45 protein-coding genes, 2 tRNA genes, 3 other RNA genes and 3 pseudogenes (1 of these 53 cut by a window edge) are annotated in these 57671 nt (G+C 37.2%); 11 read left to right on the forward strand and 42 right to left on the reverse strand.

The window, feature by feature from the left end:
- Positions 1 to 54 precede the first annotated feature (54 nt).
- Positions 55 to 315 (forward strand): annotated as a pseudogene (locus FS608_RS17450) (HoxN/HupN/NixA family nickel/cobalt transporter); the annotation flags it as partial.
- A gap of 324 nt (positions 316 to 639) precedes the next feature.
- Positions 640 to 2001, forward strand: coding sequence for an IS1182 family transposase (locus FS608_RS17460; protein WP_144553306.1), 1362 nt, complete (start codon positions 640 to 642; stop codon positions 1999 to 2001).
- A gap of 244 nt (positions 2002 to 2245) precedes the next feature.
- Here FS608_RS17460 and FS608_RS17465 read toward each other — a convergent pair whose 3' ends face one another.
- Positions 2246 to 2710, reverse strand: coding sequence for a hypothetical protein (locus FS608_RS17465; RefSeq protein WP_260871727.1), 465 nt, complete (start codon positions 2708 to 2710; stop codon positions 2246 to 2248).
- Positions 2711 to 3116: 406 nt separating this feature from the next.
- Between FS608_RS17465 and FS608_RS17470 the strand changes: the two genes are divergently transcribed.
- Positions 3117 to 3545, forward strand: a complete 429-nt coding sequence (locus tag FS608_RS17470; RefSeq protein ID WP_144553309.1) for a hypothetical protein — start codon at positions 3117 to 3119, stop codon at positions 3543 to 3545.
- Positions 3546 to 3933: 388 nt separating this feature from the next.
- The gene (locus FS608_RS17475; protein WP_144553311.1) at positions 3934 to 4431 is read left to right on the forward strand and encodes an acyl-CoA thioesterase; all 498 of its coding nucleotides are present in this window, start codon (positions 3934 to 3936) and stop codon (positions 4429 to 4431) included.
- A 126-nt stretch (positions 4432 to 4557) separates the two neighbouring features.
- Here the strand turns inward: FS608_RS17475 and ffs are convergent.
- The 6 genes from ffs to FS608_RS17500 form a co-directional block, all read right to left on the reverse strand.
- An RNA gene (gene ffs, locus FS608_RS17480) (signal recognition particle sRNA small type) lies at positions 4558 to 4641 on the reverse strand.
- A tRNA-Lys gene (locus FS608_RS17485) sits at positions 4641 to 4712 on the reverse strand. The genes ffs and FS608_RS17485 overlap by 1 nt, the downstream gene beginning before the upstream one ends.
- Before the next feature lie 19 nt (positions 4713 to 4731).
- Positions 4732 to 5093: a transfer-messenger RNA gene (gene ssrA, locus FS608_RS17490) on the reverse strand.
- Positions 5094 to 5102: 9 nt separating this feature from the next.
- A tRNA-Ser gene (locus FS608_RS17495) sits at positions 5103 to 5193 on the reverse strand.
- Positions 5194 to 5305: 112 nt separating this feature from the next.
- A complete protein-coding gene (locus FS608_RS31345; RefSeq protein ID WP_260871728.1) occupies positions 5306 to 5434 on the reverse strand; it encodes a hypothetical protein in 129 nt (42 codons plus the stop codon).
- A 237-nt stretch (positions 5435 to 5671) separates the two neighbouring features.
- Positions 5672 to 6550: an aldose 1-epimerase family protein gene (locus FS608_RS17500; RefSeq protein WP_144553313.1), complete on the reverse strand. Its 879-nt coding sequence runs from the start codon at positions 6548 to 6550 to the stop codon at positions 5672 to 5674.
- Between the two features lie 275 nt (positions 6551 to 6825).
- On the opposite strand from FS608_RS17500, the gene rnpB reads away from it, so the two are divergent.
- Positions 6826 to 7209: RNase P RNA component class B (gene rnpB / locus FS608_RS17505), an RNA gene on the forward strand.
- Positions 7210 to 7407: 198 nt separating this feature from the next.
- Here rnpB and FS608_RS30390 read toward each other — a convergent pair.
- The 4 genes and pseudogenes from FS608_RS30390 to FS608_RS31350 all read right to left on the reverse strand — a co-directional run.
- Entirely contained in the window at positions 7408 to 7545 is a 138-nt protein-coding gene (locus tag FS608_RS30390) for a hypothetical protein (RefSeq protein WP_186328785.1), read from the reverse strand.
- Between the two features lie 448 nt (positions 7546 to 7993).
- Positions 7994 to 8869, reverse strand: a complete 876-nt coding sequence (locus FS608_RS17510) for an FAD-dependent monooxygenase (RefSeq protein ID WP_144553315.1) — start codon at positions 8867 to 8869, stop codon at positions 7994 to 7996.
- 248 nt (positions 8870 to 9117) lie between these two features.
- A pseudogene (locus FS608_RS17515) lies at positions 9118 to 9322 on the reverse strand (YxiJ family protein).
- A gap of 70 nt (positions 9323 to 9392) precedes the next feature.
- Positions 9393 to 9528, reverse strand: a pseudogene (locus tag FS608_RS31350) (low temperature requirement protein A); the annotation flags it as partial.
- Between the two features lie 269 nt (positions 9529 to 9797).
- On the opposite strand from FS608_RS31350, the gene FS608_RS17530 reads away from it, so the two are divergent.
- Positions 9798 to 10355 (forward strand): NADPH-dependent FMN reductase, encoded by a 558-nt coding sequence (locus tag FS608_RS17530; protein WP_144553319.1) that lies wholly within the window; start codon positions 9798 to 9800, stop codon positions 10353 to 10355.
- A 185-nt stretch (positions 10356 to 10540) separates the two neighbouring features.
- On the forward strand, positions 10541 to 11185 hold the full coding sequence (gene ycaC, locus FS608_RS17535; protein WP_144553321.1) for an isochorismate family cysteine hydrolase YcaC: 645 nt from the start codon (positions 10541 to 10543) through the stop codon (positions 11183 to 11185).
- 214 nt (positions 11186 to 11399) lie between these two features.
- Here the strand turns inward: ycaC and FS608_RS17540 are convergent, their stop codons facing one another.
- The 4 genes from FS608_RS17540 to FS608_RS17555 all read right to left on the reverse strand — a co-directional run bounded on the left by FS608_RS17540 (position 11400) and on the right by FS608_RS17555 (position 15122).
- Positions 11400 to 11876, reverse strand: coding sequence for an EVE domain-containing protein (locus tag FS608_RS17540; protein ID WP_144553323.1), 477 nt, complete (start codon positions 11874 to 11876; stop codon positions 11400 to 11402).
- Between the two features lie 3 nt (positions 11877 to 11879).
- Positions 11880 to 12419: a DinB family protein gene (locus FS608_RS17545; RefSeq protein ID WP_144553325.1), complete on the reverse strand. Its 540-nt coding sequence runs from the start codon at positions 12417 to 12419 to the stop codon at positions 11880 to 11882.
- Between the two features lie 66 nt (positions 12420 to 12485).
- Positions 12486 to 13433: a helix-turn-helix transcriptional regulator gene (locus FS608_RS17550; RefSeq protein WP_144553327.1), complete on the reverse strand. Its 948-nt coding sequence runs from the start codon at positions 13431 to 13433 to the stop codon at positions 12486 to 12488.
- A 327-nt stretch (positions 13434 to 13760) separates the two neighbouring features.
- Positions 13761 to 15122, reverse strand: coding sequence for an amino acid permease (locus FS608_RS17555; RefSeq protein WP_144553329.1), 1362 nt, complete (start codon positions 15120 to 15122; stop codon positions 13761 to 13763).
- A 326-nt stretch (positions 15123 to 15448) separates the two neighbouring features.
- Here FS608_RS17555 and FS608_RS30845 point away from each other — a divergent pair, with 326 nt between their 5' ends.
- Positions 15449 to 15598 carry a hypothetical protein gene (locus FS608_RS30845; RefSeq protein WP_260871729.1) on the forward strand — a complete coding sequence of 50 codons (150 nt, stop codon included), beginning with the start codon at positions 15449 to 15451 and terminating at the stop codon, positions 15596 to 15598.
- 111 nt (positions 15599 to 15709) lie between these two features.
- Here FS608_RS30845 and FS608_RS17565 read toward each other — a convergent pair whose 3' ends face one another.
- From FS608_RS17565 to FS608_RS17575, 3 genes are all read right to left on the reverse strand, one after another.
- Complete coding sequence (locus FS608_RS17565; protein WP_144553331.1) at positions 15710 to 17311, reverse strand: TerD family protein; 1602 nt, start codon at positions 17309 to 17311, stop codon at positions 15710 to 15712.
- A gap of 601 nt (positions 17312 to 17912) precedes the next feature.
- On the reverse strand, positions 17913 to 19223 hold the full coding sequence (locus FS608_RS17570) for an ATP-binding protein (RefSeq protein ID WP_144553333.1): 1311 nt from the start codon (positions 19221 to 19223) through the stop codon (positions 17913 to 17915).
- The gene (locus FS608_RS17575) at positions 19213 to 20355 is read right to left on the reverse strand and encodes a TerD family protein (RefSeq protein ID WP_144553335.1); all 1143 of its coding nucleotides are present in this window, start codon (positions 20353 to 20355) and stop codon (positions 19213 to 19215) included. The genes FS608_RS17570 and FS608_RS17575 overlap by 11 nt, the downstream gene beginning before the upstream one ends.
- Positions 20356 to 20612: 257 nt before the next feature.
- Here FS608_RS17575 and FS608_RS17580 point away from each other — a divergent pair, with 257 nt between their 5' ends.
- Together FS608_RS17580 and FS608_RS17585 are read left to right on the forward strand one after the other, a co-directional pair.
- Positions 20613 to 21578: a hypothetical protein gene (locus FS608_RS17580; protein WP_144553337.1), complete on the forward strand. Its 966-nt coding sequence runs from the start codon at positions 20613 to 20615 to the stop codon at positions 21576 to 21578.
- A 76-nt stretch (positions 21579 to 21654) separates the two neighbouring features.
- Positions 21655 to 21882, forward strand: a complete 228-nt coding sequence (locus tag FS608_RS17585; RefSeq protein WP_144553339.1) for an HTH-like domain-containing protein — start codon at positions 21655 to 21657, stop codon at positions 21880 to 21882.
- Positions 21883 to 22053: 171 nt separating this feature from the next.
- On the opposite strand, the gene FS608_RS31785 is transcribed toward FS608_RS17585, so the two are convergent.
- The 5 genes from FS608_RS31785 to FS608_RS17610 form a co-directional block, all read right to left on the reverse strand.
- Entirely contained in the window at positions 22054 to 22242 is a 189-nt protein-coding gene (locus FS608_RS31785) for a YolD-like family protein (RefSeq protein ID WP_144553507.1), read from the reverse strand.
- 393 nt (positions 22243 to 22635) lie between these two features.
- Positions 22636 to 23631, reverse strand: coding sequence for an HNH endonuclease (locus tag FS608_RS17595; protein WP_144553341.1), 996 nt, complete (start codon positions 23629 to 23631; stop codon positions 22636 to 22638).
- Positions 23632 to 23667: 36 nt separating this feature from the next.
- A complete protein-coding gene (locus FS608_RS17600; RefSeq protein WP_144553509.1) occupies positions 23668 to 23991 on the reverse strand; it encodes a nucleoside triphosphate pyrophosphohydrolase in 324 nt (107 codons plus the stop codon).
- Between the two features lie 709 nt (positions 23992 to 24700).
- Positions 24701 to 25897: a hypothetical protein gene (locus FS608_RS17605; RefSeq protein ID WP_144553343.1), complete on the reverse strand. Its 1197-nt coding sequence runs from the start codon at positions 25895 to 25897 to the stop codon at positions 24701 to 24703.
- 38 nt (positions 25898 to 25935) lie between these two features.
- Entirely contained in the window at positions 25936 to 26379 is a 444-nt protein-coding gene (locus FS608_RS17610; RefSeq protein ID WP_144553345.1) for a hypothetical protein, read from the reverse strand.
- Between the two features lie 271 nt (positions 26380 to 26650).
- Here FS608_RS17610 and FS608_RS17615 point away from each other — a divergent pair, with 271 nt between their 5' ends.
- On the forward strand, positions 26651 to 27484 hold the full coding sequence (locus tag FS608_RS17615) for a hypothetical protein (protein WP_144553347.1): 834 nt from the start codon (positions 26651 to 26653) through the stop codon (positions 27482 to 27484).
- Positions 27485 to 27560: 76 nt separating this feature from the next.
- Here FS608_RS17615 and FS608_RS17620 read toward each other — a convergent pair whose 3' ends face one another.
- From FS608_RS17620 to FS608_RS17710, 19 genes are all read right to left on the reverse strand, one after another.
- Positions 27561 to 28100: a VUT family protein gene (locus tag FS608_RS17620; protein WP_144553349.1), complete on the reverse strand. Its 540-nt coding sequence runs from the start codon at positions 28098 to 28100 to the stop codon at positions 27561 to 27563.
- Positions 28101 to 28126: 26 nt separating this feature from the next.
- Entirely contained in the window at positions 28127 to 28855 is a 729-nt protein-coding gene (queE, locus tag FS608_RS17625) for a 7-carboxy-7-deazaguanine synthase QueE (RefSeq protein ID WP_144553351.1), read from the reverse strand.
- A complete protein-coding gene (queD, locus tag FS608_RS17630; RefSeq protein WP_144553353.1) occupies positions 28852 to 29328 on the reverse strand; it encodes a 6-carboxytetrahydropterin synthase QueD in 477 nt (158 codons plus the stop codon). Before queD ends, queE begins: the two co-directional genes overlap by 4 nt.
- Before the next feature lie 2 nt (positions 29329 to 29330).
- Complete coding sequence (gene queC / locus FS608_RS17635; protein ID WP_144553355.1) at positions 29331 to 29987, reverse strand: 7-cyano-7-deazaguanine synthase QueC; 657 nt, start codon at positions 29985 to 29987, stop codon at positions 29331 to 29333.
- Between the two features lie 192 nt (positions 29988 to 30179).
- Complete coding sequence (locus tag FS608_RS17640; protein WP_144553357.1) at positions 30180 to 30638, reverse strand: 3'-5' exonuclease; 459 nt, start codon at positions 30636 to 30638, stop codon at positions 30180 to 30182.
- 876 nt (positions 30639 to 31514) lie between these two features.
- Positions 31515 to 31769, reverse strand: a complete 255-nt coding sequence (locus FS608_RS17645) for a hypothetical protein (RefSeq protein ID WP_186328787.1) — start codon at positions 31767 to 31769, stop codon at positions 31515 to 31517.
- A gap of 250 nt (positions 31770 to 32019) precedes the next feature.
- The gene (locus FS608_RS17650) at positions 32020 to 37593 is read right to left on the reverse strand and encodes an AAA family ATPase (protein WP_144553361.1); all 5574 of its coding nucleotides are present in this window, start codon (positions 37591 to 37593) and stop codon (positions 32020 to 32022) included.
- Between the two features lie 495 nt (positions 37594 to 38088).
- Entirely contained in the window at positions 38089 to 38586 is a 498-nt protein-coding gene (locus FS608_RS17655) for a hypothetical protein (protein ID WP_222127373.1), read from the reverse strand.
- A gap of 98 nt (positions 38587 to 38684) precedes the next feature.
- A complete protein-coding gene (locus tag FS608_RS17660) occupies positions 38685 to 38975 on the reverse strand; it encodes a hypothetical protein (RefSeq protein ID WP_144553365.1) in 291 nt (96 codons plus the stop codon).
- Positions 38976 to 39184: 209 nt separating this feature from the next.
- Complete coding sequence (locus tag FS608_RS17665; protein WP_144553367.1) at positions 39185 to 39496, reverse strand: DUF2779 domain-containing protein; 312 nt, start codon at positions 39494 to 39496, stop codon at positions 39185 to 39187.
- Positions 39483 to 40127: a hypothetical protein gene (locus FS608_RS17670; protein WP_144553369.1), complete on the reverse strand. Its 645-nt coding sequence runs from the start codon at positions 40125 to 40127 to the stop codon at positions 39483 to 39485. Before FS608_RS17670 ends, FS608_RS17665 begins: the two co-directional genes overlap by 14 nt.
- Before the next feature lie 182 nt (positions 40128 to 40309).
- Positions 40310 to 40834 carry a VUT family protein gene (locus FS608_RS17675; RefSeq protein ID WP_260871730.1) on the reverse strand — a complete coding sequence of 175 codons (525 nt, stop codon included), beginning with the start codon at positions 40832 to 40834 and terminating at the stop codon, positions 40310 to 40312.
- Positions 40835 to 41075: 241 nt separating this feature from the next.
- The gene (locus FS608_RS17680; RefSeq protein WP_186328788.1) at positions 41076 to 43322 is read right to left on the reverse strand and encodes a UvrD-helicase domain-containing protein; all 2247 of its coding nucleotides are present in this window, start codon (positions 43320 to 43322) and stop codon (positions 41076 to 41078) included.
- The gene (locus tag FS608_RS17685) at positions 43319 to 46168 is read right to left on the reverse strand and encodes a PD-(D/E)XK nuclease family protein (RefSeq protein ID WP_144553373.1); all 2850 of its coding nucleotides are present in this window, start codon (positions 46166 to 46168) and stop codon (positions 43319 to 43321) included. Before FS608_RS17685 ends, FS608_RS17680 begins: the two co-directional genes overlap by 4 nt.
- Before the next feature lie 451 nt (positions 46169 to 46619).
- A complete protein-coding gene (gene dpdD / locus FS608_RS17690; protein WP_144553375.1) occupies positions 46620 to 48872 on the reverse strand; it encodes a protein DpdD in 2253 nt (750 codons plus the stop codon).
- A complete protein-coding gene (gene dpdK, locus FS608_RS17695; protein ID WP_144553377.1) occupies positions 48869 to 49375 on the reverse strand; it encodes a phospholipase D-like domain-containing protein DpdK in 507 nt (168 codons plus the stop codon). The genes dpdD and dpdK overlap by 4 nt, the downstream gene beginning before the upstream one ends.
- Entirely contained in the window at positions 49368 to 53831 is a 4464-nt protein-coding gene (dpdJ, locus tag FS608_RS17700; protein WP_144553379.1) for a protein DpdJ, read from the reverse strand. The genes dpdK and dpdJ overlap by 8 nt, the downstream gene beginning before the upstream one ends.
- Positions 53832 to 53846: 15 nt before the next feature.
- Complete coding sequence (locus FS608_RS17705; protein ID WP_144553381.1) at positions 53847 to 54503, reverse strand: hypothetical protein; 657 nt, start codon at positions 54501 to 54503, stop codon at positions 53847 to 53849.
- Positions 54490 to 57671, reverse strand: the 3' portion of a protein-coding gene (locus tag FS608_RS17710; protein ID WP_144553383.1) for a P-loop domain-containing protein. The gene runs 16 nt beyond the window's last position; the window shows 3182 of its 3198 coding nt (coding positions 17-3198); the start codon falls outside the window, past its right edge; its stop codon occupies positions 54490 to 54492. Before FS608_RS17710 ends, FS608_RS17705 begins: the two co-directional genes overlap by 14 nt.

A 57671-nucleotide genomic window follows, 5' to 3' on the forward strand; every position in this document is an offset into this window, starting at 1 on the left:
ACAACTCCTGCTTAGGTTGAAATAGTGCTTACAAAAAATTATGCATCAATAAAACTGGATCATTCGTCAGGTTTTCTATCCATTCTTGCATTAGGATTTGTCCTTGGTATAAAACACGCAATAGAGCCAGAACATGTAATTGCTGTTTCAACCATTGCAAGTCAAAGTAAAAATTTATTCAGGGCTTCACTAGCAGGAGTTTTTTGGGGGATAGGACATACAGCAACATTATTTATTATTCGAATTATCCTTATGCTATTGAAGGGTGAAATACCTGAAAAATGGGCTATGTCATTAGAATTTTTAGTCGGAATTTAGCTCAATAACAAAAAAGGATTGCTATAACAATCCTGCAGACTGTCGACAAATCCGAAGGATTTCGGTTTTTAAGTCGACAGTCTTTTTTGTTTGGCCATTAAACTAGTCTGTTGATTTCCGTTCCAGGCGGCTTCGCTTTCCGCGGGCGGTTCGGGGAGCCTCCTCGGCACTTTCAGCGCCTGCGGGGTCTCCCCTGTCCCGTACTCCCGCAGGAGTCTTCGCCGCCTTCCACTCCAATCAACAAGGTTATAAAATCAGTAATGACCTTTATATCAGTCCTTTGTATAATTAAGCTACAGACATATAAATGAGGTGGATGAAATGCTAACTAAAAATACACAGATGAATCGTGACCAAATAGAAATGATAGCTTTAGATCAGCTTGTACCTGCGAATCATTTGGTTCGAAAGATTGAAGCTGCTATTGATTTTTCATTTATTTACTCACTCGTTCAAGATTTGTATTCATCTGAACGTGGGCGTCCCAGCATCGACCCCGTAGTATTGATTAAGATGACTTTCATCCAATATACCTTCGGTATTCGCTCCATGCGTCAAACCATTGGGGAAATCGAAACTAATATGGCTTATCGTTGGTTTCTTGGCTTTGGTTTTAATGACAAGGTACCACACTTTTCAACATTCGGTAAAAACTACGAGCGACGCTTTAAGGATACAGATTTGTTCGAACAGATTTTTTATCGTATTTTGAAGGAAGCCTCTGGCAAGAAATTAATTAGCAGCGAACACGTATTTATAGATTCCACACATGTTAAGGCGAGTGCGAATAAGCGCAAATTCGAGAAGAAAGTTGTCCGAAAAGAATCTAAAGCTTATGAAGCACGTTTACAAGACGAGATTAATAAAGACCGCGAAGATCACGGAAAAAAGCCATTTCCTCCTGATAAATTTGATAAAGAAGAATTAAAAGAAATTAAAGAAAGTACTACTGACCCAGAAAGTGGTTATTACGTAAAGGACGAACGAACTAAACAATTCGCATACTCATTTCATGCAGCTTCAGATCGAAATGGTTTTGTTCTTGGCACAATTGTAACACCAGGGAATATCCATGATAGCGTCATATTCGAGCCACTACTTAAGAAAGTCATCGAAAAACACGGGAAACCTGAAGCTGTTGCTGCTGATGCCGGATACAAAACACCTGCTATTGCTCAATTCGTATTTGGAAATGATATGACTCCTGCCTTACCGTATACACGTCCACGTACGAAGGATGGTTATATGAAAAAACATGAGTATGTTTATGATGAATATTACGATTGTTATATCTGTCCGCAAGGACAAATACTAAACTATGCAACGACGACGAAGCATGGAAAGCGTCAATACTTTTCTAATCCTCTTGATTGTATAAATTGCCCATTACTTTCCGAATGCACGCAAAGTAAAGAACATAAAAAATTGATTGAGCGTCATGTGTGGGAACATTACATAGAAGAAGTCGATCACCTTCGTCATACACAAGAGAATAAAAGCATTTACGCAAGACGTAAAGAAACGATTGAACGTGTCTTTGCAGATGCTAAAGAAAAGCATGGTATGCGTTGGACAACCTTAAGAGGCCTTAAAAAATTGTCCATGCAAGCGATGCTTACTTTTGCTGCCATGAATTTGAAAAAGATGGCCAACTGGACGTGGAAAAGTCCTGAATTGGCCTAGAAATAGGCATAGGATTGGTCTAAATATTGCTCTTACGAGCAAAAAAACAATAAAAGGCATTCGAATGAACTCATTCGAATGCCTTTTGTCTACAATCTGAAGGATTGCTATAACAATCCTGATTTCTCGACTCTTATACAAGATTAAGTTGGGTTCTTCACAATTTTCTGTGACTATTTTCTTACTACCACCATATCATTGCCCCAACCTAGGTGTAAAAACGGACCAGAGCGAACCTTATGAACTATTTTACTTCTATGGCGAAGGCATAAAAGGCATCGCCATGAGATAAGTTCTCTTCCTTTTCATCCATCCACCATACTCCATAAGAGTAATAATAAAGCCCTTTTTGTATAGGGGCTGAGAAATTATTATCCTTAACAACAATTTCAGTTTCTTTGTTATTACTTATCTGTAAAACATGGAATGTATTTGGTTTTGGTTCATAATCCATCACGAAAGTAATATTCTCTCCAGATTTTACTTCTATTGGCTTTTTACCTTTTAATAGCTCAATTGTTCCAACTTTATCGACGCATTCACCTTTTCCATTCTCTTGCCAACAATAAGTACCGAGTGTAGTTTCAAATCTTTTATGTGCAATTTCTATAAATGCTTTAGGAGGCTTTCCTCCTGACAATCCATTATTTGAACACCCCATTATGGTAAGTCCAAAAAAAGCTATTAAAATAAAAAAGCATTTTTTCATACACATTCCCCCCTATTAATGTATATGACGGACTCGTTTGTATTAAGTTACGAGACAATTTTGAAATATATTTTGACTTACCTTTGCCCCACATACAAGCTAGCTAACCTTCTCAAACTAAAATCTTTACTTTAATGGGAGTCGATTGATCTGGAAAATAAGTAGAATCGTAAATTTTTTCATTACTTCCTATCCTTTCTATAGTGTTATTTTGTTAAAATAAAATAGGGTACTTCCCATAAAAAATTACTATCCAAATCGATCACAGTTACAAATATTTAAATTAAACAGGATGTCTATATTTTCCTATACATTATACCTCAAAGGGTATATAGTCGGATTTACTTTCAACTATTATTTCATAAAAATAAAAATGTAGAAGATTTTGAAAGGTCGTGTCAACGAGATGCTTTATATAAGGGATATCGAGAAGATTATTGAAAATACATTGCAAGAGCACAAAATAACGATAGATTATGAATTTAACAATACCTTACCCGCACCGATGAGTTTTAACGTGTCTACTAATACCCTTAAGTTTAACTATTTACAAATTAATGGATACATAGCGAATATTAACTTTAAAATTAAGGAGACAGATGAAGACTGTGTCAAACTCATACTCTATCGTCAGCTCGGTTATTATATAGCATTCAAGAACAACAAACATGATTTACGGGTGTTAAAGTACTTTGAGGATGATGAAAAAGCAGAATTTCTAGCGAAAATAGAAAACAATGCCTGGGATTTGGGAAGAACGTTGGTACCTGATAGATTAGTACATTCCTATGATCAAGTTCGTGAAATAGATAAAATGCTATTAAAAATGAATTGATTTAAGAATGGCTAAACACTAACTTCCATTATATGTGAGAAACGCCCACTATTGCAGATAGTGGGTGTTCATGTTTTTAATGTTCTTAAGATATCCTTCTAACGGCACTTCTTAATGTATGTTAATGTATTTATCCAAATAAACCAATCCTAAGTTGGTATTGCTTCAAATACTCCATTCCCCCTTTGCATATTCTTCGAATCTTTTTTCTAGATTTTAAGCGAAAATCGCTATTAAAAATGCTTTAATATTCTTCCCTAAATCAGGATCATTAATAAAATAGAACAACGTTTAAAAATTGTTACTTCTCATCTTTTTCAAAAGATGTAAACTCATATCTGGTATAATAGGGAAAAATACAATCAGTGAAAGAAGGATTATCTATCTTATGAAAAAATCTTGCAGTGAATCGAAAACTATTCAAACAGACGGAGTCCTGCCAAATGACACAAACCCGCACCAGACTCTTTTCGGAGGCGCTCTGATGAGCCGAATTGACCGGGTTGCTGGCATTGCAGCGATCAAACACTGCGGAAAACCTACGGTGACCGCAAGTACCGATTCGGTTGATTTTTTGCATCCAATCACCCTTGAAGATGCAGTAACATTAGAAGCGTTTGTCACTTGGACCGGGAACACCTCAATGGAAGTGTTTGTGAGAGTGACAGCTGACAACTTATTTACAAAGGAAAGCCGGGTGGCGGCGACTTCGTTTTTAACCTTTGTCTCGTTAGATAAAGAAGGGCATCCTGCTCCTGTGCCATCTGTTTATCCCGAAACGGAGGAAGAACACTATTTGTTTAATACGGGAGAAGCGCGGTCCATTGCCCGAAAGCTCCGAAGAGAACAAAGCAAGCATCTCTCACAAACGTTTGGCAGGAAATAACAAGGGCAAATGTCAGTGTTCATCATTATATCTTAACTAATTTAGCAAATTATACTAAATTGTTAGAAGGAAAAAACGCTAAACTCCATATTAATATGGGGTTTAGCGTTTTGAGTTTTCAGTCCTATGTAATAGTCCACACAATTTCACTAGTTATGGCTGCTGCGTTCCCGCCCTGACCAGTTTCCTAGTGTCATTGTTGGACTAAACTCCGCAGGTAGGACTCGAACCTACAACCAATCGGTTAAATGCCGAATGGACTGCCACTTTACTACTGCGGTTAAAAATTAGTTTGTTTTTTAGTGGAAATGACGGGAGTTGAACCCGTGTGCAAAGATCTTGGCACTTATACATCTACGAGTGTAGTCAGTAGAATTGATTTCACTTACTTCTTTAGCCTACTGACAGACGTGGAAGCAGCTAGTCTGGTTGGTCTCTTCCTTCATCCTCAGACGGTGGAATTCGGCGTAGTCCACTTGGAATGAGTCCCTTACCCTACCACATGGACGATGGAGGGAGGAACCGCTATCGTCTGTTATTAAGCAGCGAAAGCGAAGTTGTTGTTTTGTTTGCCAGTTATAGGCTTTATCGTTTTAACGAGGACGAATCCCTCGACTCGCCATATAAGCTCAAACGATCCCTGTCGATACCAAGACATCCCCATAATATAATGGCAGAGAAGAAGGGATTTGAACCCTCGCGCCGGTTACCCGACCTACACCCTTAGCAGGGGCGCCTCTTCAGCCTCTTGAGTACTTCTCTGTAATAAAATTTCGCGTCAGTTCCGTTAAGAACTTACAAGAAAACTATATCATCGATTCAATTTGGAAGATAGCTGTAAAATTTGGTAGTTCAAAAGCCCTATTCTTACCGATTACAGAAATCCATTCAACATATTCCGGTAGGAAACAGATGCAGGTGGGACTGGTGGTGGAGGAATGAATGGAATTACTGTTGGTCTATACCAAGGATGGTAGTGATGAAAAATAATGTAGTAATACATTAATATCCTCCTTTCACTTATAGTCAAAGTAGTCTATGAGCTTCCACCTAAATAGGATTGGATTGAAGCCAAACTTTATTATTTAATTCCAATACTCATGAAAAATGTCTAAGTTATAACGCCATTGACAGTATTTACGTGATCGTGGAATAAAATGAATTCTATTGAAGTCTCTCTCCATACCAGGACATGCACTTGAGTTGAATTAGCGCCAATAAGACAAACTCCTTCTGAATGTTATTTAAACTTCATTTTATATTCAGCTAGGAATGTTTCTCCTTCTTCAAGCTTATTCACTCCCATCTTCTCCTTCATGTTCCCAGATGTATTATACGTATCGGCAATACCATACCAAGGCTCGATGCAAACAAATGGCGCTATCGTGCCAGTAGTGTCCATATATTTCGACCAAATTCCAACAAACGGGAATTTTTCGAACAATACTTCTATTCCATGACCTGATTTATTAGATTCCAATGTAATTTGATCGATATTGCTGTAGACAAGAGCATCATGTGCAAAAAGAGTGGGCTTGAGTTGTATCGTTGAAATATCATTAGCCGTTCCTCTTTCATGGATAAGGTATCCCTTTAACTCATATTCCATTACATTTTTATTGGCTGCAGGAGTAAAGGCTAAACGGTAGTCCTCAATGGTTTCATTTTCTATAAGCGGAATCCTAAATGCAGGATGAGCACCAATTGAAAAATACATTTCTACCTTGTTTTCATTCACTATTTCCCACTGAACCATTAGGGAGTCCTCTCTGAGGATATAACGAATAATCGCTTTAAATTCGTAAGGATAAACATGACTGAAGCCTCCAGCAGACTCAAATACAAAAGAAACGGTTGTTGCTGTCTGCTCTTCTACATCGAATACAACGTCACGCAAAAAGCCATGCTGTGACATCTTGTAGGTATGATCATCCAATTGATATTGATCTCCCTTTAACCGTCCAACAATTGGAAATAAGACCGGAGAGACTCGTCCCCAGTAGGCATTATCCCCTGTCCACATATAGTCTAGTCCATTTTTCTTATGCTTTACTCCTCGTATTTCTGCACCGTTTCTTTCTATATCTACCTTTAGCCAATCATTTTCAATTACAAGCATCCTATTTCCCTCAATTCTCATGTTTAAGATGAATCATGGTGTGAAGTTATCCTTCAAAATCCCAAGGACAAATCTCAAAAAATTGCCTCGTACAATTTTATATGACGTCTTTGTTTCTGTGGAAAGTATTAAATTAAATATTAAATTGAACTTTGGAGAAATAACCTGAGGATAACAAACATAATTGGAAACATTGGAATGAAACTACTAATGATTTATCATGGTATCCTTGATATAGTATGTGTTGTCGCATCTGAACGAATTCATAAACATGAAATGGTGAGTAGTCGCGGTTCCTTTACAGGAGCTGAGGAAAGTCCAGGCTCGCACAGTGCTGAGATGCCTGTAGTGTTCGTGCCATCTGCAAAGGTGGGCAGCCGATTCAACGTTTCGGCTCACGGCGGTGAAATCATGCTAAGTCCTTTTGGATATGCTGAGATTAACCTGAAAGTGCCACAGTGACGAGCTTTTCTGGAAACGGAAAAGATGGAACGGGTAAACCCCACGAGCGAGCAACCCAAATTATGGTAGGGGCATCATCCTGCGGGAAATGAACCTAACGGATGAATCGGCCATTGGCCGGTAGATAGATGACTACACTTCTAGTACGAGGCTTGCTGCCGATTAAAGTACGGAAGGACAAAACCTGGCTTACAGCCATTTCATAAGCAAATTATCGTTCAAAGCTACAAATGAATGCGGGTTGGACGAGATTTTAGGGCTTTAAATCAATCGTCTAAGTTTTAAATCCCCGCACAACATACATAAATATTTGTCCCATTCGGATAGCTTTTTTTCATCTGTTGGTAAAATCTAGTAAAAACCTACTTACACAGGTTGTAAGTAGGTTTTAATTTTTATTCGCTGTTTTGTGTGGTATTAAAGAAATCATCAGCCTGATCTTTTTTGTTATCTTTTACCGTATTATGGTTTTTACCCATTTTCCCATCTGATTCATAACTTAAATTCTCCGATACTTTTTTATTCTTTTCCATAACTTCACCCTTTCAAAACTAGTTTGTCCCTCTACATTTTTTATATAAAAATTTTTTTATGATACCTAATAAAGCGCAAAGTCACCAAAATTATGATGTAAGTCGATCAAAAATAATCTTCAATAATTCCTTATAGATTAGCTTGGGAAAACCTTCACAATCTCTTATACACTTTTATAATCTAATCCCTTAATTGTATTGTTCTAGAATCTAAATCATAATATAAAGACACCTTCTTATTAAAGAAAAGCGCCCGATTGCGGAAGATTAAAAATATTTTTAAAGGCTTAAGGGTCTTTTTTACGCTTAGCTGGATAATCGAAAAATTGTTCGGATTTTATATTGTTACTGAATAATAGACAGCCTTTTTTGTTCGTGTCACTTGTTGATAGTAACACTCTAACCCAAAAATTAATGTTGGGCTAAAACTCTTCAATAACTATCCATATCAATAATCTTTCAGCTCTATCCCGTTAGCAGCTTTCGCGATCATTTTCATCTTAAATTGTACGACCATAATGGCGGGAATACGCATCATTAAATTGCGTAGAAAGATTTTGAAGCTTGATTTTTCAATCATACGCCCTGCAGCTATTCGTCCTATTTTTTGAGATTCTGTATCATAGCGGTCGTACGTCAATTCCGCTGATTGGAACAAGAACATACCTCTTGCTTCTGTATTGTCACGAGCGCTATACATATCTACAGTTTTTCCTGGTATCGTATATAACAATTGGCGGTGGTCGAGGTTGTGGTAATTCTCGAGGGTGAAAATCGAGATATAACAGCCAAGCGTACGTTTAAACTGTGCTTCTTCGCCAAAAGTTAAGGTGCGCACATTTGAATGGAGCCCGTCCGCACCGACGACCAGGTCAAATGTCTGTGGCTTGCCATGTATAAATTGAACTTCAGCACCTGCTTCAGTCTCATCTATTGCGGAAATCGAATCTCCCCAAATGTATTCAACTGTATCCTTGGTTAAATCGTACAAAATGTTACTAAGATCGTCACGCATGATTTCGATGTCCAGACCCTGCTGGTTCCCCATACTTGCTTCGCTTATTTGACATTCAATCTTGCCTTTGCAGTTCACGAAGTAAACTCCAGTCATGTTCGTGTCAGCTGCACGAACTTGACCGAGTATACCCATCCCCTTAAGCACCGTAATGGCTGCACCACGGATATCAACCCCGTAACCACCCATGCGCAATGATGGTGCACGTTCTATTACAGTCACGGAGAATCCGTGCCGATGAAGCCAGTAAGCGAGTGTCGGACCGGCAATGCTCGCACCAGAAATAAGGACGCGCATCCTTTGTTTCATATTTGCTTATTCACTCCTATCCTAATTAAAGTCTTAACATATCCACAGTATATTTACGGCCTTTTTTACTTAATTATCACAACAAAATAATAGGAATTTAATTAATCAACAAAATGGCCCGTTTGCTGACCAATGATTAATCTGGACTCTTCCACTCCCTCCTGCTTCGTTAGCACAAGAAGAAAAAGCCACCATAAATGGCAGCTGGATCTTCAACTCTTGCACCCGTTAGCTTAACAAGGATTAGTTTACGATAAATACTCTAACAATAATTTTCGTGCTTCTTCGTTGTTCATATATTCTTTGAAAAACGTTGGATAATCGGAGATTTTCTCTTCCAAATAACGATATTGTTCAAAAATGTCAAAGAAGGATAAATGAAGCCAATCTACCTGGCCTTGTGGGATTTTCCTTTCCTCTGAATACATAGCTTAAGCATCCAGCGATATTCATCCAATAGGAATTCAGATCGGCGTTTAAGCAATCCTCCTAGGGAATCTTCTTTTTGAAATCCTTTTGCATTTACAAACTTTACTAAATACTCTGCATGGATATGACCATCTTCAACATGAAGTAAAACATGAGTCGCAGCCGCAACCGCCGCCACAAATTAACAAATCATAAAAGAGTTCTAACCAGGCCACTTTCTTTTCTTTCATTTCTGCACTCCCTCCAATTCTTTATAGTTACTAGGATGATTGAAATATATAGTAATTTAAAGAGAAAATAAAATTGACTTAGTCCATTTGCCATAGCTTGCAAAACACGAGCCGAATAATAAGAAAACTAAAGAGAAATCCTTACATCCTAGATTTTTTGTCATGAACACTTCATTAAATTAAATAATCAGACAATTAGGTATAACGACACTCTTTTATTTTGGTATATTATGGTAACATTAAAATAATTTTAAACGAGGAGGAAATGTATGACTAAGACCATCGGCCTTATTTGTGGTAGTTTACGAAAAAATTCTTATAATCGAATCATTGCTCAATCATTAACAGACCTGGATGATTCCCATCGATTTCGTTGGATCGAGATTAATGATCTACCTTTGTTCAACGAAGACTTAGAAATAAGTGTTCCAGAAACAGTGACATCATTTAAATCTGCTATCCAGGACGTTGACGGTATCATTATTATAAGTCCAGAGTACAATTCTGGAATTCCAGGCGTATTAAAGAATGCGTTGGACTGGGCATCAAGACCTCGGGAATCCGCCGTTCTTAGCAGAAAACCGGTTGGTTTAATTGGTGCAACTCCTGGGGGATTAGGTACTGCCTTTGCTCAATTGCAAATCAGACAAGTACTAGAGGCCATGCAGGTTCATGTTCTTCCATTTCAAAAAGTGTTGATTTCCCAAGTACATAAAAAGATTGATTCTGATCAGAAAGTCCTTACAGACGAACAAACAAAGCGTTATCTTCAACAATATTTACATCAATTTATTCAGTGGATCGGACACACTCCAGCTCTAGATTAATTGAAAAAGTCCAAGCTTTTTCAATCATTTTTATGAAAATACTACTAACACATAATGAGTTTTTAGAAAACGAATTCCAGTAATCCGTTCAATTACATTGGAACAAACGAAGGAGTTTAACATCCATTTTCCAATCTATGAATCTTCTTCGATTACTTATACTTAATTAAAGGGAGGACAATAAAATGTCTGATTTCTATTCTCGTCTTAATAAAGATGATGCTGCCGTTCTTTTAGTTGATCATCAAACCGGCCTTATCTCCGGTCTTGTGCGTGACTATGGTGTTGATGAATTCAAGAACAATGTTATGGCTCTTGCTAACACTGCTAAGTTTTTTGATTTACCAGTTATTTTAACAACAAGCTTTGAAAACGGGCCTAATGGGCCACTCATGCAAGAATTGGTTGAACTTTTTCCTCATGCACCAAAAATAGCTCGTCCTGGACAAATTAACGCTTGGGATAATGAAGATTTTGTCAAAGCAATCGAAGAAACTGGAAAAAAACAACTGATCATTGCGGGCGTAGTAACAGATGTTTGTGTTGCATTTCCTGCACTTTCCGCTGTGAACGCTGGTTATGAAGTATTTGTTGCTACTGATGCTTCTGGAACATTCAGTAAACAAGTAGCGGATGCGGCATTAACGCGTATGGCCCATGGTGGGGTGCAGCTTCTGAACTGGTTTAGCATAGCGTGCGAATTACAACGTGATTGGCGAAATGATGTTGAAGGTTTTGGCGCTTTAATTTCTCGCCATCTTCCTGGTTATCAAAATCTTATTGGAAGCTATAGGGGAGCTCAGAGAGATTTCAGCAAGCAGCCTAACTAGAATAGCAGCTTTTTTATAACTCACTTTTTCCAATATAAAGCTTCTGGCTTATTCAAGAAAAAGGCGTTTTTCCAAAGTAACTAAAGCCTAATTTCTCACTTATAACACCTGAGAAATTAGGCTTTTTATATTTGTATTTCCTTAACGTTGTAAATCCGCGTTTTGACATCGGTATTAGCAAATAAAAAAGCAAAACTCGCCACAGTATTGGCTATTAGCTATACTTCGTAATGTAATCCGCATCTCCCAGCATGACGCCGGCAATCGTCAGAAAATCTTCCCGCCCAATCTCAAAATGACCATAGCGGAAGGAATACCCCCAATTTCGATTCCCACGCATGAAGCTAAGCTTCTCCAATAAATCGGCAATCTTTACTTCCTGACATGGTATATATCGGATATTTCGGCGGAATGGCACAAAGGATTCGGACATCTGATATTCGTATACTCTTTCATCCGCAACCTGTCCAATGGCGGTGAATGCTTGGAGCGCCTCCCCCTTTGCCAAATTCGTTCGTGGAGAGTAGTATATCAGCCAATCGTTGGGACACATACGCTTTAAAGGTCCTGATTTGCCATGGCAGAGCTGGGCAAATCCACCTAAAACCCCCAACTTCACATGTGATGCGGATACGACGCCAATCCAGTAGCGGCTTTGCTCAGCTAATAATCTTGTCACGTCCCTCTTCATAATTTAAACGTTCCTTTCTAAATCTTTTTTCAAACGGTCCAACTGAAGAAGATGATGACGAAAGTGCATTTCAATAAGTAAAAACCACTCTTTCGCATGTAGCGCACCGAATCTCGGATGGGAGACTGTATTCTGTTTAGGTGCCTTTTCAAGTTTTGGCTCCGTTTCTTCCATTCGATGGATTAAGGTGTTCAAACCTTGGATCAGTTGTTCTTTGCTTACCGGTTGCTCAGGTGTATATTGTGGGGAATGCGGAACTTTAATACGTATGGGAGGGAATCCATTCTGTTCAAATATCGCTGCACCTTCCCTTGTTTTTTCCGTTGGAGAGACCAAAGCATTCTTGCTCTGCATAATGCAATGGTCAATATTGCGCAGTTGCATATAAAGTGCCGAGTTAATCAGATGCTGATACATTTGTCCAATCGACCACTCGTCCTCACTCGGTTGTCTCTTTAACTGATCCATACTGAAATTATCCAATTCACCAAGATAATGAAACGCTAAGACTTTAAACTGCTGTAATGCTTCCATTGTATTCATATCCTTTAAACAACTCCTTTTCCTAATTTAATCTGACTATAACAAAACACTACTGACAACAGTATGTCAGTAGCGTTTCAACATTTTTTCGGCTTCTTCACGAATCCGTATTCGGAAAGATTCAGGTTCCAACACAACGACATCTGCACCCCAGCCAAGTACCCAATGCAGTAGCTCGTCTAGCTGTCGAACACGAAAGTTCGCAAGCAAACGATTCTCATGCTCCTCTATTGCTTCCAAGTAAAAATTGTTGGATTCCTTCACTTTATCTGCTATGTCAGGGTTGATCTGAATGATTACACGAACATTGCGATCATCCGGTGGCTTATAATCATTTAAATTAAAATCGCTTGGCACCTTGAATCGGTCTTCAAGAATCGTAAGCCCGGTCATCCTTGACAACCGGAAATGACGAATTTCCTCCCGCAGATCACACTGTGCAATTAGGATCCATGATCCTTTAACAAGCACAAGTCCATAAGGAGCCACCACACGAAAGCTATGTCGATTCCCATCCGCTTCGGGTATTCTTTTCAAATAGTGGAAGCTTATTTTCCGCTCCCCCAATATCGCTCCACGGACTGATACGATGTATTCTTTCTCTTTTACCCACATAACCTCTTCACCAGAAGAAAGCAACCGTATCGTCTTACGCACCCGAGATGTTTCTCTGCGAACACTTTCAGGTAAGATAGCCTCAATTTTCCCGCGAGAGGTTTGAGCCCCAATGCCATAGTCAACATCAAATCTTTGTTCGATAAAGTCCGTACCTATGATCAATGTCACGGCTTCTTCCACCGTGAAACTAATCGGTGGCAGGAAATATCCCTCCATCAAGGAATATCCCAATCCGGGGGCTCCTATCACCGGTACACCCGCCTCACTCAGAGCCTGAATATCTCGATAGATGGTCCTCACACTTGTCTCAAATGTAGAGGCCAAATCCTCAGCTCGTAAAACCTCTTTGCGTTGCAACTCAAGCACTATGGCTAACAATCGATCTGTCTTGTTCATACAACTATATCTCCCCGCGAAACTAAATAATATTTTTGGAAAAGTCTATTTTTTCAGTCATCGAATTTTTCCACTTTTTATCATCCTTGATGTGTTGTCAGCGGATTCCCAATTAAAAGACTACTATCAGTAGTCCAGCCTTAGTGTGCCATTTCTTGCACACTAAGAAAAGCTGCCACAATTGGCAGCTCTGTATTTCGCTAATTTAAGTGTAATTCTCAACATACATATGCGTATCTTGTTTTTGATTTTCACAAAAAAACAGACCATTTTCAAATTAATGCATTGCATTAGGTTTATCCAACAGTTTCTTTTTCAAAGCAACTGTCAGTCGAACCTTTTGATCATTTTATATCCGAAATAAAGAATCGTAAACCATATAGGTGCTACAACTAAAGCAATTCGCATTCCCTCAATAAAAGCCATTAAGACAATGACAAGTGCTAAAAACATCAATGCTAAATAGTTTGAAATTGGATATAACGGAAGTTTAAATGCTAGTTTTTCAATTTCTTTTTTTGTTTTTGATTGCCTGAACTTCAAATGTGTAATAAGGATAACCGCCCAGCTGGTAATAATCGCTACTGTCGCAACAGAAGAAATGTACATAAACACTTTTTCGGGAACAATGTAGTTCAGAAATACGGCCAATAATAACAGAGATGACGTGAAGAGTATTCCACGGATCGGGCTGCCATTCTTATTAAGTTTTCCGAAATATTTCGGACCGTTATTTTGCAGGGATAAATTGTGCAGCATTCTTCCCGAACTGAATAACCCACTATTAAAAGCAGATAATGCGGCTGTTAGGACCACAAAGTTAATGATATGGGCGGCACCAGGAATTCCAACTTTATCAAAAATTAATACAAATGGGCTGCCCTTCGTGCCTACTTCATTCCAAGGATAGAGAGTCATCATAATTCCCAATGCACCCACATAAAAAATTAATATCCTCCAGACAACACTGTTAATGGCGGAAGGGATTGATTTTTGAGGATTTTTTGCCTCTCCTGCCGTAATTCCAACCAATTCCACTCCACCAAATGAAAACGTCACAAAAACCAAGGACATTAAGATTCCTTTGACTCCATTTGGAATGAATCCACCATGAATCCAAAGATGGTCCAAACCAACGGGCTGCCCTCCGTTCCCAATTCCCAGAAAGATGATTCCTAATCCAACGAGAATCATTCCGATAATGGCTACAACTTTAATTAGTGCAAACCAGAATTCAAACTCCCCAAATGCTTTTACATTCGCAAGGTTTACCATGGTAATCACGACAAGCACAGCGAGTGCTGTGAGCCATTGTGGAATATCTGGAAACCAGTAATTCACATAAACACCAACCACGGTTATTTCCGCCATTCCAGCGACAAGCCACATAAACCAATAAGTCCAGCCGCTAAGGTAACCTGCAAACGGCCCTATATATCGATTGGCGTAGGTACTAAATGAACCCGAAACTGGTAGATCGACTGCCATTTCACCAAGAGCTCTCATAATGATAAAAATAACCAAGCCTCCGATTAAATAGGAGACCATGATGGCTGGTCCAGCCATTTGAATGGCTGCACTTGAGCCATAGAACAGTCCGACTCCAATGGCACCTCCGAGTGCAATTAACTGGATATGCCTGTTATCTAAACCCCGTTGCAGATTCTCACTTTGATGATTATTACCCAACCTAAATTCCTCCAATTAAAACTATTTGTTCGAATAAAAGATAAGAAAAAGTACATTTTTAAACTGTACCTTAAAAGCGAAGATAATGCTAGAAGAAGTCTGAAAAGATGAAAAAATTATCTACTAACATAGAAGCATAGAACTAAACTTGGTTCACATCAATCTTATCTCTTCATTTAAAAGATTATAAACTGTTAAGAATTTTCTAGCAATGACCGGAATCACGCTTTTCCGCCTTATGTACTGCATCAGCAATTGTTTTTTCTATTGATTGCTTTAATAATCGTTATTCATTAACACCGAAACAAGTGGAATTTGCTCTCTCCTTGATTGCAAAGACAAGAGAATTCGACCTCGCAGCGGACCCTGCCACGTTAACTGTGAAAGATTTAAATAGATTAATTGCATTTAATAAGTTCAAAAATAAAGGAATACTTGTTAATCTTGTTAAAAAAGGTGTCTTAAGAAAGAAATAGATTAATAGAAGATAAATAAAGGAGAACACATTCACATGTAACTTGAAATGTGTTCTCCTTTATTTTTTCCTACCAGTAGTTTTTTTTCATATACATCTGATCTATTATTACTTACCGGTTAATTAATTGAATAAATTCTTCTTCTTTTAATATTTTAATAGTTTTTCCCTTATTAATTAATTCATATGCTTTTCTTTCTTTCGTACTTAAACCACTTTCTCCCACTAAGGTCTTGTCCTGGGTACCGACGATAAGAAAATCTGTTTTACTGCTGACACCACTCTTAATAATTCCTCCAGAATTCACTACCTGCTGCATCGCTTCTTTCCGCTCTAATGAATTCAATTCACCGGTAAATACAAGATTTTTTTGAAAAAAAGGATGGTTGGTACGAATCGTTTCAACCGTTACCGATATATCTGAAATCGAAACTCTATTTTTCTTAAATTTATTTTTTCTAAATTCAGTTTGAGGGTTTAATTCTTCAAATCGGCGGACAGAGATCCTTTCTTCAAACAAGTTTACATAAGTTTGAAGGGTCTCCGTCTTCTTCGTTTTCATACAAGCAATGACTAACTCTGCACATGCTCTTGCATCTGCTCCGGCATGATGGTGATTCGTCATTTCAAGTTCAAAATAGGCTAAGCGTTCCTTCAAAGAATTTCCTATACCATTCCCTCCACAAATACCTGTACTTACTGGAATACTACAAATGTAATTAAAATCAGGATAGGTTAATGAGTACTCCGTTAAACAAGAATGCAATACACTCATATCAAATTGAGCATTATGGGCAATAATAGTGGTACCTTCAAAATATTCCTTGATTTCGTCCCATATTTCGTCAAACCGTTTTGCATCCTTGACATCGTCAGCTGTCATTCCATGAATTTTAGTATTAACCGAATCGAATTTTAAGTTAGGTGGTTGTATTAAGTAATATTTTTCATCCACTATTGTATGGTCTTTTACAAAAACGAGCCCTAAAGAACAGGCACTGCTCATTTTGTTATTCGCGGTCTCAAAATCAATGGCTATAAAATCGACACCGTTGGGATCAAAGTTATCCTTCTTACCTTGTTCAACCTTAAACCTTTCATTGGATGAATGAAAACCCCATTCTGTCTGATTAGGTGATACTGTATCTTGATGTTGTTGTTCTTCCACTTCCACTCCAAAAACACGACATAATTGCTCAAGACCACCATAAAAACCAGCCCCGACCGCTTGAAATTTCCATTGACCCGAATTTCGATAGATGGCACCTAACTCAATGGCCGTCTCCTTCGTAAATGAATAATCAATTGGAAAAACAGCTAAATCCTCTTGGTTTCTACTGTTTACAATTCTTAATTGAATATCGGATACGTCTTCAAAAGTTTGTCCCGTTTGTTCGGATTCATAAATCGTAAGAGTGAAGGATATTTTGTGTACATCCACCGGAACTTTTAATAAATCGATCAAATAGTGCTGTTTTTCCATCGTTGAAATCGATTCCTCTAGACACACGGAACCATTAGAGGATTGCGGTTGTCCATAAAACACAAAGTCTTCCTCTCTTATAATTTTGTCTTCCTGCCCAACCATAAAAGCAGAAACATCTATATCGAAATAACTTGGCGCTTTCCAATCCAAGCCAATATGCAGCAAATTTAACTCAGGATTGTTTTTTGTTAATTCTATTTTCTGTCCTTTTATTAAAGATAAAACCATTTCTACCACTCCTATTCCCAAACTAAGAAAATACGAAGTTAATAATTATTTTACTTTTATTATGCAATAATCCTCTTTAAATTTATGACTTTTTTCCTAATTTAGCAAGAATCAATTATTTCCTCATCCCCATTTTCTTTTGGCTTGGTACTTATCAAAATCTCATAATTGAGGTATTTTGGCGATACTATTTATAACCTAAAAAAAAATTAAAAAAGACCAGACATGCAGCAAACATGTACGGTCTGGCATTAGACGGTTCCCTCTAAAAATGATTGACTAGGAAGGAATAAATGAGAGTAGCAGTGTGTTTAATATATCTTTTATCCCTTGTTACCCCTTCTCAACATTTCCCATATTAATCGTTAGTTGTTTATGACCTGTAATTAATTCTTCTTGTCCTTTTTATAATTTATCTGCGCGACAAATTAACTCCTTTTCACCCTTTTCCAAAGTATCTTTTCTGCTAATAATCACATCTTTTTTCGTATGGATTATAATTGGGATCGTCTTTTCCTGAAAGGGTGTAAAGCGGTCCCATTTCATATCCCAGATTTTTTCTTCATATTAGCTAGAGCAGTTAAAAAGAATTCACAATTATTTATCCCTCCAGCCTAGAAAATCGACTGTTGACACTAACAGCGCTTGTAGGTGTTAGTGTTTTCCCAAAAATTTGCGAACGATCATAGTCTGGGTTTTGATGAAGAATATTTAATGCCCCTAGGAATCCTCTCACCACATCACCGACAGTCAAGTTTTCTAATGATCCCGGTCTTGCATACTCCTGTTGGATAAATTGTTTCATCTCTTCATTGGTTACCGTGCTTTGATAGCCATAATGAGTTGCATGAATATCTCTTAACTTTTGGAGGAGAACGTACGTTTCTTCATTCTTGAGCGGCTTTAGTTTAATCACTGGTTGGGAAAGATCCCTGAATTCAGTCGTTTCAAAGCGATTGGTTTCCAGTCTTCTCTTTAAAGCACCATAGCTGAAAAGACCTTTTCGTTCATCCTCTAAAAATTCTAGCGTCCCGCAAAAATTGATATATAATCCCTCCATATTCCCTTGAAGGGTATCATTATATATTTTTAAAATGGTTTCATAATTTTTATCTCTTGTATGGGGATGCGTAATTTTGTAAAGGTTAATAGCTTCATCAAAGTTAATTACCAATCCAGAATAGCCGATTTGGCGGACAAACTGGGAAAGAATCATAAGATAGTTGTAGTAATTATCATCATTGATAATATCCCGGACACCCAAGTCCGCCCTTGCTTCCGTTTTGGTCCGGTATTCACCACGAATCCATCGTAACGCTTTTCGCTGTAGTTCAGAGTCGTCTTGGATAAAGCCTTGATAATAGCAGGTTAATATCCGAGCAAAGTCATATCCACCTATATATATATCCATTTTCGAAACGATCCGAGTAATCTCTAGTTCAACATCCTCGATAAATGTAGGATTATCTAACTCGATCGAAGGGTAGCCGATCATTTCTACCACTTGCTCCTGGACGTCATTGATCCATATATCGATAATCGTACTCAGTGCCCCACCCTCCGGTACTGTAGAAATGGAAAGGTTCTTCATTAATTCGGTGTAAAGAGCAACCGCCTTGTGGTCACTTCCGTAAAGTCTTCGCTCAGGGGTAAAATCAGCTTTTGTGACTACAAAGTTTTCTTTAAAGGCAATTTGCTGAATTAAGGCCTGAATAAAACTCTTACCGCTTCCGAAAGAACCAATAAAGAATTTAACCACAGACGACCCTTTCTTCACCTCATTAAGGTCCTTTAGGATCTGGGTTGCTTCCTGAGTTCTCCCCACTAAGATGTACTGCAAACCCCTGCTTGGAACCACTCCACCTGAAAGAGAATTGAGGATGGCGGTTGAATCTCGTTTCTTAATGTTCATTTCTTACTCGCTCCTTCATCTTTACAACTAGAGCTTCGAACTCTTCAAATACTTTAATCGATTCATTTTCGATGTGTAATAGATTATCATCGAGATGTTCATTGGCTTTCTCATTAATGGTATTCACAAATAAAGCCAACATAAGGCCATGTCGTTTCAAATAAGCCTTTGCCTCATTTACAGACATTTTTCCGTTATCAATCATTGATAGGAAAGCCTTTTCGAAACCAGTTAATGAATGGTAAAAGGCATCGTGATCCTGCTCTTCTACTTCGGTCTGTAAAAAGTTCGAAGTACGTGAGGGTTCAATGGGATTGGGCTGACTGGTTGGTGTTGCCTCTTCATACTGGTCATCAAATAGGTGAATCAGTTCTGAGGTCTGATTGTTTAACATTTCAATTCTATTTTCGTTAAACTGAACAACGGATGATCGTTTTAACTGAACGTACTCGGTTGATGGCGTTGGTATAGCTTTAACCGTATTTGTCTCTTCTCGTTCCTGATCCGTTTGAAAAAGCTGATTAGGATCTGATGTTGTTTGATTTGTAGAAACCAGATTTTGAGATTCATCACTTGGTGAATCGACCTCCACACCATAATCAGCACATAAGTCTGCAAGACCACCAAAAAATCCAGCACCAACCGCATGAAACTTCCATTCACCTGAATATCGGTAAAGTGACCCTAATACTACTGCACTCTCTTTCGAGAATGAGTAATCAATTGGAAAGATAGCTACCTCCTGCTGAATTCTACTATTCACAATTCTTAGCTTGATATCTGATACTTCTTGAAACGTTTGACCATTAAGGTCCGATTCATAAATGGTAAGGGTAAACGAAATTTTTTGTACTTCTTCTTGAACATTAGAAAGATTAATGATGAAGTGCTGTTTTTCGATTGTTGAAATCGATTCCTCTAACTTAACTGAACCGTTACTCGAATGTAGTTGTCCGTAAAAGACAAAATCCTCTTCTTGGATAATTTTCTCATCATTTCCTAGCAAAAAAGCAGACACATCGACATCAAAGTGTTTTGGTGCTTGCCAATCAAAACCTATATGTAATAAGTTCATGTTCGAATTATTTTTTGTCAAATCAACCTTTTGGCCTTTTACCAAGGATAAGACCATTGCAGACCACTCCTTTTAAAACTGCTTGATTCAAATTTTGATTATGTATACAACGGAAGTATTTTTATACGAATGATGTTATGGCGTTACTTTTATTATGCAATAATGGCTAAATTTAAGCACGTCTTTTTTCCTATTTTAGGATAATACGGTTTATTTTTTGTTTCCTTCTGTAGGGTATGGTCTTTAATTGGAAGTGTATCTAAAGTTTGTTATACTTTTATTAGAGCATGCAATGGGCACTGGGAGATGAAGGAATGAGCAAGAAAAGTGGAGTATCATCAATTGTTTCATGGTTGATGGAACAAAAGAAATGTCAAATGACCCAAGTAAATTGGAAAGTGTCGTCCCGTTATTGGGAATTACATAATGAAGATACAATAGAAGAAGTGATGACTTCGACAAAGGAATTTTTTCAAGAAAGATTTAACTATAACATTTTCAAACACTATAGTTCCCTAGTGCAACTTTTGAAGCAGGGTAATGTTCATGTAATGGGCGTTGAATTCGCATCTGGTAAGGTTATGAACATGTATGGAATCATCACTACTTTAGACGCAGATGTTAGTAAATATGGAACCCCTACTGATAAAATCGAGAACATCCTTAGTGAAATGATCCGAACGGCCATGCTAATCCATGGATACTATGACCTTTCCAGGGGCACGATCATTTTTGCAACCCCTACAGTAGATCCATCCCTAAATGGACCACTCACTGAGGCTGTAGGTGGACTAAATGAAATTTTCAAAGTGTATGGCTTTCAATTTTCCTTTGACAAATATCTAAATCAAGAATTTACAGTATTTAATCCTGTAGTTGAACAAGCAACAATTACACTAGGATCAACTAAGGGTACAAAAGCCACGGTAAGACCGAATCTAAATCAGAAAAAAGTGGTTGACAGTAATGCCACTCTAAAAATAGGCATCCTGGTTCGAAATGAGATTGGGAAACTAGCAAGAAATAACCAAATTTCAAATGAAATGATTCGAAATTTATTAGATAAAAGGTACTCGCAAGAAACCTTCGGGATCAACTTCCCTGTATTGAAAAAAGTCGTATTGGCCCAACCGTTAGTTGAACAAACGACGGTCAATGGCCTTAAACGATACTGGAATATAGTTTATATCATAAATGGCGGAGAATATCTAATTTGTCATAGCTGGAGTGAACTACAGCGACCGAAGTTTTTGAAATGGCTTGAATTGATGAATGAATAGATAAAAAATTATTTTTGCTGTGGAATTTTATAGTAAAATAAAGATGAATATAAAAACGTATGTGAGGAGAATTTCATTGACTGTAACTGAACTTGGTAATACTTTAAAAGAGATGTATAACTCTGCCCCTGAAGGCGAACAAGCTACATTCATTCATCTCTTTGGAATTAAATACGGTGAATTAATTTTACGCAATAATTATCGTATTGCTGAAATCGTAAAAATAGCCAGTATTCAAGATTCGTATCGAACTGAAGTCAGAAAAGATGTTAAACTTTCAAAGTATGTTACTTCTAATATCTAAAAAACAAACAGGACAACTTAAGTTTGTCCTGTTTGTTTTTGTTAACCATATAATCTTATACATGAAAAGGTAGAGACATAGATTAGTTACTGTTTCTAACTTCATAATTAACTCTGGTGTTCATTATGTAGCAAGATGTTCCCCCTCCATAAAGGGAAGATAACTGATGTTTCACTTAAACCTGATATCTTTTTCTAGGATAGCCACCCCGATAACATCTTCAAACACAATCTGCTCATATACACCAGACTTAACTTTAATACGTAGCAACTGAGTAAAAGGATCAACACGATGTATATGGCCTGTTATGTCCGTATTAAAGACGTCATCCCAAAATGTAATTCTTATTGGTAAAGTTATACTCCATTACGTATCAAATGCTTCTGTTATAATCCTCCACCTCAGAATCATCGTTGAGCGGCCTGGGCCGGCGTTCTTGGTCCTTAAACATCACGCTGCATCTCGAAAAGTTGCGGCATAAATGACTCTGCATTCCACTTCATTTTACTGCGATCTCTTATGGCCATGCGAACATTTCCATTATTCCTATTATACAAGACCAAATGTTCCTGTTTAAAAAACACAACCCGTTTATCCTATGTTCTCCCGCTGTAGTAAGAATGGTTTGGAGGTTTTTGTGGTGGGCTTTTTTCTTATTTATTATTGGGATAATATTTTCTAACTTTAACTCAACTACAATAAAATGGGATTGAAAAAAACTAACCCTATATTGGTTAGTTCAAACAGAATAGCTTATAAAACCTTTTTCTTTGGCATCCAAAAATCTGTAAATCCATTATCTACTGAATAATGATAAAGATCTTTAAGTTTTTTGCTGGTGTACACCACCATGTCTTCCCTTTTATTAAGATCCGGCATTGAAATTAAGCTTTCGTTTCGATCTATGACTATTTCTAGAAAAAACTTATCTGCCAATTTATCACTTTTTGATAAATTACAAGTACTGTAAGCTATAACTAAATTCCAAAGATGGTCTGCTTGGACAAAACTCCATGGAATAAAGTGATCGACATGGGAAGTGTCTTTATTAATGGTCTTACCACAATAAAAACATTTACCACTATAAAAGGATGAGAGTACCTGGTAAAACTGGTCAAGTGAGGACCGCTTAGAGACATTCTCAACCTTTAAAAGCAAATTGGTAGTATCACCTTTTTCATTAAATTTTTCCAAAAATAAGGCAAGTTGATAATTCGTTAAATAACTCAAAACACGTTGAAACCTCTGCATAAAGGAATAGAAACTACTATTTAATCTTAGCTGTTCTTTCCCATTATCGAAATCATAAATAGAGCAGCCTGAGTCACCGTAGATAGCTCTCATTACGTTAATCTTACATCTTTTGGTTACCTTGTTAATGATTTCAAATTGTAATTCATTAGAAAGTTTATCAAAAACAAGTGTACTTGGGATTTGATACTTTTGCTGAACGTTAAGGAGTATCCCTTGTACCTCGGACTTTTTATCCGTCATATTAATTTGATTAAGGTTATGATGGATAACCAGATTCCAATATATCTTAGCAAAACTAGAAAATAGGGTGGAATAATGTAATTCCAACTTATCATTTACATTATATAAATTTTCTAAAATGGACTTTATTAAAACAAACTTATATGTAGTAGAATTTCTTGATTTCGAAGAGAATATAAAATTAAAATGAGCCCATATTTCTTTATCTGTTAAATAAGTAGATCTCATTTCTCCAAGTTGTAATTTATGACTCATTGACCCCACCCAGTGTGCTAAATATCCGAAAATTAATCAATCTTCAACCTCCATTAAATATATTCTATCTTTAAATCCGCCACGCAATTTTATCTTTTTTTGACGAAGTTCTTCTACCTTTCTTATTGAACTCCCATGATAATTAGCAAGGGAATGAATAATTTCCAGGATATCTGCAAGTTCTTCAAGGGCCTCATCGTTATTCTTGCTATTGATATACTCCTGAAGTTCCTCAAAACATTTCTTCTGAAGAGCTTTCATATAATCTTCATTATTCAATATTTTTATGGAGCATTCCTTACCGGTATTTTGGATGATTTCTGGTATTCTGTCTCGGACTAATTTATTGTATATAGGCATTTGATTGTTACCCCATATCTTATAGTTAGAAACGTAATTTACTTTTTCTATCTGGGCTTTCATCTTTTTCCTTTCAAAAAGTTTAAAATCAAGATAATTGGCAAACTCTGACTCACCCGAATAGGACAGACAAAGATATTACTTTGCTCTTGTCATCCCAATGTATAAAAGAGATACTTCTCGCTCCTTATTTTCTTAATTTCTGGTATCCGATCTCGGACCAGTGTGCACGGCATTTAATGTACTTCCAATATTGAAATAATACTTATATTATATCGAATCATAGAATAGAATGGGAACCTTAAAATGAGAAGCTAACTATACTTCTTACAAAAATAGGATTATTAATTCACAAAATTATTTATACTTTCGAGATTTGATTGAAAATACGCTAAATGGATTTAAATGAGGAAATGGATTACTTTAGTTCTAGGATTTGAGGTGAAAATGTAAAATAAATTAGTTGATTAAAACGAAAATGCTGTCAGAATGCACCAATATTGTGATTAGTCTCCTTCCTATATGTTTATTGAAGGGATTTCATATTTACCTTAATAAATTTCCATCTAAATATGAAATCGAGCAGGTTGGTGAATTTACTTTAGGTTTGGCTGGATTGCTTCTGTTCACGAGTTAATCCTATATTTTCACCAAAAAAGCTTACAAAAAGGCCATTTAAGATGGAACTTAATAGCCTTTTGCAAGACTATTACCCCTGCATTCGCTTCATTCTCTGCAATTCAAACCATTTTCTTCGGACAATATCGATATGCCGTTTCAACCTTTCACTTGCTATAGGAAGTGATTCATATGGTGAAAGGTGAGCATATGCAACAGTTATTAAATGGTTAAGTAGTTGCAGATCTTCTCTAGACCAATTTTTCTCCTGGTTTAGCTTAATTTTTTTAAATTCTTCTTTATATTCTTTGGGTACATGACTGTACCAATATGACTGACATGCTGAGGGAGAAATTCCGATTTTTTTACTTACCTGGGCTGTTATTACTGTTAAAGGACGACCTTCTCTTGTTCCTTCTAATATTGCAGAATAAAGGATACTTTCTTTGTGCGAGTCCCATTTGTTTTGATTCTCTCTATCACTGTTACTCGCTTTTAACTTTGCCACCTCCTGTTTATATTCCTTAGACCACTTGTTGTACCATCTACTTTTGCATTGTCCAACGTCCATCCCGATTTCTTTAATACCAGAATTAAAGATTTCATCAAGATGCATACCGTTTGTTAAACCTTCAAAGACACGTGTAATAAGTATTTGATCCTTTTTCACTGTCCAGCCTTGCTGACTTTTCAGATTTAGTGCTACCTGTTTTGATTTTTTTGGAAGAGAATTTTTCTTCTTTTTTGGTGATGCTATTTTTTCCTTTTTCTGATTTTGTATCTTCTCACTTACAAGTAATGGTTTTGTAATATTTCGTTCTTTTTGAATCGCTTCTGCTTCTTTTACGCTCACTCTTTCTGATCCTTTATGAACAGGGAGCAATCCCCCCCATTTCGGCAGACTTTCTTGATTTGCAACATACCCGTTAAGTTGTTTTCCGTATTCTAAAATTTTATCTATTTGCTGGAGGCATGGGGATAACATCAATTGTATCTTTGATGATCCTTCAAGATGGTTCGCTGTCTTTGGATGTACCATCCTTAAATATAACAACTCAGTTGCTTCAAAGATGTATAACTTGTGAATGGGACGAAATGGAATATGAACAAATCTATTTGAACGATTAGCTAATAAATGAGAGATTATCTGATATGGCTCTCCGTCACCGGCATTAGCGAACATTTTCAGAGATGGAGAAAATAATGTTACATACAAATGGTTGAATATAGGGTTCAGTTCTCCTTTGCTTCTAAGCCAATTCCACCCGCACCAACGTAAATAATTCATTGTTGTTTCCCCTCGCTGGTTACAACAATAATCATAAGCTACTCTTTCTTTATTAACATTCTCCGGTTTGGGAACATGAGGATATTCCTTATTAAACCCTCATTTAACAAGATTATCAGAAGATCCCAGAATTCATCAATCTTCTGTTCTACTAAAGAATATGGGTTGTTAAAAAGAAACATTAAATTTTCTTCAGTCCAATGTATAGAGCAATTATTTATTGAGGTAAAAAACTCCATATCACTCTGTTCTTCATCATATTCTTTTGTACGTTTGTAATAATCTGTTCGTTTGAAATTTTCTTCAAACTCAATACGAGCACTAGAATCGTCTGTTTGAATGACACAAAACGTATCATTCTCTTTCAATGTTCGATAAATCACTGTTCCGCCATACAAATCAATTTCTTCTTGAATCTCCTCAAACTCCTGATATGTGAATGTACCATGAAACTGATACGTAACTGTTCGAAAATCTCTCATAGTACCCTCCTAAAAAATTAATCTACCTAGTTGGCAAAAAGTATGGTACGCAGATGCGTACCTTTGTAAACAAACTATATATATCCAAGGATTAATAGTACAATTATAACATTTTATTAGATAATATTATGTCATGGTTGTATTTCAAAATAAATGAATTAACTGAAATCTTCCCGTACCTACGAGAACCGCTTATAGGCATCCAAACCATAGAATTGCATCCTGAAATATGGTAAATTGAATGGTAGGTATAATCAGGGAGAGGACAGAAATGAATTCAGAAATCGAAGCACCAGTGATTCTTTCATGGTTGAAGAGTAGTAAGAAGTGCCAGACCATCCAATTGAACTGGGAGGCCTCATCCGAATCATGGGAATTATTTAATCGTGATATTATAGAAGAAGTAATCCATTCTTCGAAAGAATTTTTTTATGAAAGATATCAATTAAATCTTTTCAATGACAATAGTTCCCCTTTGGAATTTTTGCATCAAAGGGGTATTGAAGTGTTGGGACTTGAAACTCAACAAGCAATTGTAACTAACATTTATGGGGTTAACACTGCATTTTATGAAGTTGGACTGGGTAATCCAAAAAACACACTTTTAATTGAAAATGTCTTAAAAAATATGGTCCGGACTGCCATGCTTATTCATGGCTATTACAATTTATCAAAAGGAGCAATTATTTTTGCAGCACCTAAACTACATCAATCGATCGAGGATTCGCTCACTCATGTTGTGAAGTCAATAAATGAAATCTTCAAAGTGTATGGGTTCCAATTTACCTTTACCATCTACGTAAATGAGGATTTTACTAATCATTTCATTAATCCAAATGTGTATGTTACGGAAACACAGCATGTGAAAACTAAGACTTGGAAGAATACCCCTTCGAGTGGACTTGTAGAGTATCTGCAAAAGTCAGGGTATGAGGTGTTAGACAAACGGGAAAAAGGTGGAGCACTTTGGGTTATTGGCGGAGAAGAGCTAGAACATTTTATCGAAGAGCTATCTGTTAGCGAAAACATAAAATTTAGCTTTGCCAAAAAAGGCAGTAAGTCCACAAAGAACGTACCAGCCTGGTTTACAAAATCAACAAAATAATATAGGTTCTGCACAAATATAAAAAGCACTTACCATGGTGTGATTCTCTCACTCTTCCTGGTAAGTGCTTTTTTCATTAATTTGATAGAATATTCTTTTTAGTTGATTTATATACGCTGCTTAATATTAGTGCTGCAATCGCCTGTATGGTCGTTTTCACAATGACTTGGCCGAGGATTGCTGCTGGAACAACTGCCCATGGTAAGAAGTTTGCTCCTACCGGGCTAAGGCCGATAATGACGAAGATGACGGAATCCAATAAGCCGCCCACGATGCCACTGTAGAACACTCTCCAACTCATTGGCAGATTCAATCTGGTATAAATCTCTGTATCTGTTGTTTCTGCTACCGCAAACGAGAGGGCAGAAGCTAATACAATAATAAGGGTATCACCTAGTATGAATGAAACAAGTGCAGACAATAACAACGCTGTCCCTATGAAAATATAAGTCTTTTTTCTTCCATATTTATTTTGAACCAAGTCACGAAAGATAAACGTGGCTCCAATAAACAATGTACCCATTGGAACAATAAATGCTCCCATTTGTAATGGAGCGAAAGCCGCTGTAACTACGTTCGCGGTAACGATGGATATTAAATATAATAAGATTCTCATTCTATCCCTACTCTCTTTCTAACATCTTACACGCCTCGTTTATTTCCCCAAAGAAGGGCATGTAATTGCGGTAATACTTTCACATCATTTAACACTGGGTCAGCAACTACACAATCGACTAACCACTCATACTTCTTCAGAAGTTTTTGAATCAAATCATTGTTATTCACATTCGTGATATCATCATTCCCAACCTGAAGATAGAAAGGAATACCAGCGTACCGGTTATGGACCGTTTTCGCATATTCAAGATCGTTTTCGTCAAAGATGACGACTTTCAAACTCACTTGATGTTTAAACTCATTGTCATTTAAATTTTGAAAAATAGAATCCAAGATTTCAAAATTGGTGACCATATTTGAACTTGGCGGCTTCGGTGAAATCGTTAGTTCATCAACGTTTAAGAACCAGTCTTGCCATCTACTCCCTTGTGTTTCAATCCCAATCTTGATGTTTTTTTCTTTTAATAAATCAATAAACACATCTAAATTTTTAAGCAGTGCCGGATTTCCCCCTGAGATCGTCACAAACGAGAAATTATCGCCACCGACTCTTTTTAATTCAGCCCAAATTTCATCTGCGCTCAATTGCTGAATATCTTCTTTGGCACTGCCGTCCCATGTAAAGGCAGAATCACACCAACTGCAAGAATAATCACAGCCGGCCGTCCGAACGAACATTGTTTTTTGACCAATGACCATCCCTTCTCCTTGGATGGTTGGGCCAAAGATTTCTAAAACAGGAATCTTGCTCATTCCTCCATCCACTCCCTTCGAGCTTCCGCATAGCTGGTCGGAGTTTCAAAGAGACGGACAAATTCCACTCTTGCTCCATGATATTGTTCCATCCGCTCTTCTGTTTCTAATGCTTCCTTCATTTTCTCATAAATCCAAACCACCATATTTTCTGCGGTTGTATTCATATGTGGCAGGGTTTCATTCAAGTATTGATGATCAAGGAATATTTCAATTTCATTTTTCCAAATCTCTTTAATATCACCGAAGTCAATCATCAAGCCGCGTTCATCCACAAATCCGCTGATTCCGAAAATAACGTGGTACGTGTGGCCGTGCAAATTCTTACATTTGCCTTCGTAGCAATGCAAGTGGTGAGAAGCATCGAAGGTAAATTCTTTGCTCACTAGGACACGCTTTGAATGATATTTTAATTGTTTAGGATGGATGTCTTCATTTATTTTTTGAAGTTTATCAACGATTCGAAAACCCATCACTAAAACCTCCCATTTAAAAAGTCTTCAAGCCCTCTTTTTCGTAATACACAGGCTGGGCATTCGCCGCATCCATCCGCAATCACACCGTTGTAGCAAGTTAGTGTTTTTTCACGAACAAAATCTAACGCGCCTAATTCATCCGCTAGTGCCCATGTTTGTGCTTTGTTGATCCACATTAATGGGGTATGAATAACAAAATTATCGTCCATGGACAGATTCAAGGTAACATTCAGTGATTTGATAAAAATATCACGGCAGTCTGGATAGCCGCTAAAATCTGTCTCACACACACCAGTGACTAAATGCTTGGCGCCCACCTGACGAGCTAAAACCCCTGCGAACGTGAGGAATAACAGGTTACGGCCTGGCACAAATGTGGAGGGAAGCTCCCCAACACCGCCATCAGTCACTTCAATATCTGAACGCGTTAACGCATTAGGTGCTAATTGATTTAGTAAGGCCATATCTAAAATATGGTGTTTTACACCAAGTTCATTGGCTATATTTTTGGCACATTCAATTTCTAAACTATGCCTTTGATTATAATCGAAGGTAACGACTTCTACTTCTTTAAATTGTTTTAACGCCCAAAATAAACAAGTGGTGCTATCTTGTCCACCACTAAACACAACAATTGCCTTCTCATTTTTTAACATTTCTCTCTACTACTTCCTTTCAAATAGAAAAAACAGTACCCCAAGATAGAAGTACTGCTTCATCTTAGTTTTTTTAATGAGGGGTGCTAGAACCTCCACCGCAGGATGCGGATTTATATTTTATTGATATACTCATTTTACTACTTCCTACGAAATTTGTCGACAATTTCTGCAAAGCTCATTTTTTCCTGTTTATCGATTCCCTAATCTTAATCTTGGTGGCCTGCTGCGAAATGTTGGCATTACTTCATCTTTCCATGACCAGAAATCAGGGCTCGATTGCTTACTGCTTCCACCACTTGAAAGAACTACCGCATTTTTTGCCCTCGTGACGGCAACATATAAGACACGCGCCTCTTCTTTTAGCAAATCCTTTTTATATCGATTGACACGTGCCATGAACTCGGGGGATAGACCAAAAAACTCCCTGCACTTCAAATCGAGTACCTCACCTGGGAAGGCGTTGTACCAGTTACGAACCCACTCGTCAGAAGCAAACCAATCACAAAATGGATCACTGTCCTGATCATAGGACCGTAACTTATAGTCATGCTGGCGAATTGGTAAGTACGGTGTTTGTAAAAGCAAATCGAGCGCAACATCGTTGGGATATCTTAGAATCGTTTGCAGCATATTGTAAAAAACCGACAATATCAGGCTTTTGAAAAAACTTTCCTCCTGCTTCGATCACAGATGGGATATTTCGATTGGCAAACTCTTATGCATAATTCCAGCACTGCTGCCATTTGGTAGCAATCGGAGAGAATTTTTTCATATTTATATGTTCTTCATCTTCCTTATCAGCCATAATCACGGCATTGTTCCTCCGTGAGTATAATTGACTTTCCAAGTATAGTAGAGGGATAAGCCATTCATATATTTTTGCTGTATAATGCTAAACTAAATACCATAATATACACCTGACAGTTGATTTTTAAGCTTTTACCATAATGGCGTGAAAGTACAGAGGTTAATCGTGTTGGTGTGAATCCTATGGCGAGATTTACAAAGCTTCACCATTTGAAATGGTATCCTTCAATATGCACGTGGTGCTCACGGCCATTCGAATAGATAATTTCTTTCTTTTTTTGCAATGGGAATTGTTTGGTTAATAATTAAAACCGATAGCCATTCCCCAAAAAAGGGATTTGCAATATTTCAAGGAAAATTTTGAATTGGCGATGATCCTGCTGGCTACCGTTTGGTAATAGAATGAAGTCTTTTTCCACCTTAACTGGAAAGCCTATTAGAACAAGCGCTCTACTAATTTGTTCCTGTTTACATTTCCATTTATATATAAATTGATTTTTTCATTTTCATTTCTCCTTGGTATATTGGTAATTTCTATCTATGTTCAATATACCAAGTTAGGGTTACATCTTATGTAAACTTTAGGGACGGTTTTGTTATTTTAAATTTTGTAAGTTTCCACTTCTGGATGTATAATACTTCTGATTTCCCCGTTCCCCTACCGTCTATACAAGACAATCTTCTTTGATGTCCATTCTTTTTTTTATTTTGCCTTACTTAACTTCGTATATCGGTCTTAATCGACTCTGGATTTTTTTCTTTAATGTTATGCAGATTAATGAGAATTTCTTTTTTGTCCATACCATCTTTATTTTCAAACAATAGTTTGATGAGTTCACCTTGCGCTACATTAAAGGCAATGGAATGGACATTTCCATGTAACACTATACAATGCAACCCATCTTCAAGGACAAAGCAATTACCTGTATGGTTTATCTCAATAAAATATTCTTTTTCTGCACGTCTGTTCATTCGAAAACCCGAGTCATTTAATCTCAAGTAAGCTGATTGCGGCTCTTCCATTTAACTATATTTAACTTGAACCTTGTAAATTCATCATGTCCATTTGAATAACAAAAAGGTGCCACCTTCCATTTGTAATCAAAAATGGATTTTCCCTCTAAATAAAAAAACACTTTAAGAAAATCTCTTTTTTTATTCAACAGAAGATTTTCTAAAAGTGTTTCTAAGATGATTAAAGATCTGATGAAACCTGATTGATTCAGCTTTCACTCACTAATTGTTTTTTACTTTTAATATACTTTTTATATTGGAACAACACATGTTCGCTAATTCCTGTTGCTTGAGCAACCATGGGAATTAAATGAGTATCGGATTTTTCTATTAGTTTTCGAGTTGCATAGGCAGGTTCATTTTCTTTCGCTATGCAAAACGCAACAAACTCTTCGTCTATGCCGCATACTTCTGCTAACGCTTGTACATTTTGATCTAATAATTTAAACATTAAGGTTACATTAGGCCCCTTTATATTTTGTTGATCAATTCCGTTTGATATCTCTTCATACGTGTCTCGAGTTACTTTCTGCTTTTCTAGAACTGGAGACACCTCTGACAATTTTATGTTGGTTTCTATTGGTATCTTTACCGGTTTTATTTCTTCCTCTACCTTTTTTCCAGCCACGTTCAGTTCATCAACTATTTTTAATTCCGCAATTTCCTTAAGTTCATTTTGTTGTCCTACTTTCTCAACTTCTTGTTCTTGTACGATTACTTTTTGTTCTTTTATTTCAGGTTCAGATGTTGAATGATTTTCTGGTTCAATTTTGGTGTCAACTTTTGGTGTTTTTGTTTTAAGATTTATTTGTTGTTTTCTTAACCTTTCCACTGAAAGTTCGTATTCTATTCTTTGCTGTATTAATATTGGCTCAATTTCCTCGATCTTTTCCCATGTATTGTCCTTTAAATATTCATAGGATTTCTCTTTTTCTATTTTCTCAACTACCAATGTATTGTTAATTGGAACGAGTTGTTCTAATATTTTCAAGGTTTCCCCATTATTTTTGGCTAACTCAAGACGATTTATCGAATGTAAGGAAAAGATGATCGGCAATTTACTTACGCCTGTAGAGGTTTTAACAACTAATTCATCTCGTAAAAACATATAGGTAATGGGATGATTTATCTGGCTCTTATTTTCTTCCATATTTGGCATTAAGAAATAAGGGTACATCTGAACAAAATCGTATATTTTAGTAAGCTTTTGGTTAAACAATTCTTTTTCACGTTCGAATTGTCGCTTTGCTTCTTGATAGCTATTGTTCAATTTATCACGTTGCTTTTTAACATCATCAGGGCTTAGCGTGAATCTTTTTCTTTCTCTCTTTGCATCATTTAATAGAGGCTTTAAGTCCTTGCCTTCTTGGATAAATTGGACAATTTGATTAAAATATTGTTCTTTTTTGTGAATGATTTCAAACTCATTTCGTTTGGTTTTCGTTGATTTCCGACCATCTTCTATTTCTAGTTCTAATTCTAATAGTTCGTCAATGTTATTTTCTTTCATTGTTTTTTCAATGGAATCGACGATTAAATTAAATGCTGAATGGTAATCTTTCATCCTTTGATGTTGAATCGTAAATTCCTTCAAATCATTCTCATGTTTGGCAACTTCCATTTGTTTATTTCTAGTCTCAACAAATAGCGCATAAGCAAGACTGTACAAATGAGTATGAATCGTAAATTGTAAATAACGAAATAATTCGCTATATCTTTTATTTGTCGGTTCAATTGCTTCTTTATTTAAGAATTTAATCGATCCTTTAAATTCCGAATCATTGATTAATCGATCAACGAATTCTACGAATGGGTAGGATTTTTCCTTTTTGGCTATTAACACAACTTGATTTACTAAGGCAATTTCAATTAGCAGCTGAATATTTTCAGATGATAAGTAGGATTCAATCGGCTTTAATACCTTAAATAATTGTTTCATCTGTGGAGCTACAGCAAAATATTCAGAGGAAACAACGTAGTTTACACTTTCACTTAACCTATCGAGTAATTGATTATCCTTTTCTTTCTCAATCTGTATTAATTTTGAAATGGCAGTGATCCGTTTTAAATGAATGTCGTAATGTTCCACTGAAGTATCATTTATCGCTTGATAGCTTTGAATGACAATTCCCAAATCATCTATAGTTGAAATGACTTTTTCATGTTTTCCATAATATTGTATTAATTCATCATAGTTTTTACTTTGGTACAACGTATTGAGTACCTGTTGAATATGATCTTTATTTTGAGAAAGATACTGATAATGAAAAACTTCTTCTGGCTCAGAAGTTGTAATCAATTTTTCTAACCAAATATTTAACCAACCTCTAGCTTTTTTAACACGGAACTCTTCTCGAATGTTTTGCAATTCAAAATCAGCAGTAAAAGTATCCAAAATAAATTCATTAAGTATTTCATCCAATAATGCTGGCTGTTGACGGACCTTCTCAACGACTGGAAATAAAAGCGGTCTTAGTAATTCGTTTAAGGGCATGTTCGCTTTTAGTAGCATCATAGCGGACATCACAAAACGATTGGCCTCTTTATGAACAGCAGCACTTTCCTTAAATGATTTCACCTGTTCATAGGCTTTGGCGACATCCACGGAACAATTGGTACGGATGGTTGGGTATTTTTCCGCAATTTGAATTACTTCATCGAATAATTCAAATCGGGTAGCCGTTTTCACTGCTTCTTCAAGTTTTTCCAGTTTCATTAACAGATGGACAGCTAACGGTGGGTCATGCTTTTCACAGATCGTAAGCGTTTGTTGCGCATGTTTTTGTAACAGTTCCATGACATTAACAGTAACATTCTTCTGAATGAAATATCTTGTCATCATCATTAATTCTTCTGTCAGACTCTCGGTTGGCTTCACTATATATGCTTGATGGAAGGCGGTATAAGCAGATTCATCATCTTCCAAATCATTGTATAAATTCGCTAATTCTTCATATCGTTGCATTGATTCAAATGCTTCAATCAGATATTTTTGATAGTGTTTATGGTACTGTATGTCATGATTTTTTTGATAAAAACGGATGATCGCCATATAGTCTTGTTGTTGATACGCTTTTTCAATCCCACGTTGTAAGTAAGACTCATCTTTCGTCATTTTGTATAGTTCATAAAGTACCCTAATTGTCTTTGAAAAATGAACATTATCGCTGCATTCCAGTAGTTGCTTGAAATATTGTTCATCATATAACTTCATCGCTAGTTGATAGGCTTTTTCTTCAAGTGTTTGTGAAAAACCTTTTTGTAAAACCTCCAAACATTTAGCAAATGCTTCTTGATAATTTCCAATTCCTTCGTAGAACCGCAACGCTTCTTCGTACATTTGATGGTCGAGATAGAACGTAATGGCCTCTTTTACCTTGCCTTCCTTTTGTAAGGCTCGCCCCAACCGTTTGTAGGATCTTTTCGTTAATTGGATGTTTGGATTCATTTTATAAAAATTTACAATATCACCATACAGTTCATTTTCAGAACAGACTGTAATATATTGATCATTGTCTCCAGCATCTTTAAGAGGGAATGTTTTCTTCCGCACTTCATTTAATATCGTTCTACGCGATTTTGGTTTTTCACTGAATAACTCCTGTACCACAGGTAAGAGTTGCTCATTTTCCTTCTTCACTTTTTCTTCAATCTTATAATATTGATTAAAATGGACATAAGGCATGTATTTTTTAATTAATGCCGGATCATTTACTTCGATACATACTTTTACCAGTTCATAGGCAATTGATTTACGGTCAATACTTTCTTCATCAAATAATATTTCTAGTAAATTACGCAAAGATTCCAACATACCAATCTTATAAAAAATATCAACCGCATCTTCTAAATAATCATACTCTTTCTTTTCCCGGTACATGTACAGTAATTGCTGTGCTTCCTGGGCAAGCAATGTTTTTTGTTCATCGCCAAGTGAAACTAAAATATCCTGATTAAACTGTTTCATCGCCTCATCAATATCTTGAAATTGTTGTCCATAATCCTCTTCAATAAGTGATAAATTCGTCTTTTTGTTAAACTCTAGTAATTCAGCGTGATCTTGTATTTGGATCATGATATTATCACATGCTCGGGTAATCGCTACATACCACTTCCGCATTTCGATGGGAGAAATGTTCTGAGAGACTCGATATAGTTCTAGGAAATCAATAATAATTAAGTTGGTAAATTCCAGTCCTTTAATTTGTTCTTCATTATAATACTCGATGCCTATAAATTTCTTTCGGCCATCTTCATGTAAAAAGTGATGATAATACTTTTCATAGGTTTGTCCAAAAGCCAAAATCCCAATGTTCAAATTCTCTTCTGGAATAAAGCGAGATGTCAGCTGGTTTATGAGCTCATCTGTATCATCTGAAAGAAGGAATTTTACTTTATTCAAATTAATATTGGTTTTGGTCACCTGTTTTGTATTGTAATCTTCTTCCTGTACATTTTTAAATTTCTCCGCTAATTGATAAATATTAGCAGCATTACGATAACTATGAGGTAAATATATTTTCTTTTCAAAGTGTTGTAATCGATTTTCAAAATTCCTCTCTGTACTACCTTCATATGATATTCGTTGATTGGCATCAAAAGTGGCAATCAACTTAGTTTCTCTTGATTTACCAATTAAATTTACTAGGAACGTATATTCAAATTGGCCCAAATCTTGCATTTCATCTATTAAAATATAGGAGTAATCCATGTATGTTTTATCTGCTTCGAGTTTTACAGCAATATCATGCAATAAGTCGCTCCAATGCTTCTTTTTTAGTTTTTTGGCGTATTGTGAAAATTGCGTTGCTGCGACCTCAATAAATTCACTATCTTCATGGTTAAAGGCCAAAGAATCAGTAGATTTTAATTTTTCCAGTTTGGCCTTGATAATACTCGATACTGTTTTGTTTTTTGTTTCTTTTTGATCACCGACATTATTTGTCGGTAAAGTCATTAAAATTCGGCAAACATCCTTTTTAGACAAATAGGTATGGATTTTAGATTCTTTTTGTAATCTCGCCCATGAATTTTCTAAAAAACTTTGACAATCAATAAACCGCAAATATTGCTCAGCATTAATATTGACTTGAGGAGCGATAAAATTCCGAATTAAGTCTTCATAGGTTGTGATAAAGGAAGTATTGTTTACTTTTTCCATATCGGCTTTTAAAAAATAATTAAATCGTTCTTTTAATGTTTCTGAAAAGGTAACATATAAAAAGGATTGCTCTCTTTCTAATGCTGAATGGGCAATACGATTCAGCATTAACGTTTTCCCTGCACCAGCCGCTCCTGTTATCGCAACATTTATCATGTCTTCATAAAAAGAACTTAGTGCCTCATTTTGCTTTGAATCAAGGACAAATTGTAATTCAAGTTGATTGGATTGAACGAGTTCTTCTAATTTCTTTTCAAATTCGTTTTCTGATATGGTAAAGAAAATAAATTGATTTCCTTCAATAACATCCAATGTCTCCTGCTGATGAAATTCCTCGTCAATAGTATCTTTCGTTTCAACGGAATGATCATTCGTTAAAAAGTCCCAAAACACGATACTTTCCAAATCCATTGGACGATCAAATACAATGAGTTTATGGTACAATAATTTTTTTGCATAAACACCATCTTCAATTTGTTCTAGAAACGATGTCCCCTCCAATAACCAATCATGAAAAGTATGGTGAAATAAAATCAACTGATCCTTCAAGTAATGATCACGCTTTATTTTCTTTATCATGTTTTTGTGTATATAAATTTTATCTACTTGTAACTTATCCATATCGGTCCACCCTAGATAATAGTCTTATATTTAATTCCATTTACTTTATTTTACATTATATTTGAGATAGATTAATAACTTTTTATGAAAATAGTACTGAGAAATTTTTCTTACAGATTGTTCGAAAAAATGACTCTTACAGTGAAAAAGTGCTAGGTACTACCCAAATTTGGTGGTACCTAGCACTTACTTAGTCATGTTTATGGGTTGAGTTTGTTTCTTTCGATGGGAAATACTCAGATTGAAAAAAGTATATTTTTGAGGAATCACATTGGAGAGGTTTAATGATTTTTTGTTAATAAATTTCCCTGGAATGTTCTGAAATCATTTGATCATAGTATTCGAGGTCATGATTTGTTGCCATTATCAACTTAATTTCTTTAACATCCTTGGAGACGGAATCCAGTTTTTTTCAATAGTGTCATAAAAAAAACAATAAACAGAGGACTACCCGCATGTAGAATAGTCCTCCTTTGTATTAATAGATGCGCTAGACTACTTACAACCACATTTTGGGAAACCAAAATCATTATGAAGTGGTTTATCGCAAGAAGGACAAAGCATGATTCCACCTGGGGCAGTATTAAAAGTCATGACCACACCTTCTGGATTTCCTTTAGGGGTTGTTCTTATCATTTTTGAACTCCCACTTCGAGGTAATGGTTCCCCAGAGACTTGTTTCTTACTTGAAACCTCTGCATAAATTTCTTCAAGTTTCCTTTTGTGTTGTATTGCTTCACACTCGTGACATTGATATTCCTTTTTGGGGAAAACCCTAAATGGTACCGAGTATGAATGTTCCTTTCTGCAATCGGTGCAAATAACTGTGTGCATTTTTTCCTTCGGTAAATGAAAACCACAATGGTAACAGAACTTTGCATCTTTCACTTCAATGAATTTATCACATTTTGGACAGTTCAATTCAATTCCTCCAAGGCAGATATTAGCTGAAGGAGTTCCAAGGATGATTGAAGAGTGGTAGATTTTTTTCACTCGAAGATAATAGTATGTCACGAATAATAGTCGAAAATCACGCTAATGAAAAGGTGGATTAACTTTCAAGAAGATAATAATTTGATCATATAATTTCATTATTGTGCAACTCCTTTTTTGTATAGGTTTAAGTATTCCTCATGAATATAAACCGTTATAATCGTAATATCCCAGGGGTTTGTCGTGTCGAGAATAAAGACTAAGTCATCACTAATAACTTTGGACTTTTTCGTCCCTTCATAAATCGAGTAGCTCGTTTCACGGCCGACTAGGGCTCTTTTACAAAACTTCATAACCTCAGAAATATTTTCAAACCATTTAATTCTTTCATTTAGCCGGTCTATCAAATGAGTCGTCGGATGGAATTTGGCTTTATAGCTTATGATCATTTACTTTACATCTCCTAATAACCTCCTCCAAAATAATCCTCTGAATATTCTCCTTCAGTGGTACAATTGTAACCCAAATTCCTCCCAAAAAATCGTTGATTCTCTCGACAAATAAACCTTTGTTTCGACTTTTAGCTAACTCTTTCATTCAAAAAAACAAGCAGCACCTCCGAAAATGGTTGCGACTTGTTCTTGTTAAATCCATCCAACTAACTTTTACTTATTTCAACTAGTTTTTCCCACAGACGTACCATAGCCAATGTGTCTAGCTTGCAATAGGCAAGTAAGTCCCTGCGTATTTTTTCAATTTCCGAAGCTGGCCGTAGGTGTAAGTTTTCATAGATATTCATTGCCATGGTACCATTTTGAATGGATAAATTTTGATAGTTAAGTTCCTCATGGCCCGGAATCATTGCGGGTAGGACATATTTTATGGAGGAACTCCCTTTCATTTCATTCTTGTAAACCCATTTCTTTTCAAAGGGAATCATTAAATCTACAATATTATTATGTATGTTCATTAATTGATCTGCAAGATCTGGGAATATTCGGAATAAACCCAGTCATATATTTCATAATCAATATAAGATTAAAATTAATCTTTACTAGGTTTTTGTAGATATCTCCTGTAACGGCTTTTATATGTTCTTCAAAAGGGACAATGAATGCTGACACATTATTAATCCCTTTTTGATGTCTACTATAGACTCTATGATTACCATCAAGTATAACCTCACCACGGGGAGGAAGAAGGTCTGGTGCCATCTGCCCAATAATGATTGGCTCTGTGTTTTGGAAAGCTGAACTAAGAGCAGAAATATCAATCCCACTTGAATCTATATAATTAAGCAATGGTTTAATATTAATTTGTTTACTTTTTACCCTTTTCTTCCTTATCACTCTTTTGACCTTTTGTATATCCCAATTAATATCGTAAAAATCTCCATTTCTTAGGTTCATTTTAAATGTATAATCCCCAGGTTTAATTGGGCGCCCAATCGACGATGAATTAATAATATTTTCATAGTGTTCGATAGTTTCTATGATTGGGTAAGAATGAATTTGTTTTACTTCATATAATTCAAAAATAGATCTGTCCTTAATTAGATTTAAATACCCTTCTATTTGATATATTTCATCATTTACTTTCAACGCGCACACCATAAACACCCTTTTTCACATATCAATAGAGCTACTTGTATATATGTGAAAAGGGGAAATTTTATGATAAAAAGGTAGTTTTATTTTTCTTTCAACCCTACTTTTCCTTATTTTTTGTTAATTGGGAAATAAAAAAAGCCCCAAACTCGATAAGTTTGGGACTTAATATAGGATTAATTAGATACCGTATTCTTACCAAAGCTGTTGGTTTGGTGGATAATAACAGTCGCAATTCCTTGAATAATAGTTTTCACAATGACTTGACCTAGGATGGCTGCTGGTACTGCTTCCCATGGTAGGAAGTTGGCTCCACGTGGGCTAAGTCCGATTACGACGAAAATCGCAGAGTCTAGTAGTCCACCGACGATTCCACTATAAAGGACGCGTAAGATCATTGGTAGATTTAATCTAGTATAAATTTCAGTATCGGTTGTTTCAGCGATGGCAAAAGAAATCGCAGAAGCCAGAACGATAATTAATGTGTCACCTAGAATGAATGAAACAAGTGCAGATAATAGTAGCGCTGTTGCGATAAACAAATAGGTCTTTTTTCTTCCGTATTTGTTTTGAACCAAGTCACGGAAGATAAAGGTTGCACCCATTAACAACGTACCCATTGGCACAATAAAAATTCCAAGTTGTAATGGTGCGAATGCTGCCGTTACAACGTTTGCCGCGACGAGAGAAATTAAATACAATTAAATTCTCACAAAAATTCACTCCTCTATGATTCTAAACAAATAGTCCATGGTTGAACGACTTGATTACAAAGAAAAAACAGCACCTCTAAGAGAAGAAGTACCGCTTCGTCTTAGTTTTTTTACCGAGGGGTGCTAGAACCTCCACCGCAGGACGCGGATTTTTATTTATGTGATAAACCTAATCTACTATTTTTTCTTCGTTCTGTCGACAATTTTCGCACTGCTCATTAATTCCAGTTTAACTAGTCCCCAATCTTAATTGTTTTGGCATGGATCGAAATGCTGGTATCACTTCATCTTTCCATGACCAGAATTCAGGGGTTGATTGCCTACTGCTTCCACCACTTGTAAATACTACCGCATTTTTTGCTCTCGTGACGGCAACATATAAAACACGCGCCTCTTCTTCTAGCAAATCCATTTTGTATCGTTTCACACGCTCTGTAAACTCAGAGGATTGACCGACATCTCCCTGTAATTTCACATCGAGACCCTCGCCAGGAAATGCAAAGAATGGAGGGATATTGCGGTCACTTGTTAATGGTCGTTGTAATTCTGGTATGAATACGATCGGGTACTCCAAACCTTTTGCGGAGTGAATGGTAGATAAGATGACGGCATCTTTCTTTTCCGCCTCTTCGCCAATATCTGCTTCGTCCATTTCTTCCTCCGCCAGAATCGCTAATTGCAAGCGGTCCGTAAACTGCTGCAGTGTCAAAGCTTCAGAATCCATCAAATCTCTTGACCACATGACGAGTTTTTCAAGATTGGCCACTGCTTGATAGTCTTCCACTTTTGTATACCATTCACGAATTTTAGTAAATTCAAGCAAATTCATTAACAATTGCGGTACTAAATCGATTTTTGACCGCTTGCGGATTTCCATCATCCCATTGTACCAGGTGCGAACCCGTTCATCAGATGCCAACCAATCGCATAATGGATCGCTGTCCTGATCATAATTCCTTAACGTATAATCATGGGGTTGAACAGGTAGGTATGGGGTTTGTAACAGTAAATCGAGTGCGACATCATTCGGATACCTTAAGATTGCTTGCAGTATATAGTAAAAACCAACAATTTCTGGTTTTTGAAAAAACTTACCTCCTGCTTCGATGACAAAGGGAATGTCCCGATTTGCTAATTCTTTTGCATAATTCATTAACTGTTGATTAGACCGGAATAACATGCAAATATCACGATATTGAATGAATCTTGGCTCATGTTTATCATCAATGTCGATTATCTGTTTATCTACTAATCGAGTTACATAGGTGATGGTTTTGGCTATTCGTTCCGGCAATTTAGCTTTTTCAGCAAACACAAAATGGAAAGGCGTTAATGAATCTCTCGGGCTTCTTTGTGATGCATGTCCTTCTAATAATTCCGCCATTATTTCATACCTGGTACTCATCGCTTGAAATAAATGGTTTTGTGCCTCTAATAACGGTGCAGTTGGTCTTCTTGAGACGGATAAAACGAGTGGCTTTTCCATTCCGCTTTCTTTAGCCAGGTTGGTTAAGACCGAATCATCCGCACCACGCCATCCATATATCGCTTGTTTACGATCACCTACCACCAACACACCCATTAAAGCAGGGATTAGCTGATCAAGGATGCGCTTTTGAATTTTGTCGGTGTCTTGGAATTCGTCCACGAATACATATTTAAAACGCTTTTGTAAAAGGTGGAGGATGTGACCCCCATATTTCTCCATCACATTTGCCGTAATTATTAACAAATCGGTTGTATCGACTCCGCCGCTATTTTTCTTGAGTGCGCTGTATTGTTCATCTAATTTTTTCAAAAAGGTTACGATAGCCTTTCTAAGATAATGACCATTATCTACTTGCTGCTGTATTGTTTCTTCAAGAACATCCTTCATGTCACGCCCTTTATTTCTCAAAGCCTCATAGATGGTTTCAAGGAAAGCTCTCATTTCATATGGTGGCCAATTCAGGTCATGAAACAAAACCGACAAATCCCTATCATTCATGGCAAAATTCATCGTGTCTCTCATTGACTCCAGAAAATATCTTCTGGCCGTCAACACTTCCGTTTCATGGGGAATACGCTCCTCATAGCCAAATGTTCTGAGGAGCATGGAGCAAAAGGAATGAATCGTTCCGATAAAACAGGATGCTAATCGTTCCGTTTGCTCAAACCAAAAAGCTGTTTTAGCCTCGTTTTTTTCATCAATGGCTTGTTTTAATCGGTCCTCTAGCTTTTCACCTAGACGGTTCCGCATTTCATCGGCAGCCGCATTGGTAAATGTAATTAACACAAAGTCATCGATTTTCACTTCATGATTGACATCAAGGATATGGAGAACAGTCGCAATCATTGTATGGGTTTTCCCTGTTCCAGCTCCTGCTGAGACCACTGTCACCTTGTGAGCAAACACATGGTCGACTACTTTTACCTGCTGGAGGGTTAAGGGTTGCCCCCCGCGAACCAAATCCTCATTTACTTTATTCAGGTTCAATAGTAAGTCCCCTCCATTTCTACACCTAAGCATTCTGTTCGTACCGGACAAACCTTGCAATGGTCACCGATATTAGCAGGGAACTTGTTATTCCAAATATCCTCTATCCAATGCTTGATTCGTTCTTTTGCCTGCAGATAATGTTGATACCGTGATTCTTCAAAACTATTTCGATTTTGCTTGCCTTCTGCTAAAACTCCATCGGCGGTCTTACTCCACCATTGTCTTGCTTCATAAAGCGATGAAAATAACCATTCTTCTTCCTCTGCGTTTCGTTCCTCTTCCTCGTTCTGTTCCACTTTTTTCCCTGGGAGCAGCCATTCGGATGTTGAAATACTGTCCAATAAGGGCTTATGAATAATCCCAGAAACCATAAAATATGGAAAAACGATTTCGATTTTGACCAGATGTTGAGAATTCTCATCCATAAGTAAATCAAAAGTTTTCTTCTGCCCTTTTTCAAAATGGACGGGGTAATCCTTGGAATTTACTGCGTAATATTTCATTTGCTTTTCCACTTGTTGTCTGATTCCATGCCAGATCACATCATCAAAGGAAAGAAATAATTTTTTCACTTCTGATTCCACATGTGTCATTGCCCGACAAAACAACTGATAGACCGCCTCAACACCTTTCGTTTTACGGTTTGCATCATAATAACGAGCGAGTGCCTCAAATGTTTTATTCATCCAAACGCCCTGGGCAAAAACCTCTAATTGCCAATCATTCCGATACTGTTTTGCTTCAGGATGACGAATTTCTAAGCTATACCGTAGCGGACATAAGCCGTATTGAACTAAATCTGTCAAAAGAAATTTCTTTCTTCGGTGCGGTGTTCGATGAAAACTTGGGACAAATTCAGGTGCCAGGCTGGCATCAATTAAATCTTTCGTAGTCGGAGTGGTTATTTTTCGATTTAACAATCGTGCTATCTCGCTCATGTAAGCACTTGGTTTCAACACTTTATCCCCGTCATTCCGGCTAGACGTCATGATTAAGTGTTCTGTCGCTGCCCTGACAACCGTCAAAAACATGTACCGTTCTTTTTGCAGATGTTCTTCCCGTTCATCAGTGAAAAATGGCCAGTTCATTGGCAATTTTGCTGGTACATGTTGATTATCCACGCCAAGGTATAGAATCGCCTTTCGCTCCATACCGTCGATTCCTTCTGGAGTGGTTATCCATAGCAGATTTTCACCAGGAACAGGTTCATTTGTTCCGTCCTCGTCTTGATCGTCTGGTTGTTGATTCACGAGGGCATGGAGGGCTTCCCCAAATTCCGATGGGGTAATGTCTAAAGCATAAAGGCTCTTTAATTCTTCAAAAACTTCCTGGATTTTCACTAGGACATCTTGTTCATATTGGCGGATATTCTCTACTTCTAAACGTTTCAATTCATCTTGCAATACTCTTATGTGTTTTGCAATTCCGCCTTTTTTTGCTTGAAAAAGCCTTGAGCAAATTTCTTCTAGAATGTTGATAGTTTTTCGCCAGTGTTCAATATTTTCGCTTGTAACGGAATGAATGGGCATTCGGCTTGATAATGTTGTTTGGTCTTCATTGATGGCATTCTCTAAATCGTTGAACGCTTTCATCCAGTCTAGCTTTGATTCACAATGTAGGAAAAACTGATGTTTGATTGCCCGAAACGAGATGGTCGAATCCTGGATCGAGGCACCTAGCCAACCAGAGGACAGCACAGTTTCGAATTGTTCATTTTGAATGCAGATCTGATTGTCTTTCCAACTATCGTAAAGGGTTAAAATAAACCTTCCGACTGGTGTCAATAGTAATAATCTCGGTGATGTTTTAATTTTTACAAGAATGCTATTTCCATTATCGTCAAGGTAGGTTAATCCTGAGGAATGGAGAAAATCTTGAAGTTTTTCTTTGAATTCATGTAACCGTCTCACGACGATAACAACCTCATTCGGTTTATAGCGACCATCAAACCATGTTTTTAATGTTTCAATAAATGATAATATTTCGCGGTCTCTAGTTGGAAAATTGATCAGTTCCACCGATTGATCGGTGCAATCTTTTACTTGAAACGGTTTACCGAAAAGGTTTTGCTGTAAATAGTGTAAATCTTCCTTCTTTGAAACCGGCTCGTTTTTCCAATGGCTACGGGTTGAAATCAATAGGTCTTTAAAATAGGTGGTTTCAATCCGCTCATATCCCTGGCTTTGCTCATGATGATAAGGAACAATAAATACGACTTCACGACCGAATTTATCACAAACTTCCACAAAATACTTTTGCAGTGGTGTTAAAAACGTGAAGCCTTCCATGATAACGAGAGGTTTTACGTATTCGACTAAATTACGTATCCGCGAGCGTGCTTCTTTTTCAAATAAACATTTGTCATTTAGGAAAAATTCTCGATCATACTCCTGCTGAAGTTGCTGTAAAAGTTGGCCGACAAATGGGTTAACCAATTGGTTTTCCAAATGGGTTGGAATGGTTTTGGTTAAATCGTGCCCAACGGCCGCAAGGTCGGCCAATGCCTTCACCCAGGAGGAAACGTCCTGACGTAAAACATTTTTCAACACTTCATCCGTATCGGCCACTTTCTGAATGGATCTTCGAATCATTGTTTTCTCTTCGCCGCGGGAGGCAATCATTGCAGCACCGCCAACCCATTCCCTTAGTAATTGATGAAAGACAGCGATCGGTTTCGATTCATTTTGGGGAGATTGGTGTGCAGGTAATAGTTGCTCATTCGCGCGTTCTTGTTCTAATGCCTTCGTGGCAACAATATAGTGAAATTCTCGTTTTTCAATTAATTTCGTTCGGATTTGCGACGCATCCGGTCGCTTACCTTCGTATGTTATGAGCTTTAGCAAGCAGTCTCACCATCCATGTCGACATTCATACTATCATTATAGCAAAAAAATGGTACCTCAAACTTACAATTGCAAAAAATAGGAAAACTCAAAAAAGGGTCACATAGAATAAGTCCTATGTGACCAAAATGCTTTGGATTTTATGAAAGTGTAACATAGAGGACTCCTATGTTACACAAGTACTTTACCAGCACTTGTGAAACTATGCACAAATATTAAGATCAAAATAGACGGAGATATCCGCTTATTTTGGAAAGCATTGAAATCAGCCAAAATAAACGCAAATTTCCGCCTATTTACAACAAAAACGTGAAAAACAAACCAATTTGTATGACATAACCGGAAAACTCCGCTTATTTGCCAAATAACGAACCTCATATTGAATATAAGCGGAAATCTACGGTTATTTTGCAGACGCTAGTAACTGAAGTAATGTCGCATCTTCACAAATTTAAACCGCAACCACGCTACTAAAATGCTTCTCAATCTCCGCCACAATACTTGATGTTCCCGATGAGCTCGGATAGACTGGATCACTTTTTAGATATGGTGTAATCCCGTAAAAGAGTGCATGTTTCATCGCGGTTGTGACGAGCACGACGACATCTGAATTGCTGGCCTGACTTTTGGCTTGGGTCGTCAAATGGGTATCGAGATTGATGCGAATCTTCAACTTTGGATTTCGCTTCATCAGTTGCTCGGCCGCACGCTTGGCGGAACTTTCCCTTAAGGTAAAAATCACAATTGACGCCGCCGGTGCACTTGCAATCTCATCTTCCTCGGCAACCTCTTCTTTCACAAGGTCACGAACCGTGTTGATTAGGAATAATTCGCCGCCAATGTTTTCCCCGAGTTTAATCCAGTCATGAATTTCTGCAGGAGACACTTGCGCAATGCCATTTAGGAGCGTAGATGTCCATTGATTCCAAACATCTCTCAGCTGATCCAGGTCTTGACCATAATCGTAAAATAACTCCAGTGTAAATAATAGGTTTGGTATCATAATCTTCATTGGCGTAACGTCATACCAGTCCCGAGCCCATTCCCAATACTTATTGATTTCGAGCATTTTTAGCTGCAGCAAGCCTTCAAGCAAACGATTAAGGTAATTAGTATTGATTTTGTTTTTATTTAAGTGAAGCAATAGTAATTCGACTGCAAACCCGTATAAATCGGCTGTCATCGTACGTGGGAATTCTTTATCACGCGTTAGTTCGGAAATAAATACCGTGATACCTTCCTTAAGTACTGATGATTTTTTCGAATCAAAGGATGTCAGATATACTTCTTCCATTAAACTACCCAATTCAGCGATCATTGAAGGAGACCAAACGAAGACTGGGAGTTTTTCCTCATCATATAATACATCGAACAAATGATCGAGAGACCCACTTTCCACTTCCAACACCTTTTGAAACCAATGATTCCATGTATATTTCATGTCTTCTTGACTTGGTTTCTTCTGGATTCCTTCATTGGCCATCTTAATAAACTGAATATATTTCTTTGTATGGCTGTCTTCTACTAATTCATCTTGTGCTGTTTGAGGCAGTTCTAATAATAATTGGTACGCCTCTTTTTGGACATCGCTTGAAAAAGTTTCAAACCCAATTACCGCCAACATCCCTACTTTTTCTTTCGAAAGACTGCATGCTTGAAGCGCTAAATAGGCATCATCAATTTGACCATTTAACAGATATTCTTTTGCACGATTTTCAGGAGAAAGAGTAGGTTTTACCGGTGGTTCAACTGAAACCACAAACTTGGATTCTAAAAATGCGATTAATGCCAACGTGTCTTCTAGTTTGACTTGATTTTTAATAAAGTTGAGTTTTTCTCGGTTCTGTTCAACGGTTGCTTCATATGCAAAGATTCGTAAGATATGGTCCTCTGCAATTCCCAGGTGGGTATCTAGTAACAATCTGAGTTGGAAACGATTGACCTTAAAATTCTCGTAACTTGCTTCGAAATGGCCTTCAATTTCAAAATCTGCAAGTTTTACAAAGTAAAAGGCCGTTAACAATGAAACCTTTACGTCCTTCGGAATCCGCTGAAGTCCTGAAAGTGCTTCGTATTCCTTCCAGTGCCAAATGTCTTTCCATTTGTTTTGCGCGGACCATAATTCGACTTGAAGAAATAGAAAATTTTCATCGGAAACATAATGTCCTTCACGGATGACGCCGAGCGTTTTTTCCGCCTCACCCCACTCTTTCAATTCGAGCTGTTGGCGAAATTTGTTCCGTAGGGTATAGGCATTGATTACGGATTCTTGCCAGATGATCACTGGCTTTCGATCCGCAACGGTCATCCAGAGTTTTAACGAATCCCAAATCGCTGATTCCTTCTCGACAGTTGTCATATACATATAGAAGCCATTCGGAAAAACTTCACTGCCTAATCGGCCTAATTCAGAGGCTTGTCGGCTAAACAAGCGCTTTTGGTCTTGTTCATCACTACGATAGGGAAAAATGAATTTTTTCAACGAAGCGTAATCAATCGTAAGTTTTTGCTCGTCACCTTGTAAACAAAGCCATAGGATTTCATTTTTCATTGGGAATGGCAGGATTGCCGTTTCTCCATTTGCATAACGGTCGATCATTTCCTGACAGACAGGATGATCGACAAACAGTTCATGGTTGATTTCGGTTACTTTATACTTGGACCCGTTCGCTTTTAATAAAAATCGAATGAACTCTGTCTTCATATCGCATCCGCCTCCTCCCAACGCTGCCGAAAGGCAATTAGAGCTTCATTCACTTCAGATTGATTCGCTGTTGTCCGAATGCTTTCTTTATTTAAATAGATTCCGCTATACGTAAAATTCATGGAGCCATGGACAAATATATGATCGGTGACCAAGCCCTTATCATGATTTTGCTCCAGTTTTCGAAAATCCACCTGGTGATAAAGGGCTTCAATCAATGGCTTGGTCTCTTCCCGTTCATGATCACAAATAATCCTTACCGTCATCCCTTTCCAAGCCAAGGTCGAAAGGATGTCTGAGAGATAGATGGTTTTCGATTTGATCATCGGAAACACATCGGTATACTGGTTATGCCGGTTCTCAATTAAGGGTGCGTTGCTCAAAAACGGTGAAATCAAATAGAGTTCCCTACTGGGGTTCATCGCTTCGGCAACAAACAAAGACACAAGATAGTCCCGGAGTACATCACTACCTCCGAAGGAACGAATGATTCGATTAGACATAGGAAACCTCCCTTACACTGACATCATAAAACCAATTGTCGCCATTGTTTGTGACTCGTTCTAAGAACGGATAGTACAATTGGAATTTGAATTCGATTGGTGTATGGAATAAACGGAACAATTTCTGTTGTAAACCATCCCGATCTGCTGTCGACACCACAACCCTTAAGCGTTTTTCTGCTTCCAATGTTTTGGTTGCATTTGCGATGAACTCAGAACTTGGATAGTGATGGACTTCATGGGTAGGTTTCACTAATGCCCGTAATAAAAGCCTGGAAGGTTTTAAAAATGACTGATAGGGACTGTATAGATTTAAACATTCCGGGCATGAATCATGACAATCATGGAGTAAAAACGACTCCAAGAATAAAAAGGTTTGTTTATCTGCATTTAACTGTAAATTCACTGCTTGCATCAGAACCTTTAGTTTACTAGCAATTTCATCCCGACGTAAACTCGCAACCGAAAATACATTTGGTGAAATTTGAAATTGTAATCGTTCCTGCTCATTCTCCCAGAACTCATGAATTTCTTTCATAAACAAATCGGTTTGCTTCGATCGATTACTTCGGAAAAATTTGCCTGACATCCCGATCACTAAATCGCGTTTCGGCGGGATTCCCAACTGGTCAAGCACACCTTGCAGCTGACGTAAGTACCCTTGCTGAACCTCCATCCTTTGTTCCATGCGGATCTTTTCAATTAAAGAAGATAGGTTCTCTTTTTCAATATGATTCAGCACCGATTTAAGTGAAGACGCAATGGTATTTCTTGGACAATGGTTGATATTGCTCGAAAAGAGTTCTTCAAATAGCGATGGGTTATGCTTTAGTGAAGAAACAATCTTTGTAATAATTCCCAAGCCTCCAGATTCTGTCTCCGAAATCCATATACTATTTTCCACTACATCTACATTCGTATCTTCCGTATTCACATCTGGCAGCATTTCTTCAAGCGCTGCTTTAATAGTCGCAGCTATAGAATCGATGATTGTTAGCTTCATCCACTCGTGGAAGTCTTGATTTTTTGCTAAATCTCCCTCCAGCGTTTCTAAATGCATTAATATTCGATTCATTAACGAAGAATTGGCAATGAATTCCTGCAGTGTTTTCTTTACCTTTGTATCATCGGTAGTCCCGCTATTATCTTCATCCGTGACAATCGTGGTTAGGAAGATGGCTTCTAATGTCCGGTTTGAAATCCTCACTAAGTCCCGCTTATTTTCCTTGATAGCTTCAGGCAATGTCATGTTCTTACTAATACTAATCGCTGTCACGGAAGATAAAACAATTTGCAACAACCACTGACGTTGAAAGACATTTACTTTTTGCGAAACGTCAGGGTCATTTTTTAACAGATAATCAAAGAAGTCTGGTTTCGATACAGCATAGATTTGTTGTCCTAGTTGAGACTTTATTAACTCTAGCGTATTCACGCTTTTAACATCAAAGCGAATCGCATCCACATAGCGTTGAAATCCGATGGCACAATCTTTTCCTTGGAATTCGAACTTACAAACAAATGGTGTTTCTTCACCCTTTGTTGTCTTCTTGACCCCTTCTCCGTTTATCGCATACCTAGTCATTTTGACGGAATTATGTTCATCACTCGTAAAATACTCAATTTTTTCAAACGTTTCTTTTAATGCACTTTGAATCGGAAATTCTATACTGTTCTTTGATGTATGCTGAATCGGTTGGATGTCTAAATTCCAATTATACCTTCCACTTGAGCGGTCTGAAATATCCGGTGGTATTGTTGCTAACGTAAGTGATGTCGGTTCATAAACACCAATTGCTTGCTCTTCATGCTGAACGGTTTCAATCCAACGGGAACTCATTACCTCTGATTTCACATCCACAACCCCATCCTCATTCATGGAGAGCCAATGTGCTTCCTTCACGCGATAGGCATTGACATAGCGCTTGGATACATTTCCAGGGGCAAACTCCATCATCCCTTGAACAAGCGGTTGATAATTAACCTTTTCCGCTTTCGGAATATGCAGAGCGAGTTCTGAAATATCCAGCGAGGAAAATAACGTCCTCGGGATATACCCAATCAATGGATTTGTGGAGCGTTCTTCCACTGGGATAAAGGAAAACTGTTCTTTCAATTGTGTATAAACCGTTGGCAATACATCAAAGAAGATTGACCGTGGTTCGCTCCAGGCAATCCTTTTAACGGTTTCTTCATCGACTTGAAGTGAATTCTTCCAGTAATCGATGAGATCCCTGTCATGCCCTTCCAAAACATCACGAATACTGGTTAAAATAATATCCGAATAATTTCGATTTCGAATATTTCCTGTTGCACTTAATTTATCACGAACATCGAGTCGCTTCGACTGTTTATAAAGGCGGTCCATCAACCATTCCATAAACGAAAACACCATTTGAATCCGGAGTATATTCGAATTTTGGATCGGCAGATACATTTCATTTAGGTTCGGTTGAAAATATAATTCTGGGTAATCATATACAAACCGGTCACGCCCATAGGCGGACGAAACGACCACCATCCAGGGTCTCATTCCGCGAACACGACCAGCACGTCCTTTCCTTTGTAAAAAGGACGCTAAATTACGCGGTGCTTTATGTTGAATGACAGCCCCAACTTTTGGATCATTGTACCCTACCTCTAATGTACTTGTAGCAATAACCAGCTTCGCATTTTCATTAACGCCTTTATGTTGCGATGATGTGATATCTACCTGCATCGGCAATTTTAATGCTTCTGGATCAATTCTTGTTGGTGTAACCCAGATTTGTCCGGTTTTGGAGCGCTCATTAAATGTATTGGTCAAAACATTACTTTTGATTAAAGAAATAATCTCGCCTTCATCACGGTACTTACTAAGATTATTTTTGCCTTCAGCTTCCAGTTCGATATGAAACCAGCGATTAATGACATCTAGTTTATCGGTAAATCCAAATAATTTGGAGCCAATCGCCCCTTTTGATACATCTTGATTAATGGGGTCGAGCATCCTTCCAAGTAACATCGCAGTTTGAACAGAAGTTGATAATAGTGCTGCGGCGGAGAAAGGGTCACCACGGACCACTAAATTATATTCCACACCCTCTGACACTAAATCGGGATCCGCCGGAGTAATATACTCGATATACCTTTCCTCTAAACCAGCCAATTGTGAGAAAAAGCTGCTTGGATTTGAAAGAGTTGCGGAGAGACCGATAAATTGAATCCCCCGATGCGGATTGAATTGCTTCAATAAATATTTTAATCGTCTCAGTAAATAAGCAACATGTGCACCTGTTACTCCTTCGTACACATGGACCTCGTCTAAAAGAATAAACAGTGGCGGGCGTGATGAATATACGCCAAATAAATCATTTTCATACGAATTTGGCAGTTTTCGGTTAATCATCTCGGTTGTCGTAAACAAGATATCCGGTGCTGATTTGTTCATGCGATGACGGGTCAGGAAAATATTCTCCTCACCAATCACCATGTCACAATCCGAACAATGTAAACGTTCTGTTTCCTCTTCCACATCCTCTTCCAACCAAATCATCGGACTCGAACATTTCGGGCAACCAAAAAATGGAGATTCGTAGCCATCTTTAGTTTTTTTCCATTTCCGGTCTTTGTGTGAGTGGACATCAGAAGCCCGCTGTGGTGTGTCCCCATATAAACCGCCAATCGTCAGTGGGCGAATCCCGAGGTCCTCACAGAGTGAATTGAGTGTCAAGATCTCTGAAAGCGCTTCACGATATTGGTCTTTCAACAATTCCACGCGCGGATAGAGTCCAATTACCTTTGTCCAATTCGTTTGATCCTTATAAAGTGTCTCAATAAGCGCAGCAAATGCTGGTATGTAAAAGGATTTTGTTTTCCCAGACCCAGTCCCTGCTCCAATCACCGTTCCAGAATCAAACTTACTTCTTGATTGGGCTAAAATCCGGATTAATGAATCCAATTGAAATTGTGAAAGTAATAATTCCCCATCCTTAAGCAATTTCGAAACGACTTTTCTATGTATATGGGATATGCCAATCACTGAATTCAGTTTCTCATTGATCTTATCCATCGGAACATCACGCCGAGGATATTTTCGGTACGTCAACATTGGTTTGATATTGCTGACTAAGTTTTTTCCTGATTGCCAATCCTCATGGGTAAAGCGCTGTTTCAATAAATACAACAACCGAATGGTGTCCGCAAATCGTGACCGATACAACCCTTTTATTAATGGAAAAAGTAGCTTTCGATCTACCAAATTATTGATGACAGACATATAATCGTCTTCGGTTAATCCCTGTTTTTCAACCAATTCTTCTAAAAAAGAAGTAGGGGGCTGGCGCAGAAGATTCCGTACCTCTTCTTCTGCGTCAACACCGCCCCCAATAAAACCCCATTCAAGTAACTGGTTTTCTTTCAACTCAATCTGCGTTAAGATTTCCTCAGCAAGAATGTCAAAATCAGTTCGCTTCATTCTCGGAAACTCTCCTTACTTGAATTTAATCACTAATTTGTTCGTCAGTTGTTTCGTACGCAGCCATGCTATCACTTCATCGGTCAAATCTTCTACTGTTGCCTGATTAGATGCCACTCTCGTTATGAATTCTTGAACACCTGTACTAGCATTCATTTCGGAAATCACTTTGTTGGCACTGTCAAAATGGTCATTGTAACGATTCAGGGTCGCAGGTGTTACCGGCCACTTTTTTTCAAAGGTCTTTAATTCTGTGATTAATTGTCTAATGTCCTGCGGGTTTTGAACGATGTTTTGCAGACTTTCAAGCAGGCCGATGATATCTTTGTTTTTATTGCCTGCGTATATGGTCCACTTCATTTTTAAGTCGTCATCTAAGCTTTTAAATACTCTGGAAAACCCTATTAGTTCATCACGGCTCATCGTTTTAAGACCGGTTTTCAATAAGGATTCTAATTTTTTGATTTCATATGAAAAATCCTTCTTCGGAAAAGCTTCTTGATCCATTTGATGAAGTGCATGAAAACTTCCTAACGTCCCTTTGATTTTATTGATTTCTGTTTTTGCACTCTGACTAAATAGGTTGACTTTTCGTGCTTGGCGAAGTTGATTATCGATTTCACGATATTCTTCCAAAGTTTTCCGTGCTTCGGCAATTTTATTTAACAGCATGATCTGCACTCCTTTCATGCAGTTCAGAGATAAAGTCTTTGATCGTATTTAACTCATCCTTTACCTCAACAAGTGGATCACTTGAATAGGTGGATAACTCCGTCTTAAATGTGGTCACTTTCCGTTTCTTCTCCGTACTTTTTTCTTCCATCAACTTATTAAAATGATCTAATACACGGTAGAATGGCTGTACTTGAAGTGATGGATTATTCGATAATCCTACTAATTGCTCCAAAGATGAATCTGATTTGGCAAGATCTTGTAACGTAATAATTTTTGACACAATTTGTTCGTAATCTAAGATGCCCTGAGATAAAACTTCAAATTGGGAGGCCTGAAATGGTTCCTGGATTTCCATCAAATAATCCAATAGACCTTTCATTTCTTTGACCGTTTTGTTAACAATCTCGACGGTTACTTTATCCCCTAAGATGGAATTAATCTTATCAATTACAACCGTTGAATGTTTTAATTCCTCATGAATCGCTTTTTTAAGGAGATTTTCGGATTGTAGGTTTGAAACAATGTTAACGGAAGTATACCAGGTACTAGAGCCTTTCGGTAATTTATCAAGGTGTAAAACAAAGTTTTGGGCTTTTAACTTGTTAATCGTGGAAATAATGTCATAAGCATCGTAAAAAAAGGTTGAAGTTGAAGATGCAAATTTAACATCACCCTGTAATTTATTAAAATATCTTCTGAAAAAGTCAGTATGTTCAGGGTTTAGCGATGTTGTAACATTAACCCATGGTTGACTATGCTGTTGGATAAAATCTTTATTTTTATTCTTCACTAATTGGAGATAAATCTCCTCATCTTTCTTTTCTTTACCTGTAAAACCATTCATAAGTGATGTCATAAAAAATTCAGCAGCAATCACATATTCTTCCATATCCCATTTTTCACCTGAGTAATCATATGGTTTTTTCAAGAAAGAAAGAATATGTTCTTTTTCAAGTTCGATCCAGGTATGAAGTGATAAAAGTGCCATATGAGAACCATCAAAATTCCAACTTCCCTTTCCTTCATACTTATATTGTGCAAGAGCTACTAATGCATATCTCAATTGAATACTTCTATTAAACTTGAGAGCATTTTCTTCCTTTACTTTAAACCCTTTTGTTTGTCCTTCAATTAACACATAATTTGGTGAAAAGAAATCTTTAACGAGTATAGCAGGTATACCTTCCAGATCCCAATGAATATATTCACGGATGAATTTCATCAAATCACTTGTCATCCATATATTTGGTAGTGGTCCCCCTTTTACCCATTTCTCGATTTCACTTATTGCTTCATCCAATTCTGGATTTTTAGGCTTGTCGATAACCGTTGGATCTTTTTTACGTTCAACTTTTTCAATAAATGGATCTGGCAGAACTGGTGGTTTCTTTCTATCTATTTGTGTACTTCCAGATCCGCCCCCTGGTTTTTTAACTACCCGGTCTGGATTAGGTGTGATAACGGATTCACCTGATTTAGAGCCTTTTATACCTTCAATGGGTTCTAGCCCGAATGTTTTAAATACATCATCTTCCAAGCCGCCAACGTATCTCTTTTCATTTATCATCTGTTGGTCTAAGGTTCCATTCCCCCAAATTCGGAACACGGTTTGATAACGGTCATTTAAGTGATTTGGCACTAATCTATTTAACACAAGTTCAGTAGTTGTGTCTTTCCAATTGGGTACTCTTATAAAATCAGCTTTAACTTTATCAATCTCCGGTGGAAATTGATCTTTTGGGCCATCGACTGTGTATTTTTGTATGTATTGCAATAATACTGTTTGTAAGAAATTACGTGGTGTCTGTATTTCTAGATTTGAAAAAAAGTTCCATAGTGCAGTTTTCGTAAATGGGAAAATAGTTAATTCTATATTTCCTTCAATGTTAAAATTAGCCCATTCGTGTTTTTTAAATGCAGTTGCAATTGGAAACTCTTCAAGTAAATAACCATTTTTCTTCCATTCTTTGATTTGTGCATCATCTAAATATACAGCGTTGATGTACCGTGCTGCTAATTCCGCACATTCATTTTCATCTTTTATAACGACATTATCTATTTCTATATGACTGGTAATTCTGTCTTTGATATTTCCAGGCATAGAGGTTTGATAATAACCGTTTGTAATACCTACAATGGATATCAATCTACAGAGAGAATCATTTTCTTTATGGTCGGTGATTAATACCTCGACTAAGTCTTTATCCACACCCGTGAATGATGTGATATCTTCAATAAAAAGTGTTAAATTCTTGCCTTCCTTTTTTAACTCTTGACGTAAAAGAGTAAAGATATCTTTTAGGTCCGTTCCCCTTAAACTTAGACACTCTTGCACGACCTTATCAAGGAATTGATTTAGATAACTTGCGAGCTCTTCACGAAATTCTTCCACTTCTTCCTGCTCATCAGGATGCGTTGATTCCTGAATTCCTCCAATTAACCTGAGGGCTCTCTTACTAATATCCGTTTTTTTTAATTCCTGCGCCTGGGCAGAGGTTATATAAAAATCCTGAGGAACAAAATGAGGATCGACATCATTCATGACTTCATTATTTACACCAGGTGCTAGTTTTTTCTGAATCCGGTCAATGGGTCCATTTTCTTTTAATAAAAATTCACGAGTTTCTTGACTGGATAGGTAATCTTGTAAGTTATTCCGCTTATTCGGTTTCAATTTCTTCTCATGTGAATCATCATCCTCTTGGACCGCCACCATAAAGTGTGCGAGAATGATATTCTTTAAATGTTGATTATCCAAATGCTCATTAGCATCAATCAATTTTTTTAAGCGATGGGAGGTCTCGTGATTTTGGATCACTTTGGAATTAATGATCTGCAGTAATGCCCCTTTTAACGTACTTTGCATCCTTGAAATAAAGATAACCGCTTCATTTTGAGCATCATTTTCATAATGTTCTTTAATCCATCTGATTAAATGCGATTTTCCTGAGCCATTATCCCCTTTAACGACATGGAACTGGTGACTTTGGCGGTTTTCCATAATAATCCGATAAAGATCGTTCTCATGGAAAAACTCCTCACCGCTTAAGAATAGGCTATTGCTCATCATCTTTATTGCTTTGAAAGGCTTATGTGTTAGCATAAAGTAATCTTTATCTACTGTAATTGCATTTATTTGAAAGACATTCGAAAGTTTCTGCTTGT

Source organism: Bacillus sp. X1(2014), from assembly GCF_007678255.1.

Bases quoted from the DNA above. Each gene is read 5' to 3' on its own strand.
- FS608_RS17460 (WP_144553306.1), top strand. From the start codon at position 640: ATGCTAACTAAAAATACACAGATGAATCGTGACCAAATAGAAATGATA.
- FS608_RS17465 (WP_260871727.1), bottom strand. From the start codon at position 2,710: ATGAAAAAATGCTTTTTTATTTTAATAGCTTTTTTTGGACTTACCATA.
- FS608_RS17470 (WP_144553309.1), top strand. From the start codon at position 3,117: ATGCTTTATATAAGGGATATCGAGAAGATTATTGAAAATACATTGCAA.
- FS608_RS17475 (WP_144553311.1), top strand. From the start codon at position 3,934: ATGAAAAAATCTTGCAGTGAATCGAAAACTATTCAAACAGACGGAGTC.
- FS608_RS31345 (WP_260871728.1), bottom strand. From the start codon at position 5,434: ATGTATTACTACATTATTTTTCATCACTACCATCCTTGGTATAGACCA.
- FS608_RS17500 (WP_144553313.1), bottom strand. From the start codon at position 6,550: ATGCTTGTAATTGAAAATGATTGGCTAAAGGTAGATATAGAAAGAAAC.
- FS608_RS30390 (WP_186328785.1), bottom strand. From the start codon at position 7,545: ATGGAAAAGAATAAAAAAGTATCGGAGAATTTAAGTTATGAATCAGAT.
- FS608_RS17510 (WP_144553315.1), bottom strand. From the start codon at position 8,869: ATGAAACAAAGGATGCGCGTCCTTATTTCTGGTGCGAGCATTGCCGGT.
- FS608_RS17530 (WP_144553319.1), top strand. From the start codon at position 9,798: ATGACTAAGACCATCGGCCTTATTTGTGGTAGTTTACGAAAAAATTCT.
- ycaC (WP_144553321.1), top strand. From the start codon at position 10,541: ATGTCTGATTTCTATTCTCGTCTTAATAAAGATGATGCTGCCGTTCTT.
- FS608_RS17540 (WP_144553323.1), bottom strand. From the start codon at position 11,876: ATGAAGAGGGACGTGACAAGATTATTAGCTGAGCAAAGCCGCTACTGG.
- FS608_RS17545 (WP_144553325.1), bottom strand. From the start codon at position 12,419: ATGAATACAATGGAAGCATTACAGCAGTTTAAAGTCTTAGCGTTTCAT.
- FS608_RS17550 (WP_144553327.1), bottom strand. From the start codon at position 13,433: ATGAACAAGACAGATCGATTGTTAGCCATAGTGCTTGAGTTGCAACGC.
- FS608_RS17565 (WP_144553331.1), bottom strand. From the start codon at position 17,311: ATGGTTTTATCTTTAATAAAAGGACAGAAAATAGAATTAACAAAAAAC.
- FS608_RS17570 (WP_144553333.1), bottom strand. From the start codon at position 19,223: ATGAACATTAAGAAACGAGATTCAACCGCCATCCTCAATTCTCTTTCA.
- FS608_RS17575 (WP_144553335.1), bottom strand. From the start codon at position 20,355: ATGGTCTTATCCTTGGTAAAAGGCCAAAAGGTTGATTTGACAAAAAAT.
- FS608_RS17580 (WP_144553337.1), top strand. From the start codon at position 20,613: ATGAGCAAGAAAAGTGGAGTATCATCAATTGTTTCATGGTTGATGGAA.
- FS608_RS17595 (WP_144553341.1), bottom strand. From the start codon at position 23,631: ATGAGTCATAAATTACAACTTGGAGAAATGAGATCTACTTATTTAACA.
- FS608_RS17600 (WP_144553509.1), bottom strand. From the start codon at position 23,991: ATGCCTATATACAATAAATTAGTCCGAGACAGAATACCAGAAATCATC.
- FS608_RS17605 (WP_144553343.1), bottom strand. From the start codon at position 25,897: ATGAATTATTTACGTTGGTGCGGGTGGAATTGGCTTAGAAGCAAAGGA.
- FS608_RS17610 (WP_144553345.1), bottom strand. From the start codon at position 26,379: ATGAGAGATTTTCGAACAGTTACGTATCAGTTTCATGGTACATTCACA.
- FS608_RS17615 (WP_144553347.1), top strand. From the start codon at position 26,651: ATGAATTCAGAAATCGAAGCACCAGTGATTCTTTCATGGTTGAAGAGT.
- FS608_RS17620 (WP_144553349.1), bottom strand. From the start codon at position 28,100: ATGAGAATCTTATTATATTTAATATCCATCGTTACCGCGAACGTAGTT.
- queE (WP_144553351.1), bottom strand. From the start codon at position 28,855: ATGAGCAAGATTCCTGTTTTAGAAATCTTTGGCCCAACCATCCAAGGA.
- queD (WP_144553353.1), bottom strand. From the start codon at position 29,328: ATGGGTTTTCGAATCGTTGATAAACTTCAAAAAATAAATGAAGACATC.
- queC (WP_144553355.1), bottom strand. From the start codon at position 29,987: ATGTTAAAAAATGAGAAGGCAATTGTTGTGTTTAGTGGTGGACAAGAT.
- FS608_RS17645 (WP_186328787.1), bottom strand. From the start codon at position 31,769: ATGAACAGACGTGCAGAAAAAGAATATTTTATTGAGATAAACCATACA.
- FS608_RS17650 (WP_144553361.1), bottom strand. From the start codon at position 37,593: ATGGATAAGTTACAAGTAGATAAAATTTATATACACAAAAACATGATA.
- FS608_RS17660 (WP_144553365.1), bottom strand. From the start codon at position 38,975: ATGATCATAAGCTATAAAGCCAAATTCCATCCGACGACTCATTTGATA.
- FS608_RS17665 (WP_144553367.1), bottom strand. From the start codon at position 39,496: ATGAACATACATAATAATATTGTAGATTTAATGATTCCCTTTGAAAAG.
- dpdD (WP_144553375.1), bottom strand. From the start codon at position 48,872: ATGAAGACAGAGTTCATTCGATTTTTATTAAAAGCGAACGGGTCCAAG.
- dpdK (WP_144553377.1), bottom strand. From the start codon at position 49,375: ATGTCTAATCGAATCATTCGTTCCTTCGGAGGTAGTGATGTACTCCGG.
- dpdJ (WP_144553379.1), bottom strand. From the start codon at position 53,831: ATGAAGCGAACTGATTTTGACATTCTTGCTGAGGAAATCTTAACGCAG.
- FS608_RS17705 (WP_144553381.1), bottom strand. From the start codon at position 54,503: ATGCTGTTAAATAAAATTGCCGAAGCACGGAAAACTTTGGAAGAATAT.